General features: G+C 36.5%; 58 protein-coding genes (1 of these 58 running past the window's edge). 5 read left to right on the top strand and 53 right to left on the bottom strand.

Annotation, left to right across the window (positions count from 1 at the left end):
- The 15 genes from rbsK to murB all read right to left on the bottom strand — a co-directional run.
- On the bottom strand, positions 1 to 369 hold the start of the coding sequence (gene rbsK, locus HZF24_RS06100; RefSeq protein WP_179237409.1) for a ribokinase. The gene continues 501 nt to the left of window position 1, outside the view; 369 of the gene's 870 nt are visible here — the first part of the coding sequence; it begins with the start codon at positions 367 to 369; its stop codon lies beyond the left edge, outside the window.
- Positions 370 to 440: 71 nt separating this feature from the next.
- Entirely contained in the window at positions 441 to 1,373 is a 933-nt protein-coding gene (locus HZF24_RS06095) for a nucleoside hydrolase (RefSeq protein ID WP_179237408.1), read from the bottom strand.
- 27 nt (positions 1,374 to 1,400) lie between these two features.
- Complete coding sequence (locus HZF24_RS06090) at positions 1,401 to 2,324, bottom strand: ABC transporter permease (protein WP_179237407.1); 924 nt, start codon at positions 2,322 to 2,324, stop codon at positions 1,401 to 1,403.
- Positions 2,324 to 3,394, bottom strand: a complete 1,071-nt coding sequence (locus tag HZF24_RS06085; protein ID WP_179237406.1) for an ABC transporter permease — start codon at positions 3,392 to 3,394, stop codon at positions 2,324 to 2,326. Before HZF24_RS06085 ends, HZF24_RS06090 begins: the two co-directional genes overlap by 1 nt.
- A complete protein-coding gene (locus HZF24_RS06080) occupies positions 3,387 to 4,934 on the bottom strand; it encodes an ABC transporter ATP-binding protein (RefSeq protein WP_179237405.1) in 1,548 nt (515 codons plus the stop codon). Before HZF24_RS06080 ends, HZF24_RS06085 begins: the two co-directional genes overlap by 8 nt.
- Positions 4,935 to 5,070: 136 nt before the next feature.
- Positions 5,071 to 6,177, bottom strand: coding sequence for a BMP family ABC transporter substrate-binding protein (locus tag HZF24_RS06075; RefSeq protein WP_179237404.1), 1,107 nt, complete (start codon positions 6,175 to 6,177; stop codon positions 5,071 to 5,073).
- 4 nt (positions 6,178 to 6,181) lie between these two features.
- A complete protein-coding gene (locus HZF24_RS06070) occupies positions 6,182 to 7,585 on the bottom strand; it encodes an ADP-ribosylglycohydrolase family protein (protein WP_179237403.1) in 1,404 nt (467 codons plus the stop codon).
- A gap of 173 nt (positions 7,586 to 7,758) precedes the next feature.
- Positions 7,759 to 8,460 carry a purine-nucleoside phosphorylase gene (gene deoD, locus HZF24_RS06065; protein ID WP_179237402.1) on the bottom strand — a complete coding sequence of 234 codons (702 nt, stop codon included), beginning with the start codon at positions 8,458 to 8,460 and terminating at the stop codon, positions 7,759 to 7,761.
- An 86-nt stretch (positions 8,461 to 8,546) separates the two neighbouring features.
- Complete coding sequence (locus tag HZF24_RS06060; protein ID WP_179237401.1) at positions 8,547 to 9,434, bottom strand: CvfB family protein; 888 nt, start codon at positions 9,432 to 9,434, stop codon at positions 8,547 to 8,549.
- Positions 9,435 to 9,498: 64 nt separating this feature from the next.
- Positions 9,499 to 10,779 carry a glucose-6-phosphate isomerase gene (locus HZF24_RS06055; RefSeq protein WP_179237400.1) on the bottom strand — a complete coding sequence of 427 codons (1,281 nt, stop codon included), beginning with the start codon at positions 10,777 to 10,779 and terminating at the stop codon, positions 9,499 to 9,501.
- Positions 10,780 to 10,830: 51 nt separating this feature from the next.
- Positions 10,831 to 11,913 carry a SpoIIE family protein phosphatase gene (locus HZF24_RS06050; RefSeq protein WP_179237399.1) on the bottom strand — a complete coding sequence of 361 codons (1,083 nt, stop codon included), beginning with the start codon at positions 11,911 to 11,913 and terminating at the stop codon, positions 10,831 to 10,833.
- Between the two features lie 4 nt (positions 11,914 to 11,917).
- On the bottom strand, positions 11,918 to 12,898 hold the full coding sequence (locus HZF24_RS06045; protein WP_179237398.1) for a gluconeogenesis factor YvcK family protein: 981 nt from the start codon (positions 12,896 to 12,898) through the stop codon (positions 11,918 to 11,920).
- Between the two features lie 3 nt (positions 12,899 to 12,901).
- Positions 12,902 to 13,765 (bottom strand): RNase adapter RapZ, encoded by an 864-nt coding sequence (gene rapZ / locus HZF24_RS06040; protein WP_179237397.1) that lies wholly within the window; start codon positions 13,763 to 13,765, stop codon positions 12,902 to 12,904.
- A 14-nt stretch (positions 13,766 to 13,779) separates the two neighbouring features.
- Positions 13,780 to 14,496: a PHP domain-containing protein gene (locus HZF24_RS06035; RefSeq protein WP_179237396.1), complete on the bottom strand. Its 717-nt coding sequence runs from the start codon at positions 14,494 to 14,496 to the stop codon at positions 13,780 to 13,782.
- Complete coding sequence (gene murB, locus HZF24_RS06030; protein WP_179237395.1) at positions 14,493 to 15,419, bottom strand: UDP-N-acetylmuramate dehydrogenase; 927 nt, start codon at positions 15,417 to 15,419, stop codon at positions 14,493 to 14,495. The genes HZF24_RS06035 and murB overlap by 4 nt, the downstream gene beginning before the upstream one ends.
- A 192-nt stretch (positions 15,420 to 15,611) precedes the next feature.
- On the opposite strand from murB, the gene HZF24_RS06025 reads away from it, so the two are divergent.
- A complete protein-coding gene (locus tag HZF24_RS06025; RefSeq protein ID WP_179237394.1) occupies positions 15,612 to 16,778 on the top strand; it encodes a M20 family metallopeptidase in 1,167 nt (388 codons plus the stop codon).
- A 45-nt stretch (positions 16,779 to 16,823) separates the two neighbouring features.
- On the opposite strand, the gene argH is transcribed toward HZF24_RS06025, so the two are convergent.
- The 15 genes from argH to HZF24_RS05955 form a co-directional block, all read right to left on the bottom strand.
- The gene (gene argH, locus HZF24_RS06020) at positions 16,824 to 18,209 is read right to left on the bottom strand and encodes an argininosuccinate lyase (protein ID WP_179237393.1); all 1,386 of its coding nucleotides are present in this window, start codon (positions 18,207 to 18,209) and stop codon (positions 16,824 to 16,826) included.
- A gap of 212 nt (positions 18,210 to 18,421) precedes the next feature.
- Positions 18,422 to 18,997 (bottom strand): N-acetylmuramoyl-L-alanine amidase family protein, encoded by a 576-nt coding sequence (locus tag HZF24_RS06015; protein ID WP_179237392.1) that lies wholly within the window; start codon positions 18,995 to 18,997, stop codon positions 18,422 to 18,424.
- A gap of 238 nt (positions 18,998 to 19,235) precedes the next feature.
- Entirely contained in the window at positions 19,236 to 19,772 is a 537-nt protein-coding gene (gene rbr, locus HZF24_RS06010) for a rubrerythrin (protein WP_179237391.1), read from the bottom strand.
- A 90-nt stretch (positions 19,773 to 19,862) separates the two neighbouring features.
- On the bottom strand, positions 19,863 to 20,108 hold the full coding sequence (locus tag HZF24_RS06005) for an RNA-binding S4 domain-containing protein (RefSeq protein WP_179237390.1): 246 nt from the start codon (positions 20,106 to 20,108) through the stop codon (positions 19,863 to 19,865).
- Between the two features lie 12 nt (positions 20,109 to 20,120).
- Positions 20,121 to 21,191 (bottom strand): peptide chain release factor 1, encoded by a 1,071-nt coding sequence (gene prfA, locus HZF24_RS06000; RefSeq protein ID WP_179237389.1) that lies wholly within the window; start codon positions 21,189 to 21,191, stop codon positions 20,121 to 20,123.
- A gap of 11 nt (positions 21,192 to 21,202) precedes the next feature.
- The gene (gene prmC / locus HZF24_RS05995) at positions 21,203 to 22,057 is read right to left on the bottom strand and encodes a peptide chain release factor N(5)-glutamine methyltransferase (RefSeq protein WP_179237388.1); all 855 of its coding nucleotides are present in this window, start codon (positions 22,055 to 22,057) and stop codon (positions 21,203 to 21,205) included.
- Positions 22,051 to 22,995, bottom strand: a complete 945-nt coding sequence (locus HZF24_RS05990; RefSeq protein WP_179237387.1) for a DUF1385 domain-containing protein — start codon at positions 22,993 to 22,995, stop codon at positions 22,051 to 22,053. The genes prmC and HZF24_RS05990 overlap by 7 nt, the downstream gene beginning before the upstream one ends.
- 166 nt (positions 22,996 to 23,161) lie before the next feature.
- On the bottom strand, positions 23,162 to 23,635 hold the full coding sequence (gene greA, locus HZF24_RS05985) for a transcription elongation factor GreA (protein ID WP_179237386.1): 474 nt from the start codon (positions 23,633 to 23,635) through the stop codon (positions 23,162 to 23,164).
- Positions 23,636 to 23,822: 187 nt separating this feature from the next.
- Entirely contained in the window at positions 23,823 to 24,650 is an 828-nt protein-coding gene (locus tag HZF24_RS05980) for a MetQ/NlpA family ABC transporter substrate-binding protein (RefSeq protein ID WP_179237385.1), read from the bottom strand.
- A 33-nt stretch (positions 24,651 to 24,683) separates the two neighbouring features.
- Positions 24,684 to 25,364, bottom strand: coding sequence for a methionine ABC transporter permease (locus HZF24_RS05975; protein WP_179237384.1), 681 nt, complete (start codon positions 25,362 to 25,364; stop codon positions 24,684 to 24,686).
- The gene (locus HZF24_RS05970; RefSeq protein WP_179237383.1) at positions 25,345 to 26,391 is read right to left on the bottom strand and encodes a methionine ABC transporter ATP-binding protein; all 1,047 of its coding nucleotides are present in this window, start codon (positions 26,389 to 26,391) and stop codon (positions 25,345 to 25,347) included. The genes HZF24_RS05975 and HZF24_RS05970 overlap by 20 nt, the downstream gene beginning before the upstream one ends.
- A gap of 107 nt (positions 26,392 to 26,498) precedes the next feature.
- The gene (locus HZF24_RS19205; RefSeq protein WP_281372257.1) at positions 26,499 to 26,624 is read right to left on the bottom strand and encodes a hypothetical protein; all 126 of its coding nucleotides are present in this window, start codon (positions 26,622 to 26,624) and stop codon (positions 26,499 to 26,501) included.
- A gap of 120 nt (positions 26,625 to 26,744) precedes the next feature.
- A complete protein-coding gene (locus HZF24_RS05965) occupies positions 26,745 to 27,653 on the bottom strand; it encodes a LysR family transcriptional regulator (protein ID WP_179237382.1) in 909 nt (302 codons plus the stop codon).
- A 14-nt stretch (positions 27,654 to 27,667) separates the two neighbouring features.
- Positions 27,668 to 28,657, bottom strand: a complete 990-nt coding sequence (locus HZF24_RS05960) for a lactate/malate family dehydrogenase (protein ID WP_179237381.1) — start codon at positions 28,655 to 28,657, stop codon at positions 27,668 to 27,670.
- Between the two features lie 130 nt (positions 28,658 to 28,787).
- Complete coding sequence (locus HZF24_RS05955) at positions 28,788 to 29,408, bottom strand: hypothetical protein (protein ID WP_179237380.1); 621 nt, start codon at positions 29,406 to 29,408, stop codon at positions 28,788 to 28,790.
- Between the two features lie 272 nt (positions 29,409 to 29,680).
- Between HZF24_RS05955 and HZF24_RS05950 the strand changes: the two genes are divergently transcribed.
- Together HZF24_RS05950 and HZF24_RS05945 are read left to right on the top strand one after the other, a co-directional pair.
- Positions 29,681 to 29,896, top strand: coding sequence for a helix-turn-helix transcriptional regulator (locus tag HZF24_RS05950; RefSeq protein WP_179237379.1), 216 nt, complete (start codon positions 29,681 to 29,683; stop codon positions 29,894 to 29,896).
- Positions 29,883 to 30,329: a hypothetical protein gene (locus HZF24_RS05945; protein ID WP_179237378.1), complete on the top strand. Its 447-nt coding sequence runs from the start codon at positions 29,883 to 29,885 to the stop codon at positions 30,327 to 30,329. The genes HZF24_RS05950 and HZF24_RS05945 overlap by 14 nt, the downstream gene beginning before the upstream one ends.
- 139 nt (positions 30,330 to 30,468) lie before the next feature.
- On the opposite strand, the gene HZF24_RS05940 is transcribed toward HZF24_RS05945, so the two are convergent.
- From HZF24_RS05940 to HZF24_RS05910, 8 genes are all read right to left on the bottom strand, one after another.
- The gene (locus HZF24_RS05940; RefSeq protein ID WP_179237377.1) at positions 30,469 to 31,491 is read right to left on the bottom strand and encodes a branched-chain amino acid aminotransferase; all 1,023 of its coding nucleotides are present in this window, start codon (positions 31,489 to 31,491) and stop codon (positions 30,469 to 30,471) included.
- A 209-nt stretch (positions 31,492 to 31,700) separates the two neighbouring features.
- Positions 31,701 to 32,891: an aminotransferase-like domain-containing protein gene (locus HZF24_RS05935; RefSeq protein ID WP_179237376.1), complete on the bottom strand. Its 1,191-nt coding sequence runs from the start codon at positions 32,889 to 32,891 to the stop codon at positions 31,701 to 31,703.
- A 105-nt stretch (positions 32,892 to 32,996) separates the two neighbouring features.
- Entirely contained in the window at positions 32,997 to 34,187 is a 1,191-nt protein-coding gene (locus tag HZF24_RS05930; protein WP_179237375.1) for a glycine C-acetyltransferase, read from the bottom strand.
- A 9-nt stretch (positions 34,188 to 34,196) separates the two neighbouring features.
- On the bottom strand, positions 34,197 to 35,231 hold the full coding sequence (tdh, locus tag HZF24_RS05925; RefSeq protein WP_179237374.1) for an L-threonine 3-dehydrogenase: 1,035 nt from the start codon (positions 35,229 to 35,231) through the stop codon (positions 34,197 to 34,199).
- A gap of 1 nt (position 35,232) precedes the next feature.
- Entirely contained in the window at positions 35,233 to 35,358 is a 126-nt protein-coding gene (locus tag HZF24_RS19200; RefSeq protein WP_281372256.1) for a hypothetical protein, read from the bottom strand.
- The gene (locus tag HZF24_RS05920) at positions 35,355 to 36,044 is read right to left on the bottom strand and encodes a metallophosphoesterase (protein WP_179237373.1); all 690 of its coding nucleotides are present in this window, start codon (positions 36,042 to 36,044) and stop codon (positions 35,355 to 35,357) included. Before HZF24_RS05920 ends, HZF24_RS19200 begins: the two co-directional genes overlap by 4 nt.
- A gap of 46 nt (positions 36,045 to 36,090) precedes the next feature.
- Positions 36,091 to 38,805, bottom strand: a complete 2,715-nt coding sequence (locus HZF24_RS05915; protein WP_179237372.1) for an ATP-binding protein — start codon at positions 38,803 to 38,805, stop codon at positions 36,091 to 36,093.
- Between the two features lies 1 nt (position 38,806).
- Entirely contained in the window at positions 38,807 to 39,898 is a 1,092-nt protein-coding gene (locus tag HZF24_RS05910; protein ID WP_179237371.1) for a metallophosphoesterase family protein, read from the bottom strand.
- A gap of 478 nt (positions 39,899 to 40,376) precedes the next feature.
- On the opposite strand from HZF24_RS05910, the gene HZF24_RS05905 reads away from it, so the two are divergent.
- Positions 40,377 to 40,826 carry a helix-turn-helix domain-containing protein gene (locus HZF24_RS05905; protein WP_179237370.1) on the top strand — a complete coding sequence of 150 codons (450 nt, stop codon included), beginning with the start codon at positions 40,377 to 40,379 and terminating at the stop codon, positions 40,824 to 40,826.
- Between the two features lie 92 nt (positions 40,827 to 40,918).
- Here HZF24_RS05905 and HZF24_RS05900 read toward each other — a convergent pair whose 3' ends face one another.
- A complete protein-coding gene (locus HZF24_RS05900; RefSeq protein ID WP_179237369.1) occupies positions 40,919 to 41,626 on the bottom strand; it encodes an HAD family hydrolase in 708 nt (235 codons plus the stop codon).
- 124 nt (positions 41,627 to 41,750) lie between these two features.
- On the bottom strand, positions 41,751 to 42,440 hold the full coding sequence (locus HZF24_RS05895) for a Crp/Fnr family transcriptional regulator (protein WP_179237368.1): 690 nt from the start codon (positions 42,438 to 42,440) through the stop codon (positions 41,751 to 41,753).
- A gap of 180 nt (positions 42,441 to 42,620) precedes the next feature.
- Between HZF24_RS05895 and HZF24_RS05890 the strand changes: the two genes are divergently transcribed.
- On the top strand, positions 42,621 to 43,325 hold the full coding sequence (locus tag HZF24_RS05890; protein ID WP_179237367.1) for an ATP-binding protein: 705 nt from the start codon (positions 42,621 to 42,623) through the stop codon (positions 43,323 to 43,325).
- A 56-nt stretch (positions 43,326 to 43,381) separates the two neighbouring features.
- Here the strand turns inward: HZF24_RS05890 and citG are convergent, their stop codons facing one another.
- The 13 genes from citG to HZF24_RS05825 all read right to left on the bottom strand — a co-directional run bounded on the left by citG (position 43,382) and on the right by HZF24_RS05825 (position 57,377).
- Positions 43,382 to 44,746 carry a triphosphoribosyl-dephospho-CoA synthase CitG gene (citG, locus tag HZF24_RS05885; RefSeq protein WP_179237366.1) on the bottom strand — a complete coding sequence of 455 codons (1,365 nt, stop codon included), beginning with the start codon at positions 44,744 to 44,746 and terminating at the stop codon, positions 43,382 to 43,384.
- 4 nt (positions 44,747 to 44,750) lie between these two features.
- A complete protein-coding gene (gene citC / locus HZF24_RS05880; protein ID WP_179237365.1) occupies positions 44,751 to 45,779 on the bottom strand; it encodes a [citrate (pro-3S)-lyase] ligase in 1,029 nt (342 codons plus the stop codon).
- Between the two features lie 116 nt (positions 45,780 to 45,895).
- Positions 45,896 to 47,302: a citrate lyase subunit alpha gene (gene citF / locus HZF24_RS05875; RefSeq protein ID WP_179237364.1), complete on the bottom strand. Its 1,407-nt coding sequence runs from the start codon at positions 47,300 to 47,302 to the stop codon at positions 45,896 to 45,898.
- Positions 47,295 to 48,170 carry an HpcH/HpaI aldolase/citrate lyase family protein gene (locus HZF24_RS05870; protein WP_179237363.1) on the bottom strand — a complete coding sequence of 292 codons (876 nt, stop codon included), beginning with the start codon at positions 48,168 to 48,170 and terminating at the stop codon, positions 47,295 to 47,297. Before HZF24_RS05870 ends, citF begins: the two co-directional genes overlap by 8 nt.
- A complete protein-coding gene (citD, locus tag HZF24_RS05865) occupies positions 48,170 to 48,442 on the bottom strand; it encodes a citrate lyase acyl carrier protein (protein WP_179237362.1) in 273 nt (90 codons plus the stop codon). Before citD ends, HZF24_RS05870 begins: the two co-directional genes overlap by 1 nt.
- A gap of 15 nt (positions 48,443 to 48,457) precedes the next feature.
- Entirely contained in the window at positions 48,458 to 48,958 is a 501-nt protein-coding gene (locus tag HZF24_RS05860; protein ID WP_179237361.1) for a LeuD/DmdB family oxidoreductase small subunit, read from the bottom strand.
- 31 nt (positions 48,959 to 48,989) lie between these two features.
- Positions 48,990 to 50,237 carry a 3-isopropylmalate dehydratase large subunit gene (locus HZF24_RS05855; protein WP_179237360.1) on the bottom strand — a complete coding sequence of 416 codons (1,248 nt, stop codon included), beginning with the start codon at positions 50,235 to 50,237 and terminating at the stop codon, positions 48,990 to 48,992.
- A 270-nt stretch (positions 50,238 to 50,507) separates the two neighbouring features.
- Complete coding sequence (locus HZF24_RS05850) at positions 50,508 to 51,797, bottom strand: 2-hydroxycarboxylate transporter family protein (protein WP_179237359.1); 1,290 nt, start codon at positions 51,795 to 51,797, stop codon at positions 50,508 to 50,510.
- A 56-nt stretch (positions 51,798 to 51,853) separates the two neighbouring features.
- A complete protein-coding gene (locus HZF24_RS05845) occupies positions 51,854 to 53,026 on the bottom strand; it encodes an NAD(P)-dependent malic enzyme (RefSeq protein ID WP_179237358.1) in 1,173 nt (390 codons plus the stop codon).
- A 195-nt stretch (positions 53,027 to 53,221) separates the two neighbouring features.
- Positions 53,222 to 53,911 (bottom strand): response regulator, encoded by a 690-nt coding sequence (locus HZF24_RS05840; protein ID WP_179237357.1) that lies wholly within the window; start codon positions 53,909 to 53,911, stop codon positions 53,222 to 53,224.
- Positions 53,908 to 55,500 (bottom strand): ATP-binding protein, encoded by a 1,593-nt coding sequence (locus tag HZF24_RS05835; protein ID WP_246345970.1) that lies wholly within the window; start codon positions 55,498 to 55,500, stop codon positions 53,908 to 53,910. Before HZF24_RS05835 ends, HZF24_RS05840 begins: the two co-directional genes overlap by 4 nt.
- 1 nt (position 55,501) lies before the next feature.
- Positions 55,502 to 56,239, bottom strand: coding sequence for a tRNA pseudouridine(38-40) synthase TruA (truA, locus tag HZF24_RS05830; RefSeq protein WP_179237356.1), 738 nt, complete (start codon positions 56,237 to 56,239; stop codon positions 55,502 to 55,504).
- 157 nt (positions 56,240 to 56,396) lie between these two features.
- Positions 56,397 to 57,377 carry an ABC transporter substrate-binding protein gene (locus HZF24_RS05825; protein WP_179237355.1) on the bottom strand — a complete coding sequence of 327 codons (981 nt, stop codon included), beginning with the start codon at positions 57,375 to 57,377 and terminating at the stop codon, positions 56,397 to 56,399.
- Positions 57,378 to 57,671: the final 294 nt, after the last annotated feature.

Below are 57,671 nucleotides of genomic sequence, written 5' to 3'. Positions count from 1 at the left end.
TTTATCTATAATATCCTCTGTAAGATAAGTATTAGCCCCCGCTATCACTATAATGCTGTTGTCATTTTCCGCAACAACTATATTGGCTACACCGGTACTGACATCATTTAATATCTCAACACAATCCGTGTTTACTCCCATGGATTTAAGGTTGTTTATCGAAAATTCTCCATTTGGATCGTTACCTACACAACCAACCATGAAACTTTCAGCACCTAATTTGGCTGCTGCTACCGCCTGATTGGCACCCTTACCGCCCGGTATCAGCGAAAAAGTATTTCCAAGTACGGTTTCGCCTGCTTTTGGTCTGATATCGGAAGTAAAAACCATATCTGCATTAATTGAACCTACAACAACAATTTTTCCCATAATAATCTCCTTGTTTTAACCCAGAGAGAACCGTCCCCTTTGGGTCAGTCCCCTTTGGGTCATTGGGTCTTTTAGTCTAATTTTTTCAGGTCTTCCAGCAGTATTTCCCTGAATTTGTTAAGGTCTACACCTGTTAAAACCTTCGGATACGACTCATCGTAATTAATCCATTCTCTTACGTCACATACGGTGTTTCCTCTGCTTAATTCCTCTGAGCAGTCAACCTTTACATCCATGTGTCTGTAGGTATATAATTCGGGATGAATTAAATACATAAAAGCACTGGCATCATGTATCGGAGTGAATGTTCCGTTATTAACATGGTCGCCTCGGAAATAAAAATTCAATATGTCTCCGCACATTTTAGTAACTCTGCCGTTGCTTTTTAAAAGCTCATTAACATCTTCTCTGAAAAGCCCCGTTGAATGAGTAACATTTAATCCGCTCATAACGATGGGAAGCTTTGAATCAAAAACTATTCTTGCCGCTTCAGGGTCAGCCCATACGTTAAATTCCGCAACAGGCGTAGTATTGCCTACTGTTGTCGAACCGCCCATAATAGATAAGAGCTCTATATTTTCTACAACTTCCGGGAATGTTTTGATGAGCAGTGCAATATTAGTCAATGGACCGATGGGAACCAGCGTTACCTTTTCCCCGGAAGACATTATTGTATCTCTTAAAAAGAGTACCGCATTGTTTGAATATAATTTCTTCGTGTGGGGAAATTCATAATCTCCAACTCCGTTTTCTCCGTGAACATTGATTGCAGGACGCTTTTCCCTTATTAAAGGGCACTTTGCTCCTTGTGCTATTTTTATATCTTTATTAAGAAATGACATTAATCCGATTGTATTTTTTGTTACTTTTTCTATCGTTTGATTGCCTGCAACCGTAGTAATCCCCAATATATTAAATTTATCTTCATTTGCAAATGCAAAGCAGAGTGCAACCACATCATCTATACCCGGATCACAGTCAATTATTATGTTACGTTTGTTCATAGCAGTTTCTCCTTAAATAACTTATTGTCATCCTCTGTCGCTTAATTTTTGTCTCTTTTTCATTCTTACGTAGCTGTAAATTGCCAAACCGATAATCGTTGTAATATACGGAAGCATCTGTATAATTTCATACGGCCAGTTTCCAAGCTGAAGTATGTTGGACAATGCCGAAGATGCTCCAAAAAGAAGAGATACTGAAAAACCTCCGACAGGGGTATTGCCTCCCATGAAGCTTGCCGCCAAAGCAATGAAACCTCTTCCCGCAGTCATACCGGTTGTGAAATATGTCATATATCCCCCTGACAGGAAGAAGCCCCCCATTGACGCCAATACACCACTTATAACCAAAGCAATATACTGTATTTTCTTAGAGCTTATACCTACTGATTCCGCGGCATTCTTATTTTCTCCCACAGCTCTGATTCTGAGTCCTAAAGGCATTTTATATAAAAATATGTGGACTACTACAACCATTATCAATGATACGTACGTCAATACATTTTGATTAGATATAACCGCACCTAAGTACGGTATGTTTTCTATAACAGGTATACTGATTCTTGGTAAAGGAACTGACTTTACCGAGGATGAAACGCCTCTGTCCCCTGATAGCATAAGAAGTATTAAAATTGTTGCTCCGTTTGCAATTAAGTTTATGGCTATTGCCGCTAAAATTTCATCTGTTTTCAATTTAAGCACGAAAAATGCCAATAAAAGACCAATCAAACCGCCCATAACCATCGTTGCGAGAAGCCCTAATATACCGCTTTGGAACATTGCAGAAAACAAAACACCAAACAATGCAGAAAACAGCATAATTCCTTCAAGGGCCATATTAATAATTCCGCATTTTGCTGCTACGGCAGCTGCCAATGTTGCAAAAAGTATGGGGGTTGTGGCCCTCAGTGTGGCATTCAGAAATTCCGGTGATAAAATCGCATCTACTATCATTATTCTGCCTCCTTAGCGTTGCTTAAAGAGAGTCTTGCTTCTTTCGCAATCATTTTATGTTTATACTTGCTTAAAAACTGTTCCGCAACAACCAACAGTATTATAATGCCTTGAGCTACCGTAATAATTTCGGTTGGTACGTTTGTGGCAATTGACATTTTGGAAGCTCCCGTTCTTAAATATGCAAGAAAAAACGCCGCAAAAGGAACATACAGAGGATTCTTTTTCGCCAATGTTGTAATAATAATGGCATCCCAACCGTATCCCAGGGATGAAGTCCATGAAAAACGACTATACATGCCGAGAATTTCGACACCGCCTCCAACACCGAATATAAATCCTCCTATGAGCTGCGATATTAAGGTAACCTTTAAAACGTTTATTCCCGAATATTTTGCAAAATCCATATTTTCTCCGGTTATACGAATTTCATAACCGATTTTAGTTTTATATAATAATACATAGCCGAAAAATGCCACTGCCAATGCAATAAATAATCCCAGATGTATTCTTGTTCCGGGAATAATTGAATTAAGCTGAATATGAGCCGGTATCGCAAATGATACTACCGCACCTGCCTTCGGGTCTCTTAAAATATAGTTCAGCACATAATTTGCAAAGAAAACTATAATGTAATTCATCATTAGAGATGAAACTAATACATCGGAATCCGTCTTAATTTTCATTACCGCCGGAACCGCAGTGACCAAGGAACCCAAAAATCCTGCCACCAATACGCATACCCACGGACTTAATCCCATAGGGATAGCCGCATTAAGTGCTATGTAGGTTGCGACTAAGCCTCCCAAGTGGAAAGAGCCTTCACCTGCCAGGTTTATCTGATTAGCGGAAAACATAATGCTTATGCCTACGCCCGTAAATATTAACGGAATCATTTTTTCAATAACATTGCCGAAGCTTCTTGTACTCTTTAAAGGTCCGGTCAATAACTCCAATATAGCCCTTAACGGCTCGTCGCTGGCAATTAAAATTATTAAGAATGAAATTAACAATGCGATACCGACAGCCAGTACCATACGCAATATATCAAATTTATTACTGCTATTCATATATTATGCCCTCCAAAACTTCATCTTTTTTAATTCCCAGCATGTATTTACCCAATTCTTCTTCCGTAAGTTTTTTTACGTCCGTAAAGACACCGGAAAATTTACCCTTATACATTACAGCAAGCCTGTCGCTGAGTTCAAACACTTCATTCAGGTCTGCCGAAATAAGTACTATAGCGCACCCTGCATCTCTGAATTCGATAATTCTTTGCCTTATAAATGATGCCGCTCCCACATCTATACCTCTCGTAGGCTGGTTTGCAATTATAATTTTCGGTTCTGTTGAAAATTCCCTGGCAACAACCACTTTTTGTATATTTCCTCCGGACAGCATTCCGACGTTTTGCTTATATGATTTGCATTTAATCAAATATTCCTTTATTAATTTATTTACTCTTTCTTCGATTTTCTTTAATTTAAGCATAAAACGACCGGAATATTCGGAGCTTTGATATTGGTTTGAAAGCAAATTATCCATAATATTCATGTTAGCCGCACATCCCAAGGTCATTCTGTCTTCGGGTATATGTGATACCTTTAATTTTCGGATTTCGTTTATATTCTTATTGCTGATATTCTGGTCAAATATTAATATATCGCCGCAATATTTCTTTGTAAGTCCTGTCAACGCCTCTACAAGGTGTCCCTGACCGTTTCCTTCAACACCGGCTATGCCGAAAATCTCACCTTGCTTTACATCGAAGGATAGATCGTCAACCCTTACCACACCTGTGGTTCCTTCAACTATCAAGTTCCGAACCTTCAATGCAGTTTCCTTTAAACTTAACGGCTTTTTATCAAAGGTCATCACAACGTCTCTTCCAACCATGAGCTTAGACATTTCATTTGTGGATATTTCACTTACCTTGTATGTTCCCTTGCTTTTACCGCTCTTCATTATGGTCGCTCTGTCGCATATGCTTTTTATTTCATCAAGCTTATGGGATATAAATATTAATGTGTGTCCCAATTCTTTTAATTTTTTAAGCTGTACAAACAATTCTTCCGTTTCCTGAGGAGTGAGAACCGCAGTAGGCTCATCTAATATTAAAATATCGGCACCTCTGTAAAGTGCCTTCAATATTTCAACCTTTTGCTTTATTCCAACAGGGAGCTCTTCAACTCTTTGTGTAACGTCTATATCAAAATTATATTTCTTTGCTAATTCTTTAGAGATATCAATAGCTTTGTTCATATCAACAAAAATGCTTTTCTTTGGTTCGATACCAAGAACTATATTTTCAGCAACCGTCAATGAAGAAACAAGCATAAAATGCTGATGAACCATACCAATTCCTTTTTTGATTGCTTCTAAGGGAGACTTTAGTTGTATTTCTTCGCCATTTAAAAAAATCTGCCCTTGTTCAGGTGATTCAAGTCCGAATAAAACCTTCATCAGGGTACTTTTACCTGCTCCGTTCTCCCCCAACAAAGCGTGTATCTCTCCCTTTTGAAGTTCCAAGGTAACATCTTCGACGGCAACTATCCCATTGGGATAAATTTTCATTATATTCTTCATCTCAAGCACGTTATGGCTCATAGTTTTCGTTTCCTCCGTTAGTTGGTTATTATTAATAATTAAAAATTGACGACTGTAGCAGGCTCAAGCAGGCAATTTTTAATCATTAATTATTAAGTAACAGTCAGGGGTTACCCCCTGACTGTCATTCTGTATATTATTGTACAGAATCCTTTATAGCTTGAATTTCTTCAGTTGATTTTCCCAATGCTGTATCAACAACTATTTCTCCGCTGATTATCTTTTGCTCTAATTCATCTAATTGTGTTCTGATAGCTTCAGGTACCATTTTTTCATAGTGTGCATCCTTCACTATTTCAACTCCGCCTTCTGAAAATCCTAAGGATTCAGCTACACCATATTCAAGCTTACCTTCCAAATCAAGCTTAATAGCTCTTATTATAGAGTTTCCTACATTCTTAAGTGCTGAAGTTGGAATGAATTCAGCCATTTCAGGCAATAATGCAGCCTGGTCGGAGTCAACACCGAATGCATATTTATTTGCATCTGCCGCCGCTTCTATTTGTCCTAAGCCGGCAGCACCTGCTACGTTATAGCCGATATCTACTCCACCGCTTTGGTACTGAGTCAAAGCTAAATCTTTTCCTTTAGCTGAATCCCAGAAATCGCCTACGTAAGCAATTTTAACTTTTACATCAGGATTAACTTCTTTTGCTCCTTGAATATATCCAACTAAGAAGTCATTGATTATAGGATTTTCCATACCGCCAAGGAATCCAATGTTACTGTCTGAAGGATCGATCATCGGAAGTGATCCGTCAGTTGTCATCAATGCAGCAGCCGCACCTACCAGGAATGATACTTCATTTTGTTTGTAAAGTACGTTGTAAATGTTTTTGTGTTCTCCCGATGAAAAATCAAATGTTTCATCAAAGAATATAAATTTCTGATCCGGGAATTCTTTTGAAGCTTTTGCTAATGCGTCATACATCTGCCATGTTCCTACTATTATTACGTCATATTCTTTTTTGTCACAGTATTCAAGCAATGTAGGTTCCCACTTCGGTTCATCTTCGGGCTTAGCTCCCATTTGTTCAACCTTGAAATCAAATTTATCAGCTCCCAATTCAGCTTTTAATTTTTCCAATCCTTGGTTGGCTGAATCAAAGAATGATTTGTCTCCTAAATTTCCGTTTAATAATAATGCTGCATTATATTCTGCCTTTGTTTCTCCGCTTTGTCCGCACGCAGTCATTGAAAAAATCATAACAACTACAAGCAATAACGCAAATATCTTTTTCATTTTCTTAAATTCCTCCTAAAGTGCTTTTTTTTATGTATCTTAAAGTATCATCAACCAATGTCTCAAGCTCAATTTCCTCATAATATCTCATATAAGTTGTAAGTTTGTTAAATGCCGGAGAAATCAGTCGCTTTGGAATGATACGCATTCCCTTTTGAATTCCCAGTACAGGCATAATCATACCTGCATTGCAGTCTGCATCTATTCCGCACATGGTTATGATGTTTAAGGTCTTGTCATAATCACCTTCACCATACATAAGTGCGATTATTTCACAGCATGCGTTGGGATAAGCATGTATCCAGTTGTATTTTATATATTTTTCTTCGCATTTTTTAAGTGCATCCTGCCAATTATCATATTTGATACAGCAGTCATAGGCAAAGCTCACTACAGAATAATATTCACTGTCGGAAGGTATTAATGAAACAGCTTTTTTAACTATATCCTTAACATCATCATTTATGAATGACATCGATATCATGACTGCATTAAACACTTCACCCAATATTCCGTTGTTAATATGTGATACCTCGCCGTCAATCCACGCAAGCTTCGCAGCAAGCTCAGGGTTTCCCGGAGCAACCATACCGCATATTGCACCTCTCATTTGTGCGCCAATCCATTCATTGAAAGGATTGTTCCACTTTGCGCTTTCAGGAGGCATCATTCCTGCTCGTATATTTCTTAAAGCCAATTCCTCCGCAGACCATCCCACAGGTATAAGACCTATCCAGGAAAGTGCAATATCCTTGCTCGTAACGTCGTATCCTTTATCCTTGAATGCATCAAGAAATGCAATTTCAAATGTTATATCATCGTTGTATGTATTTGGCTCTCTTATATACTCCGTTACATTTCCAAATGCTTCAAACAGATTTTTAGAAGTATATCCCTCAACCATTGTACCCATTGCCGCACCGATTAATTGCGACATCCATGCAGCTTTTATCTGATCCTTGAATTTTTCCGAATTTATATCTACCTTTACGGCTTCAGGGAAGCTTACGGCTTTTTTATATTCTTCATAACTATTATAATATTTATATTTCCAATAGTCTGATTCTTCATTTTTTCTGGCATTCAAAAATTCATTTCTAAGCTCTGCGGATATTTTTTGAAGCAGAACCTTATCATTGTTTTCATGTGCCTTAATGCCTTTCTCTAATAGCGTATACGCATTATCAATGGTATATCCTCTGTTTTCAAGAGCCTGCACTGCTGCAATCATCACTACCTCAGGTGCTCCGGAACCCGGAACGTTGCTTTTCCAGTCTAAGCTTAATATGTTGTCATAAAAGTCAGCAACACTTTTTAAAGCACTCCAACCCTGTTCACCTTCCTCTAAAACGGTAGGCTTCGCGTTAGAAAATAAATCGTATGCCATTTCCCATGCTTTTTTCTTCATCAATAACCTCTTTCTTTTTTTGTCATTCAGAGACAAGTCCGAAGAATCTTATGTTTGACGGGGACATTCCTTATACTCCAAAGACTATCCCTAAACTAAAGGTGTGCCTCTCTTCCTATTACATGAAATCCTTCCCTATCGCTCAGAATGACAAGTCTGTTCAGGACGATAATTTATGCCAGTTCAAGTGCAATTTTCATCATGTCCTTGAATCCCTTTTCTCTTTGTTCAGGAGTTGTTTCTGTTTGATTTACAATGGAATCTGATACCGTAAGTATCGTCAGTGCATTTACCCCCGCTCTGTTTGCATTGCAGTATAGTGCGTAGCTTTCCATCTCGGCAGCCAGTAATCCCATTTTCGCCCAGCTCTTCCAACTGTCCATATCATCTCCGTAAAAAACATCCGAAGTCAATACATTTCCAACCGTAGCCGTTATATTGTTTTCATCTGCAACCTTTTTTGCCTTTGATAGAAGCTCCCATGAAGCAGTTGCGGAATAAATACCCGGCAGCTTATATTGTGATCCATAATTTGAATCGGTACTCGCACCGATTGCCAATACAATATCATACAAATTCAATTTCGGGTCAAATGCTCCGCATGAACCCACTCTGATTAAATTTTTCACTCCATACATATGTATTAATTCATAAGAATAAATTCCTATGGAAGGACATCCCATTCCTGTTCCCATTACAGATACCTTTTTGCCATTATATGTGCCTGTATATCCAAACATATTTCTGACTGTATTGAATTGTTCTACATCAGTCAAAAAATTTTCCGCAATAAACTTTGCTCTTAAAGGATCTCCCGGCAATAAAACCGTTTCCGCTATTTGACCTTTGGCGGCGCTATTGTGTGGTGTAGACATAATTTCCTCCTCTATGTATATTTATGTGTTTTACTCATAAAGCACTTATTATAGTACTTCCAAATGTTGATTTTGTCAAGCTAAGCTTACTTTTTGCCTCTTGCATATTTTTCCCTTTGGGGTAAATTATTTGATTTTAATAACTTTATACCATTTCGGCTCATTTCGATAACTTTCCGTTTCATAAGACGTCCTGCCGCTTTTTTAAAGGAGCTTTTGCTTAAGCCCAGTACTTTGTTAATAGTTTCCGGGTCTGTATCATCATTAATTGATAAAAATCCCTTATTTTTAATTAGTATGCTTAATATTTTTTCTCCATCCTTATCTATTTGCAGCTTCGGAGCATCCTTCAGGCTTAAATCAAGCTTACCATCTTCTTTTATGTGACTTACTCTTACCTCAACAACATCTCCCGGTCTTAACGGCTTCAGGATTTCACCTTCATGTATTAAGCCTAAATACTTGCCGTCTACGGCAACAGTGGCACCTAAACCTCTTTTTAAGCTAAAAACAGTTCCCTTTACATTATCATTCACCTTGTATGGGGAGTCCGTTCTTAAAACCTTGAATAAATTCATCGTGGCGCATAATCTGTCCGACTTGTCGATGTAAAGTCCCACTAAGTATTCACCGTTTAATTTAATTTCACCTATTTGCTCCTTGAAGGGCAGAAATAAATCCTTTTCCAATCCCCAATTCATAAAAGCACCTATTCTTGTTATTTGCACAACCTTTAAGTAAGCTATTTCACCCATTACTAACTTTGGTCTCTTTACTGTTGCAATTATTTTGTCATCTGAATCCCTGTAAACAAAAACATTTATTTTGTCACCTATCTCGGTGTCTGCCGGTACCTGCTTTATGGGAAGCAGTACTTTGTCCTCTGATTTTTCGCTGTCCGTACTCTTCAGATAAACTCCAAAATCTTTTTTCTGAGTTACCGTCAGTTCCTGCATTTCTCCTAATTTTATCATACGTCTTCGTTCTCCTCTGTGGCGCCTTAAACCCGATTCGAGTCACGCCCTGCTATTATTATACTTACCTTTTTCCCAATAAGCTAAACATATTTTTTTTATAATGCTCAACTCCGGGCTGTGTAAACGGATCAATGTTATTAGTATACCCACTGATGGCACAGGACATCATAAAAAAGTAAAAAATCTTACCTAAGTAATATTCGTTCATTTCCGGAACATTTATTATTATGCCGGGAACTTCTCCTTCACTGTGTGCCATGAATGTACCTTCAAACGCCTTCTGGTTTATGTAGCTGAATGGCTTACCTGAAATATAATTTAATCCATCAAAATCCCTATCATCAAAAGGAACAACCATATCATCCCTTCTGTTTTCTATGTTGAGAGTTGTTTCAAATATAATTTTTCGTCCTTCCTGGACGAACTGACCCATTGAATGCAAATCAGTAGTAAAGTTTAATGAAGCAGGGAAAAGTCCCTTTCCTTCCTTCCCTTCACTTTCACCGAACAGCTGTTTCCACCATTCCGCAATAGATATGCAGGAAGGCTCATAATTTACCAAAATTTCTACTTCCTTGCCCCTTCTGTTTAATATATTTCTTGCTGCGGCATACTGACAGCATATATTCTCATCAAAGCAGCTGTTTTTATACTCTTCAGCGCCTGATTTCAACCCATTAAGAAATTCTTGCACATTAAGATTTGCAAAAGCCATCGGTAATAATCCCACAGGAGTTATAACCGAATACCTTCCTCCTATGTCATCAGGTATAACAAATGTTTTGTAGCCATTTAAATCCGATATCTTTTTAAGTGCACCTCTGTTTTTATCGGTTACTACAAATATACGTTTTTTTGATTCATCCATATACTTTTCTTCCATTAATTCCTTTAATACTCTGAATGATAAAGCAGTTTCGATGGTTGTCCCTGATTTCGAAATTACAATTAAGCATATTTCCTTATTGCTTACTACTTCTTTTAATTTCTTTAAGTAAGAGCCGCTTAAGTTTTGTCCTGCAAAATACACTGCAGGTTTTTCTATTTCGTTGTGAAAGTCTCCTCTTATTGCTTCTATGGCAGCCTTTGCCCCCAAGTACGATCCTCCTATACCAAGAACTATAAAAGCTTCACATTTATCCTTTATATATTCCTTGGCACTCATGATTTCTTCGTACTCATCGCCTATTCTATCAACATAATCAATCCAGCCTGTCATATCACTGCTGACACCTTCTCTGTTTAATAACAGCTCGTGGGCGGCAATAATTTCTGACTTTATATTTTCCATTTCCTGCTTGCTTATAAAGCTTCCATCTAAATTTAGTGTAATATTTTCCATATTAATTCCCCTTCTTTATTAGTGTAATTCGCAAATAAGAGCTGTAATTTTTTAAATAATCTCTGCCATCAATATGGCATAATCATCCTTGTGAGCCTTACAATAATCGTCCAATGAAATTTTTAAATTATCGAGAATATTTCCCTTTTTTTTAATTATATCAATTAATCTGTCAATACCGTACTGTATACCCTCGCTGTTGGCAGCTTCTGTTATACCGTCAGTATAAAGAAACAATTTATCGCCTACATGCAAGTCTATTGATTTAACTTCATACTTTACATTATCAAATATATTGGCTATCGGATAACCCTTAGCATTTAACAGGGTGATTTCACCCTTGCTCCTCAGCAGTATCGGCTCCGAATTATGACCTGCGTTTATGTACTTAAACTCATGAGTTGTTTTATTATAGATTCCTAAAAAAACAGAAAAATATCTGTCATAATCAAGGTTTAATGAAAGAAATGTTTTGTGCAGCTCCTTCATTATTTTATTAAGCTCCATGTTACCCTTTGCTATGGTTCTTAAGGATTGTCTGACAAAGACAGTCAAAAGAGAGGCGGTAACACCATGCCCCACAACATCACAAATATAAACCCCTGTATTCTCCTCATCAATTTTAAACACGTCAAAAAAATCACCGCTCAGCTGCTCGGAGGATTCATATAAATAATTAAGTTTCAAACCATTGTACATGCCCTTTGGAGGAAGCATCCTTATTTGCATATTTCTTGCAAAATTTATGTCCTCACTCATTTTTTCATTTTTTTCCCTGACTTTTCTTGTTAATTCCTTTTCATTTGTAATATCTCTGAAAACTTCAACCGAACATATTATTTCGTCAGATTTGTCCTTTATGGGCGATGAAATAACCATGTACGTCCTGTCGTTGATATTTGCTTCCTTGTGCAGGATTGAACCGTCATGGAGCGTAGACTTTGATATACAATAGTCGCACCTGCCTTCCGAGCAAAAGACTTCATAACATAATTTGCCTGTTATATCTCCTAAATCCTCTTTCATCTTTTTGTTTGCATAAAGAACTACATTGTTTTTATCTACAACCCTTACCCAGTCTATCATTCCGTCAATTATATTTAACTGAGATTCATCTACTTTTGATTTATACATTAGATTACTTCCTTTGTTGATTATTTTTTTCATTAATGTAATTTAACAACAATTGTCCTATTTTTCCCGAATTATGTCTAATGTAGTTTTTTCTGATTTCGATAAAATTGCTGCTTATAACCCTGATATTCATTTCTTCAAGAGTTTTTATCTGTTCCTTATCAATTATGACCTGAGCAGAGCCCTTGTATTTGTAGTTCTCTATTTGTTCTTCAGGTATGAGCTCATCATTGGCAATAACATAATCAATTATATGTCTGTTGCTATGCTTAATTATTGCATTTACGTGGTCGAGAACATTGTAGTTATCTGTTTCACCGGGCTGTGTCATAAGATTGCATACGTAAAAAACCGTTGCCTTCGAATTTGTTATCATATCGGGTATACTTTTGACCAACAGATTAGGCATTACGCTGGTATACAAACTTCCGGGCCCTATAATAATAACATCGGCTTCCTGTATATCCCTTACCGTTTCATCCAAAGGCATACAAATATCAGGTACTAAAGAGACCTTGTCTATTTTGCTGTCTGTCTTAGTAGCAAATTCGGGTATGTCCTTTTCTCCTACTATACACTCTCCGTTGCTTAAGTATGCCTTGAGCTGCGTATCCTGTAATGTCATCGGAAGTACCTTGCCGGACAATCTGAAAATACTGCCTATCTCCTTCAATGCGTGCTCATAATCTCCGAAAATTTCATACATTGCCGCAATAAATAAATTACCGAAGCTTTGTCCGTTTAAATAACCGTCTTTAAATCGGTGCTGCATTAATTTAAGCATTATCGGTTCTATATCTGCCAAAGCAATAATGCAGTTTCTCATATCACCGGGAGGCAGCATTCCAAGATCTTCCCTTAATACTCCCGAGCCGCCGCCGTTATCCGCCACGGTAACTATAGCTGATATATCCTTTGTATAGTGCTTAAGTCCTCTGAGCAGTACGGATAAACCCGTACCCCCTCCAAAAACAACTATTTTCATATTCTACCTCTTCTGCTTTGTTATATCCCTGTGATTTACGATAATTCTGTAATTTTGTCCGCTAAGGATTGATGCAATACGGTTGGTGATAGTTACCGACCGATGCTTTCCTCCCGTGCACCCAATGGATATAACAAGATTAGTTTTCCCCTCAATTACATAATGAGGCAGTAAAAATAAAAGCATGTCAACAAGCTTATCAATAAATACTTCCGATGAATCAAAGCTCATGACATAATCCTGAACATTCTTATCGTTACCGGTGAAATCCTTCAATTCTTCAATGTAAAATGGATTCGGTAAAAATCTTACGTCAAAAACCAAATCTGAATCCTGAGGAATCCCGTATTTATAACCAAAGGACATCAGGGTTATATTTAAATTGTATAAAATATTACCCTGCACAAAAATATTGTGAAGCTCTTCTTTTAATTGTCCAAGCTTCATATTTGTAGTGTCTATAATATAATCCGAACGTTTTTTAACTTCCTCCAATTTATATCTTTCTTCCTGAATTCCATCGATAATCGTTCCTGTCGCACTTAACGGATGAGGTCTTCTTTGCTCCTTATAACGTTTAACAAGCTCATCATCAGATGCATCAAGGTAAAGAATCCTGTATAAAATACCCTTACTTCTTAAGATTTCCAGACTGTTAAATAAATCCTTGAAAAAAATACCGCTTCTGATATCCGCAACTACCGCAACCTTGTTTACGTCCTTGGATGAACTGACACAAAGCTCTGCGAAGTTGGGTAAAAGAGCAGGAGGCATGTTATCCATACAATAATAATTTAAGTCTTCCAATATTTTAATTGCCTGGCTTTTACCGGCACCGGACATTCCTGTTATGATTACAAATTCCATATTCTCCTGCCTTTCTATTTCAAATTAATTATTCTGTCCAAATCCAATTTTGCATCCATGGCTGCTTTCAGACCGTTCTCATAGCTGCCTATAGTGTCTTTTATATGAGAATCGCTGTTTATAACGAACTTAACGTTATATTTAGAAGCAATTTTAATTTCTTCCACGTTTAAATGACCGTGACTGTTATTTATTTCTAAAATTGTTTCGGTTTCCTCTGCGGTCTTAGCTACAATATCAATATTGCATGGGATTTTATCACCCGGATGCGTCAAAATATTTATATTATATTTTTTCATTGCATTTGCCAGAGCCATTGCATTTGCGTCTGCCATATTTGTGCTTAATTTATTTTTTACGAGGAATTTCAGAGCATCCTTAGCGGAAGAAAACAATGCACCCATATGATAACCGCACAAAATTATATCGCAATGTTTTATTACATTTGCTGAAATATCCGTCGCTCCGTCATAACTCAGTATGTTTGCTTCTACACCTAACAATATCTTGATTTGGGGATATTTTTTACGCATTTGCAATACTTTTTCTTTTGCTTCGGGTATTCTTTCTTCTTCTATTCCGTACAGATAATGCTTAGGACCATGGTCTGTTATGGCGATTTCCTTAAGGTTAAGTTCTACAGCTCTCTCGACAATTTCTTCAATTGTTGATTTTCCGTGATTTCGTCTTGAATATGTTGAATGTATATGATAGTCTGCTATTGTTTTCATAATTTAGTTCCTACTATTTTAACTTCCGGCTCAAGCTTTACGCCGAATTTATCATTTACGGTGCTCACAACAATCCTCATCAGTTCCAGCACATCTTCACAGCTTGCATTGTCTATGTTAACTATAAATCCGCAATGCTTATCTGAAACCATCGCTCCTTTATGAATTAACCCCTTTAAACCGGCATCTTCGATAAGCTTTGATGCATATCCGTTTTCAGGTCTTTTAAATGTGCTTCCGGCGCTTGGCAGATGAAGCGGTTGTTTAGAAATTCTTCTTTCGTTCAAATCTTTAATAAGGTTAGCAATTTCATCCTTATCTCCGGGAGCAAGCTCTAATTCGGCTTCAAGAACAATATATTCCGAATCGCTGACCTTACTGTGCCTGTAAGCAAACTCCATATCCTCATTTGAAAAGATATTTATATTGCCGTCTGAATCCATACATTTGACGCTTTTAACAATTTGTTTCATTTCTCCGCCATAGGCGCCTGCATTCATATATACGGCACCGCCTAAATATCCGGGAATACCTCCGGCAAATTCAAATCCTGCAAGTCCTTCTCTGGCTGCATATTTAGCAAGTACTGAAAGCAAGACACCTGCTCCGGCTGTAACTATATTGTTTTCTCTGTGAAAGTAATTAAACTTTTCTCCTATTTTTATTACAATGCCATTATAGCCGCAATCTGAAACAAGTAAATTAGTACCGTTTCCCATGATAAAGCAGTTTACTTCATGTTTTTTTATTAAGCTTAATGCTGTTTTCAAATCTTCTGTATCTTCAGGCTCTGCAAATATTGCTGCAGGACCGCCTATTTTAAAATATGTGTGATTTTTTAAAGGTTCATCTTTAAGAATATTTCCACGTGTACAAGAAGTTAAATTTTCATATAGCTCATTCAATTTTAATTGGTATTCCATTATTTCACCCTTTCCGAATCATCTATATATATTTTAACATTTCTTATATATTTTTGAAAGATTTATTTTGTAAATAGCTGCTAAATAATCCGAATTGACAGTTTATTGTCAATTTAGCTTTATCGGCAGTCTGTCTGTTGACAATGCTGATATGCAATGTTAGTATTAAAAAAAGTAAATAGCGGAGGACATATGAAAGAAAAAGTATTAAATTTTATTGACCAACTTACTCCTGAGCTTAATGAATTGAGCTTGGAAATTTACAAAAATCCCGAATTAGGATACGAAGAATTTATTGCATGTAAGCTTCATACTAATCTTTTGTCAAAATACGGGTTTAGCGTTGAAAAGAATTTTTCCGGTGTCGAAACAGGATTTAAAGCGGTTTATAAAAGTGAAAAGCCTGGACCTGTTATCTCATACATGGCAGAGTATGATGCACTTCCGGGAATCGGTCACGGATGCGGTCACAATCTTTTGGGGACTGTAAGTACAGGCGCCGGAATAATACTAAAACAAATAATAGATGAAATCGGCGGAACTGTTATAGTTTTCGGCACTCCTGCAGAAGAAACAAGCGGAGCAAAGGTTACATATGTGGAAAACCATGAATTTGATGGTGTTGATATAGCAATGATGGCTCATCCGTTTAATGAGTATATAAAAAGCGGAACATCACTTGCACTAGAGCCGATACAATTTGAATTTTTCGGCAAAGCGGCTCATGCCGCATCGGCTCCCCAAAAAGGAATCAACGCTTTAGATGCTGCTATACAAACATTTAACAGCGTTAATGCGTTACGAGAACATATTAACAGCGATTCAAGGGTTCACGGTGTTATTTTAGACGGTGGAAAAGCAGCTAATGTAGTACCTGATTACACAAAATCACAATTTTATGTTCGTTCAACATCAAAAACATATAATTTAGAGTTATTGGAAAAGATTAAAAACTGTGCAAGAGGTGCAGCCCTTGCAACGGGATGTGAATTAAAAATATCTAAGTACGAATTCAATTATGATAATTTAGTAACCAATCAGACATTGTCCAACGTATTCAGTGATAAAATTCTTGAATTAACGGGCATAGTAATGAGTCCGCCGAATAAGGGCGCCGGCTCCCTTGATGCCGGACAGGTAAGTCAGGTATGCCCAACCATTCATCCTTATTTTGATATAACAAAGGATACTAATATTGCGGCACACACAAGAGAAATGGCAGACAGTACAATTACCGATTATGCCAAGGAGCAAACGAAAAACACTATTGCGGCTTTAGTATTAACGGCTGTTGATATAATTGAAAATCCAAAGTTACTGGAAGAAATAAAGCACGAATTTGATAATGCTGTAAAATAATAATGCTGCAAAATAATATCTGAGGGAACGGCAAGCCGTTCCCTCTTAATATACTATTTTCTCTATCCATTCCTTCCCTTTGTTTATTTGTCTCTGCACCTCAGAAGGAGCTGTTCCTCCATAAGACACCCTTCCGTTTACACAACCCTCCATGCTTAAATCCGGCAGCATTGCTTTATTCAATCTCATGTCGATTTTCTGTAAATCCTCGTCTGTCAGCTCTTCAAGTTGCTTATGATTATTCTCGGAGTATTTAACCATTTTTCCCACCAGTTCATGAGCTTCCCTGAAAGGGATGTTTATTTTTACGAAATTTTCCGCTATATCCGTAGCGTTTAAAAATCCGCTGTTTAAATGTTTTTGAATATTTTCAACAATAAACTCGGTTTTCTCAAGCATTTTAGCCAATATTAAAATACTGTTTTTTAATGTGTCAATAGTATCAAACAAGCTCTCCTTGTCTTCCTGAAAATCCTTATTGTAGGCAAGAGGCGTGGCTTTCATAACTGTCAATAGCTGTATTAAATTACCGTATATTCTGCCGACCTTACCTCTTAGCAGTTCTGCCATATCCGGATTTTTCTTTTGAGGCATAATACTGCTGCCCGTGCAAAATCCGTCATCGATGGATATATAACTAAATTCCTGTGAATTCCAATATACAAACTCCTCTGCCATTCTGCTGATATGCATCATGCAAATGGATCCGACACTCATAAGCTCCAGTATATAATCTCTGTCACTGACAGAGTCCATTGCATTTTCGGTTACATTCTTAAATCCTAACAATTCCGCTGTTCTGTACCTGTCAATAGGAATTGTTGTTCCTGCAAGGGCACATGAACCGAGAGGATTGTAATCTGTTCTGTCAAAGCATTGAATGAACCTTTCCATGTCCCTTTTAAACATCTGAAAATATGCCATTAAATGAAATCCAATGGTTACAGGCTGCGCATGCTGCATATGTGTAAAACCGACCATTATTTTATCGTAATATTTTTCTGATTTTTCCAAAAGAACATTTTCTAAATAATTTAATACATCTAATATATTTTTTATTTCCTTTTTGACATATAACCTGGTATCAACTGCAACCTGATCATTTCTGCTTCTCGCAGTGTGAAGCTTTTTACCCGTATCTCCAAGGCGCTTAATCAATATTCCTTCAATAGCCATGTGTATATCCTCATCATGGACACTGAATTCTATTTCGCCTCTTTTAACTTCCTCTTTAATGTTGTTTAATTCTGAGATTATTTTACTTTTTTCATCTGCCGTAACAATTCCTTGTTCGCAAAGCATCGTTATGTGAGCTATACTTCCCTCAATATCACATTCATACAGCCTTTTATCAAAAAAAATTGAAGCGTTGAAGTCTTCAACAATTTTGTCCATACCTTTTTCAAATCTTCCACTCCATAAATTAGCCATCTATCTACCTCTTTAATTAAATATGCAATAATTTGTTTATTTATTATAGCATACTTAAGCGATATTGCAAGCAAAAATACGAAATATGAACATACATCTACCGTACTTTCCTGTCATTCTGAGCGTTAGCGAGGAATCTCAGCTTTTAAATTCTGAGATCCTTCGAGCTAAAGTTCTCAGGATGACAAATTAACAGTTATCGTTAGTAGTAACTACATAGGCATGAAACCAAAATAATTTAATATACCCCTGTAAATACCGTATGCGATATTCCATTGCTGGTCTCTTATAATCGCCGCATCCTGGGGATTTGTCAAATATCCCATTTCTACAAGTACTGCAGGCATATTAGTATTTCGAAGCACGTACAAGGTTGGATTTAATCTTATGCCGTTATCGGTAAGATCCGTGAAATCCACTAATCCGTTCATTATATGCTGAGCGAGCCAGTCAGCTTGTGTATTGTAACTGTAAATATACATTTCCGCTCCTCTGATATTAGGATTTACATTAGCATTGGCATGTATACTTATAAAATAATTTGCAGGCCATTCATTTGCCATGCGTACCCTCTCCGCTAAGCTCGTCGTATTGTTTGTACCTAACACAGTTGTAGGTGTAGGTCTGGACAGCATAACCTCAAATCTCGGATCATTTCCAAGCATGCCGGCTAAATATTGTCCTACCTGATACGTAATATCCTCCTCTATCAAGCCGTGTCCCCTTGCGCCCGTATTATGAAATCCCGTAGGGTTATGTCCCTGATCTATAAATATTCTTATAGCCATAATATCACTTCCTCTATATCAATAATAATCATTTTATTCTCAATATAGTGAAGTGTTAATAAAAAAAGCAAAGGCAGAATTCCGACGAATTCTGCCTTAAATAAACAACAAAAGGCTGTTGAAAAAGTTCATCCTGCAAGGCGCCGGAAGGCGGGCAACCGCAGCGTATTAGACATACGTGAGGATTGACCGGCGCAGCGGCAACGACGCAGGGGGGCTTTTTCAGCAGCCTTAAATATTAATATGCTTTTGTGTATAGTTCGAAGTGAGCTTGCGGATGATCACATACAGGACATACCTTTGGAGCTTCGCTGCCACGATGAACGTGACCGCAGTTATCGCAAATCCAAACTGTTTCAGTTTCTCTTTTAAATACTTTTCCTGTTTTCAAGTTGTCAAGTAATGCCAAATATCTTTCTTCGTGGCCTTTTTCTATTTTTCCTACTGCTTCAAATAAATACGCTATTTTATTAAAGCCTTCTTCTTTTGCATCCTTTGCGAAGTTAGCATACATATCAGTCCATTCATAATTTTCACCTGCAGCTGCATCTGCTAAATTGAATTCTGTACCCTGAATTCCGTCATGTAATAGCTTGAACCAGATTTTTGCGTGTTCTCTTTCATTTCTTGCAGTTTCTTCAAAATATTTGCTTATTTGCACGTAACCATCTTTTTTAGCCTTGTTCTGATAATATGTGTACTTTACGTGTGCCTGTGATTCACCTGCAAATGCAGTCAATAGATTTTGTTCTGTCTTTGTTCCTTTTAAATTCATCTTTCCACCTCATAAATAATATTTTAATGGCATTGCCATTTACTGACTTACTTTATCTCAACATTTTATATATACCCCAAAATATTATCTTTAATCATTTATTATACTGTACATTTCTTTATACGCATCCTTAACCACATGTTCCAGAACCTGTTCCACCTTTATTTTCATAGGTTTTGTGCCAAAAATAATTTCTATTTCATCTCCCGCATCCACTTCTGTTCCCGGCTTTGCAGTCTTGCCGTTAACCAATACCCTTCCCTGTTCACAGGCTTCCTTAGCAACAGTTCTTCTTTTAATTATACGCGCATTCTTTAAATATTTATCTATTCTCATAATTACCTCTTATTACTCCGAAATATTATTCAGCTTTTCCGCCTGATCGGAGGTCAGTAAAGCTTCAATCATTTCCGTTATGTCCCCATCTATAAATGAATCTAACTTATAAAGAGTAAGTCCGATTCTATGATCTGTCACTCTCCCCTGAGGGAAGTTATATGTCCTGATTCTTTCACTTCTGTCTCCCGAACCAACCTGACTTTTTCTTTCCTGGGCAAGCTCATCATTTTGCTCCTGCATGTATTTGTCATACAGCTTTGCTTTAAGTACCTTAAATGCCTTATCTTTATTTTTCAGCTGTGATTTCTCATCCTGGCTCGAAATTACTATACCTGTTGGTATGTGTGTAAGTCGAACCGCGGAGTCCGTAGTATTAACGCTCTGTCCGCCGTTTCCTGACGATCGGAAAACATCCACTCTTACATCATTCGGATTGATTTCAATATCAATGTCATCTGCCTCGGGAAGTACCGCAACAGTAGCTGATGATGTGTGTATACGTCCGCTGGATTCTGTGTCGGGAACACGCTGAACTCTGTGAACACCGCTTTCATATTTTAATTTAGAATATGCTCCCTTTCCTTTTATAGAAAATATTACTTCCTTATATCCGCCTACGCCTTGCTCATTAACAGAAATGAATTCAGTCTTCCAGCCTTTTCTTTCCGCATATCTTAAATACATCCTTAAAAGATTTCCTGCAAATAAGCCTGCCTCATCTCCTCCAACACCTGCCCTTATTTCGACGATTACATCCTTATCATCATTAGGGTCTTTTGGTAAAAGCAGTATTTTGATTTCCTGCATTAATTCTTCTTCCCTTTCAGTAAGTTCCTTAACTTCTTCCTTTACCATTTCTTTAAAATCTTCGTCTAACTTTTCTTTAAGCATTTCTTTGGAATCATTTAACTGCGCAAATATTTCCATGTACTCATTGTATTTAGTTACTATGGGCTCAAGCTGAGCTTGTTCCTTCATAAATTTTTGTAATTTTTGTGAATCGCTCAATATTTCAGGGTCTGAAATTTTTTCGCTTAATTCTATATATTTATTTTTTAAATCCTCTAATTTTTCTAACATTTTATACCTCTCTATCGTATATAGCCGGTAATTACGCGGTCATTGCCGCCATAATCCTTATCATATTCTACTCTGTTAAACAAATTTGCACTATTAAACATTTCAGTAACAGCTTCTCTTTGGTTATAACCTATTTCTACCGCAAGAATTGAATCTTCCTTGCAAATATCCTTAAACACTTTTACTATATGCCTGTAATAATTTAATCCGTCATCTCCACCGTCAAGAGCAAGCTTCGGTTCATAGGCTGACACCTCTATCGGAAGCTCCTTTATTACATCACTTTCAATATAGGGCGGATTTGAAACTACTATATCGTATTTTTCATTATTAAAATCATAATTGAAAATATCAGCTTTTATTAATCCTATGTTGGTTAAGTTATGTTTATTGATATTTATTTCTGTTGTTTTCAAGGCAATATCACTTATATCCATAGCTGTAACTGCTGAATTTTTTAAATAATATCCCAGTGAAACAGCTATGGCTCCGCTGCCGGTGCCGATATCCAAAATATTAATTTTTCTCTCATATTTACCTGCTATCTTTATAATTTTCTCAACTAAAATTTCCGTATCAGGCCTCGGCACAAGAACGCCTTCCTGAACATAAAAATCCAAACCCATGAACTCCTGGGAATTGGTCATATATTGAAGAGGATATCCCTCATTTCTTTTTCTCGACATTTCATAGAATTTCGCCGCAATATCATTGCTGACTTCATTTTTTCTGTGCACATGCAAATATATCTTATCCTTTGAAAGCAAATGAGATAAGATTAGCTGCACATCAAGATTGGGATTGTTATAATCCCTTTTTTTTATAATATCAATACCGTCCTTTAACAATTTTTCAATTGTTACCATGTATCATCTGCTCCATCTCGCGGAATAACTCTTTCCATCGCCTTAATCGCTACCTCAATCATAGAATCGTCCGGCTCAGCTGTAGTTATCTTTTGTATTTGAAAACCCGGATAGGTAATTATTTTCGTAAAAATATTTTCTTCATTACATTTCCCTACATATTTGTTCAACTCATATGATAAGCCCGCTATAACAGGCAGCATTGCCAACCTTATAGCTAACCTCATCAGCGGATTAGGCCATCCAAAAAATGAAAAGACCAATATGCTTATAATCATTACATTAATCATGAAGCTGGTTCCGCACCTTGGGTGAAGCGTAGTGTATTTTCTGACATTTTCAACCGTAAGCTCTTCATTGTTTTCATAGCAGTATATGGTTTTATGCTCTGCTCCGTGATACATGAACACTCTTTTTATATCATTTAATTTGGCAATAAAATATACATATAAAACAAACAATCCCACTCTTATTATGCCTTCAACAAAATTTAATATCAAATTGTTATCAACCATACCTTTTATTACATTTGTCAAAAGCGTCGGCCCTAATATGAATATTCCTACTGAAAACAGTAGTGCAATTATTACGGAAACGTAAACAATTGCTGTATCTGCTTTATCCTTAAAAACCTTTTTAAGAAATTTATCTAAAGCATCCTCTTCATAATCTTCTCCATAAAATTCAGCAGAATACATAAGCTCTTTTACACCTGTAACCAAGGAGTCTATCAGCACAAAACTCCCTCTTATGACCGGTAGCTTAAAAAATTTATGTTTAAATTTTTGATTGATTTCACTTTCTTTAACAACTATTTCCCCATCCGGCTTTCTGACTGCTGTCGCAATTCTTTCAGGTCCTTTCATCATAATTCCTTCAATGAGTGCCTGACCGCCTATACTGGTTCTTTTAACTTCTTTTTTTTCTGTATTACTCATTTCGTCCCCTTTTTTATTGTCATTTTACCGATATTACCGTAAAATGAACACACTTCAAATTATTATACAATTATAACATAAAATCTTCAAGTGTTAATACTGTTTCGCATTAAAAAAATAAAGCTTTGCAATTATTTTAAATCGCAAAGCTTAATCAAACCTTTGGTTAATTGACTTCAAGAATTTCGTATTTAACGACACCACCCGGTGAATCGACGCTTACAGTAACACCTTTTTTCTTTCCTAAAAGCGCTGAACCAAGCGGTGACACATTTGAAATTTTCCCCGTAACAGGATCCGCTTCCGTAGCGCCAACAATAGAAAGTTCAAGAATTTCATCAAATTCCAAATCCTCGATTTTCACCCGACTGCCTATTTGAACTGTGTCTTTTTTCTTTTCATTATGCTTAACTATTTTCGTATATTTTAAAGTATGTTCAAGAACAATTATTCTTGATTCGTTTTTATTTTGCTCTTCCTTGGATTCGTGATACTCAGCATTTTCGCTTAAATCGCCTTCTTGTAGCGCCCCTTTAATTCTTTCGGAAATTTCTTTTCTTAGTTTAGTTTTCCTATATTCTAATTCGTCGACAAGTTCTTTATAACCTGCTTCGGTTACCAGAATTTCTTTAGCTTCCATCTTTTCACCCACTATCATGTGCTTATTCAATAACATTATTACCCGTCATTATATTATATCTTAAAAAATTATAATTTCAAGTCTTTTATGAATGTGATTCTATCCTCATTCCTCCGCGCACATAATTAAGGTATATATTTCCCGGATTTTTATTTGTTATGCTCTGAATTCTGCAGTAACCCTCACCTTATTTCCAAGCCGGTTTATATGCGCCTTTGAAAGTTGTATTGTATATTCCTTCCACAGCCTCAGACTGATATTCTGCTACGATTTTTTTGAAAATTTCATTATCGGCATCCTTTATTCTTGCAGCTATAAGATTTACATAACTTTTTCCCGCATAATAGCTCACATCATCCTGGAATATTGAATCCTCTCCCGGATTTAAACCATTATCCAATGCGTAGTTGCAATTTATAACAGCCGCAGTAACATCCGGAAGTACAGCATACACATTTGCTGCATCAACCTCAACAAATTCAAGATTCAGTGGGTTTGAAACTATATCAGATAACTCAGGTGCATCTCCCGCTTCCTTGTTCAGTTCAATAAGACCTGCAGCTTCAACAATTTTAAGTGCTCTTCCTTCATTGGTTGCGTCATTAGGCACTGCAATTTTTGCTTTTTCACCTATATCATCAACACTTTTAACCTTGTTAGAATAGATGTTCATAGCCGAAATAAATGTATCCCCTATTGACTGAATTTCATATCCATTATTCTTAATTTCGCCATTAAGATATGCATAGTGCTGGAACGCATTCAAATCAGTATCTCCATTGTTTAACGCCTTATTTGGTGTTCCATAATCTGTAAAGCTCACCAACTTAATATCTATTCCTTCCTTAGCCAGTTTCTCAATTACGGGCTCCCACATTTCATTGGATTCTCCTACAACTCCCACCTTTACGGTTGTCGTATCTTTTTTCTCGGCATCACTCGGTTTTGAGCATGCTGTAAATGATGCTAATAAAGCTATTGCTGTTAAAATTGATATTATTTTCTTTGCTTTCATAATTGTTCTCCTTTAATTTTAATAATTTTTGTATCAATGGCTGTTCTTCCTTACTATAGCGCTTCCAATCATCTGTATTATGCTTACTAAAGCAACCAACACTATAACCGAAGCATAGGTGACATCAATTTGATTTCTTTGGTAGCCGAAACGTATGGCAAAATCTCCAAGCCCTCCTGCTCCAACTGCACCTGCCATTGCCGTAAGCCCAATGAGACTGATTGCGGTAATGGTTGTTCCTCTTACAATACCCGGAATGCACTCTCTCAGGTACACGCGAAATATAATTTCCAGCGGTCCTGAGCCCATTGACTGTGCCGCCTCTATAAGTCCCGGGTTCATTTCTGCAAGCGCCGTCTCTATCTGCCTTGCAAAGAACGGCACTGTCCCAAACACAAGGGGCACTATAGCACCCTCAACACCTATTGCAGTTCCTGAAATTAGTCTGGTAAGTGGCATTACACCTGCCAGCAATATGATGAACGGTATTGATCTGAAAAAATTTATAATCTTGTCAAGCACTTGAAAAACTGCTATATTCTGAATAATTCCTCCCTTTTTTGTAACCGTAAGTATTATTCCTAAAATAATCCCTATAACAAATGAAATTGAACCTGACCAGCCTAACATTATGAATGTCTCTACAATACTTTCAAAAAAATCCGGCAATTTTGAAAATACATTTGGAAAAACACTACTTAGAAACTCTTGCATCTAAAATCACCTCCACTCCCACATTTTTTTCTCTCAAATAATTAATTGCATCATTTATGCTGCTTTCTCTGCCGCTTACAACAGATATAAGTCCTCCGATGGGGTAACTTCCTATGAGCTCGATGTTTCCGAATATTATATTTACATCAAGCTCAAAGCTTCTTGAAATATGTGATACCAATGCTTCTGATGCATCCCGCTTAAGATATGTGAACTTCAATATACATTCGCCTTCTTTAAGCCGTACTATTTCTGCATTTTCATTAATCAGCTCATGCACCTTGGTTAAATTGGATGTGCTGTCAACAAAATCCTTGGTTATTTTTTCAACAGGATTTGCAAATATACTGAATACGTCTCCCTGCTCAACAACCCTTCCGTTTTCCATAACCACCACATTGTCACAAATTTCCTTTACCACCTGCATTTCATGAGTTATGACAATTACGGTAATCCCAAGCTTTTCGTTCAACTGTTTCAATAATTTCAATATTGACTTCGTCGTCTGTGGATCCAATGCACTTGTTGCCTCGTCACTGAGCAATATCTTAGGGTCATTTGCCAGCGCACGTGCTATTGCAACCCTCTGCTTCTGACCGCCGCTGAGCTGCGACGGGTATGCTCCTGATTTTTCTTTGAGCTCCACCAGCTCAAGCAGATAATTAACCTTGTTTTCTACTTCATTCCTGCTCAACCCGCTGTTTTTAAGGGGATATGCAATATTTTGAAATACTGTCCTTGATGCAAATAAATTAAATTGCTGAAAAATCATTCCGATTTTCTTTCTTTCCTCCCTCAATTCCTTCTCGTCAAGGGCTGTTATTTCTACATCACCAAGGATTACCTTTCCTTCAGTAGGTCTTTCAAGAAGATTTATGCATCTTACAAGTGTTGATTTTCCTGCTCCTGAGAAGCCTATAATTCCATGTATTTTACCTTCACGCAGACTCAAATTTACGTTTTTTACTGCTTCCACAACCTTGCCGTCCGCCTGAAAGGTCTTGCTGACATTTTCAAGTAATATCAATATCTCTTCCTCCTTTTCCTGTTATAAGCCTTATTAGGTCAAAAAAATAGCAGGTGCTCATGCACCTGCATATATCTTCACTTATTTTTAAAACAGTGAATATTGTACTAGGTTACATAAAGCATACTAAATACAGCCATTTTTCTTTGCATCATAGTCATCTGCATATACATGGCATTACACATCATCGTATTCATCATACACATTGTAGTTATGTTTGTATTAGTACGCATTTTATTTCTCCCTTCTGAATTCGTTTAATTCTTTTTGCTTGTATATCTCATGTTAGTATTATACATACTTTTTTTAAACAGTGTTAATACACAAAACCAACAACCTGTTATAGGTTTTTCCTATAACGCACTGTCCTTAAATTTCATCAATTCTACAACATATTTTTTACCTATATGGCTTAAGGTGGAGTTCTTTCTTGATACATAGCCGATTGTCATCAATTCTTCGGTAGCCAGCGGAACCGCCTTATAATCATAACCATTCAGCTCTTCACTGATAATTCCCGAACACAGCGTATATCCGTTGAGACCCCTCATGAGATTAAGCATGGTTGCCCTGTCATTTGCCTTAATTATTTTTTTGTATACGTTCGCGCTGAGAACTTCTTCGGCAAAATAAAACGAATTGTTTGCACCTTGGTCAAACGAAAGACATGTATATTCCTGCAAATCCTCCATAGATATAACCTCTTTTTTTGCCAAAGGGTTTCCCTCCCATAGATACACATATGTCTTGCAGTCAAACAGCTTCGTAAATTCAAGGTTGTTTTCGTCAAGTATTTTTGAAATAACCTTGCCGTTAAAATCATTCAGGTACAAGATTCCAAGCTCGCTCTTGAAATTCTTGACATTTTCTATTACCTCGTACGTCTTTGTTTCATGAACCGCAAACTCATATTCATCCATACCAAACTCTTTTACAGTCTCAACAAAAGCCTTCACAGCAAATGAATAATGCTGTGTTGAAACGCTGAATTTCTTTTTTATGTTACGTTTTTCAACATACTTATTATTAATAAGCTCATACTGCTCTGTCACCTGTCTTGCATAACCTAAAAACTCCTCACCCTCAGGTGTTATTGTAATACCTCGGTTAGTTCTTTTATATATGGCGATACCAATTTCATTTTCCAGCTCTCTGATTGAAGCAGACAGGCTGGGCTGAGAAATAAACAATGACTGAGCGGCCTTGTTCATGGAATTGCAGTCAGCTATTGCAATAGCATATCTTAATTGCTGTAATGTCACTTTAAGCCTCCTGTTTATTTCATAAATTCCGGACCTGTCCTTGCATCACGCATTGTTGTCTTGATATATGCAATGGATTCCTCCAACTTTCTTGTTTCCCATTCATTTAGTTCCACAGGGAGCTTCTTCAATACACCCTCACGTCCGATAATACATGGCATACTCAAAGCCACATCGCCGTCATGCCCGTACTGTCCTCTCAAAGTAATACACGTAGGGTAAGCACTTTTTTCATCCAGCAGCACTGCCCTTGCCATAGTAACAGCTGCCTGGGCAACACCTGCATTCGTCCAACCCTTGTTGTTGAGTACATTGTATGCCGAGTTCACAACAAGTGTCTTAACATTTTCAGGGTCACTGATTTCCTCAGTATTTTCGAAGTATTGTCCAAGACGATCATGAGGTATGCCCGCAACATTCAGGTGACTTAACACAGGAAATGCGGTAGCACCGTGCTCTCCCATCATAAATCCCGTAACAGATTTCGGATCGATGCCGCATACATCTGCTACTATTTTACGAAGACGGGCGGAATCAAGCATTGTTCCCGTTCCGAAAATACGTCCTGTCGGATACCCGAATTCATTTTCCGCAACATAAACCATCGTATCCAATGGATTCGTAATAAGAATTACTATTGCATCCTTGGTATAGCTTGTAATTCCCACCATCACCTCACGGATTACTTCGCAATTTGTCCTTGTAAGCAATGTGCGGTCCGGCTTTGCATTGGGATTATCCGGATCAGGTATAATGCTTGGTCCCGCAGCCACAATTATCACATCTGCATCGGCGCACTGTTCATACCCTCCGCTTTTTACCTCCACATTGTTCATATATGTCAATGCCGTAGACTGAGCCTGATCAAGAGCCTCCCCAAACGAAACATTTTTCAAAATATCAATCAAGCCTATTTCAGCAAACAATCCCATCTTCATCGCATCTGCCAGAACGCACGAGCCTACATGCCCCACTCCGACAATAACCAATTTATTTTTGTGCATAATTACCTCCCATTAATTTAAATTGAAACAATAATATCATATCTCCATTTCTATGGCAATATTTAATTCCCAACCGCTTGGGGACGGTCCTTTTTGGGCTAACATAGAATAAAACTTCTGAACTACCTTATTATTCAGAAGTTTTTGCGTTTTCCTTACTAAGCATTTTAACCCTATTAGATGATAAGTTACAAAGTTCAGCAATTCTATTTATAGTAATTAAGTTTAAATTAATTACTATTCGTGCAAGACGCTCTTTATGTGCATGGGTAAAATCTTTAGCATCTAATAGATTATTTTTAACCGCATATTGCTCTATTGTATTTTGAATAACTTTTTCAATATTAACTGATTCTTCTTCTATAGTATCAATATATATATTATTATCATACAAACTATGAAATTTAATAAATTCGTCAATATTTCCAAAAGAATTTAATATGTCATTTTTATATTTACAGCATATAATTTCAGGCTTTTCATTCATATATTCATTTATGCTGCTCCATTTATAAGTTAAAAAATCATTTGTTATATAAGCATTAACGGGATTATTATGAACATATCTCAAAGCACCATACAAATATTTTTCATTTTCAATTGCTTCACTTCTAAATCTGTTTTGAAAAACATATCCGTATCTTTCCTGAACCTTATTGTAGAACATGGCATATTTTACACATATCTTTTTCATTATTACCGCAAGATTGTCATCATTATCTTTTATGATTAAATGTAAATGATTATCCATAATTGTATTATTTTTATTATATCATATCTGAGCCGAGTGCAGCGCAAGCTCGCTTGCATTGCCGAGGCGATGGTATGATATATGCATTATATCATAATTGTCAATATTATCCACCAAAATTTTACATTAAATTCGAAAAGTCCCAAAAAGGACCGTCCCCAGACTGTTGAGTTTACAGGTTTTTGTATTTCTTGTAAAGGAAGCTTGACATAAGTGCGATGTATCGTTATAATAAAAATGTAAAGCAACCTTGTCAAAAGGAGGAAGCATTGTTGAAAAACAAAGTTGAGGAACTAAGAAAAAATTTAGGCATGAATCAAGAAGATTTCGCGAAAGCAATTAAAGTATCAAGACAAACGATCAGCTCAATCGAAACAGGAAAATACAATCCATCTTTGGAGCTGGCTTTTGTGATATCAGATTTTTTTGGAAAGAGTATTGAGGAAATTTTTATCCATGAAAGGAGTATGGAAAATGAAAAAAAATAATTTGTTAATAGGTATTATGTATGTAATCGTCGGTGTACTATTTTTTCTTGCAGCAACACTAACTGACAGCAAGTTAAGCAGTTTGCTTTTCGGTTTTGCCGGTGCGGGAATAGCTCCTGGCATTATGATGATTTACAGGTATTTTTATTGGAATAAGCCGGGTAACAAAGAACGCTATGCTGAGAGAATGGAAAATGAAAAAATTGAGCAGCATGACGAGCTGAAAGTAAAATTGAGAGATAAGTCAGGTCGTTATGCGTATATATTTGGTCTTGTGGCTGTCAGTATTTCAATAGTAGCATTTTCTGTATTGGGACAATTGGAAATCATTGATAATTCTCGCATAATAATTTTTTATTTGGGCGGATATTTAATACTTCAGTATATCATAGGTATTGTAATCTTTAATCGTCTGCTCAAAAAATATAAATAGGAATGGTGTGTTGTGGTCCGCTTGGGGACGGTCCTTTTTGGGCTAACATAAAATAAAACTCCTGAATCATTTTTAGATTCAAGAGTTTTTGATTTTTAACTGCTAAAGTCTCAAAAAGGACCGTCCCCTGAAGGTGGGTTTATTTGACTTTGTAAATCCATCCTTCAGGAGCTTTAACGTCTCCCATCTGGATGCCGTACAATGTATCGTACAATTTCTTTGTAACAGGTCCCACTTCAGTTTCACTGTGGAACACATGGAATTTGCCTTTATGCTCAATTCCTCCGATTGGAGTAATAACAGCTGCTGTTCCGCAAGCGCCTGCTTCAGCAAACATATCTAATTTATCAACATAAACGTCAGTTTCAATTGCTTCCATTCCTAAATAATCTTTAGCTACCTGCATTAAAGAAATTCTTGTTATACTTGGAAGAATTGAAGATGAATGAGGTGTTATAAACTTATTATCTTTAGTAACACCAAAGAAGTTTGCAGCACCAACTTCATCTATCTTCGTATGAGTTGAAGGGTCAAGATATATACAATCAGCAAATCCTTTGTCTACTGCTTCCTTATGTGACAATAAGCTTGCAGCGTAGTTACCGCCAACTTTTGCCTTACCTGTGCCGTTGGGTGCAGCTCTGTCAGCATCAGTCGTAATAAAGTTAACAGGAGTCATACCTCCTTTAAAATATGGTCCTACAGGCATACAGAATACTCCAAATATATATTCAGGAGCAGGTCTAACTCCAATGTTTTCCCCTACGCCTATAACGAATGGTCTTAAATATAATGTTGCACCAGAGCCATATGGCGGTACCCAAGCTTCGTTAGCTTTTACTACCTGCATACAAGCATCTATGAATTTTTCTACGGGTACTTCAGGCATCAATACTTTTGCACAGCTTTTTTGCATACGCTTAGCATTTTCATCGGGTCTGAATAACTGGATTCCTCCATCTTTAGTACTGTACGCTTTTAAACCTTCAAAACATTCTTGTCCGTAATGTAAACAAGTTGAACCTTCATTAATAGGAATCATATTATCTTCTACAAGCTGACCATCATCCCACTTACCGTCTTTCCAGCGTGATATGTATCTTTTGTCGGTTTTAATGTAGCTAAATCCTAATTCAGACCATTTAATGTCTTTCTTTTGCATTTGAACCTCCTAAATAATATATTTTTCACAATAATAGTATAACCTTTTTATATTTTTTTTGCAAGTGATACTGTATTGCGAAATTTTTTTAAATAATAATTGAAAGGTCTCATCGATTGATTAAGACCTCTTTTCTGATAAAAATATATTTCAGGTACTGTCATTCCGAGCGTCAGCGAGGAATCTCAGGCAGGATGACTAATCCGAGATTATTTTTCGTAATACTTATTCAAGACTTTTCCGATTCTCTTTACACCTTCAATTATCTTATCATCAGGCATACAAGAATAGTTTACTCTGAAGAAATTTTTTCTGCCGCTTGTTGGAAAGAAAGGTTCGCCGGGTACATAAGCAACATTTTCTTTTATACATTCTTCCATTATTTTAGCTGCATCCAAATCATCTCTCAATTCAACCCAAGCAAAAAGTCCTCCATACGGATTTGTATGTTTCACTTCGGCAGGGAAATATTTATCCATGCATTCAAGCATTAAATTTCTGCGCTTACCGTATACTTCTCTTATTTTCAATATATGATCATTAAGATCATATTTCTGCATAAATGCTGCTGCAATCCTTTGATCTAAAGAACTTGACTGAAGATCCGCACCTTGCTTGATAATTATGTACTTATCCAGTATTTTAGGTGATGCACAAACCCATCCAAGTCTCATTCCGGGTGCAAAAATCTTAGAAAAAGTACCTAAAAATACAACCCATCCTTCTTTATCGTAGCTTTTTATTGCCGGGTGTACAGTACCTTCGAAAATCAATTCACCGTACGGATTATCCTCAATTACAGGTATTTTATATTCTGCCGCCAGTTCAGCTATCCTTTTTCTTCTGTCGTCAGGCATTGTTTTTCCTGTCGGATTCTGAAAATCAGGAATGGTATAAATCATTTTAGCATTGGGATTTTCCTTTAACGCCTTCTCTAATTCAGAAATAATTATTCCTTCGTCATCCATTTCTACTTCAATAAATTTCGGCTCATATGCAGCAAATGCATTGATTGCGCCGAGATAACTGGGACTTTCACATATTACTACATCACCCTTATTCAGGAATAATTTAGCGGAAAACTCAAGACCTTGTTGTGATCCTGTAGTTATAAGAATATCATCGGCAGTTAAATCCATTTGTGCGGTTGACATTCTTTGTTTAGCCACTATCTCTCTAAGGGGTCTGTATCCTTCTGTAGGACCATACTGCAATGCAGATGTTCCTTCCTTCTCCATAACCTCCGAAAAAATTTCCTTAACCTTCTCAACAGGAAATAATTCCGGTGCCGGGAGTCCGCCTGCAAAAGATATAACCTCCGGCATTTCAGTAAGCTTTAAAAGCTCTCTAATTGCTGATGCTTTCAATCCGTTTGCTCTGTCAGAAAATTTTATATCCATGTTGTCCTCCTATCAACTAAATTGTTTCAGATAGTATAACCCTTGTAACAATTTATTGCAAGAAAAAAACAAAAAACATTTTTCTACAAAATATTGCCCGGGCAATTATAGCCCTAATTCCTCTTTCACTTCTTTGAAGGCATTAATTGCAAACTCTAAATCTTCTCTTGAATGAGCCGCTGATATCTGGGTTCTTATTCTGGCTTTTCCCTTTGGAACTACAGGGAAATAGAATCCGATTACGTATACACCTTTTTCCAAAAGCTTTTCTGCCATTTTTTGCGATAATACAGCATCACCAAGCATAATAGGTACTATAGGATGCTCGCTTTCTATAATGGTAAGACCTATTTTCTTAATTTCTTCTCTGAAGTATTTTGTATTTTCTTCTAATTTGTCTCTGTATTTTGTACTTCCTTCAAGCATTTCAAGTACCTTAATTGAAGCACCCGCTATAGCCGGAGCCAATGTGTTTGAGAACAGATAAGGCCTTGAACGCTGTCTCAATAAATCTATTATTTCTTTTCTTCCGCTTGTATAGCCGCCGCTTGCACCGCCTAACGCCTTGCCTAATGTTCCTGTGATTATATCGACTCTGTCCATTACGTTTCTGTATTCGTGTGTTCCTCTGCCCGTCTTTCCGACAAAACCAACAGCATGACTGTCATCAACCATAACAAGCGCATTATATTTATCAGCCAGATCACAGATACCTTCTAAATTTGCAATTATACCATCCATGGAAAATACGCCGTCTGTTGCGATTATTTTAATTCTTGCGCCTTCTTTATCAGCTAAAATTAACTGTTCCTCCAATGCGTCCATATCATTATTTTTATATCTGTATTTTTTTGCCTTGGCCAATCTTACACCGTCGATGATGCTTGCATGATTTAATTCATCGCTTATGATTGCATCATTTTCGGTTGTAATAGTCTCAAACAAGCCGCCATTTGCATCAAATGCCGATGAATATAAAATAGTATCCTCCGTATGCAAAAATTCACTCAGCTTTTGTTCAAGCTGCTTATGAATTTCTTGGGTTCCGCAGATAAATCTAACGGATGAAAGACCGTATCCCCACATGTTATAAGCTTTTTTAGCAGCTTCTATAACATCTGCATTATCTGATAAGCCTAAGTAGTTATTAGCGCACATATTCAGTACACCGTTAACCATGGTTGTATTAATCCTGCTTCCTTGGGGAGTAGTAATTATTCTCTCATTTTTCCAAAGGCCGCTTTCCTTGATTTCCTCTAATATATCTTCATAAATATGTTTAGAATTTTCGTACATTTTAACCTCCTATTTCCTGGTAGTCCAATCCAATATTACTTTCCCGGATTTTCCGCTTATCATTGCCTCAAATCCATTTTCAAATTCAGTATAGTGATATCTGTGGGTTATAACCGGTGTGATATCGAGACCTGCTTGTATCATCGCCTGCATTTTATACCATGTTTCAAACATTTCTCTTCCGTATATTCCTTTGATAAACAGACCGTTAAAAACCACCTTGTTCCAATCGATTCGGGTATCTGGATCCTGTATACCCAACATTGCAATTTTGCCGCCGTGAGACATGTGATTAATCATGTCGTTAAAAGCAATACCATTGCCGGACATTTCCATGCCTACGTCAAAGCCTTCTTTCATTCCTAATTCATTCATTACTTCCTTTAAGGATTCCCGTTTTGTGTTTACTGTTCTAAAATTACCTATTTTTTTTGCAAGCTCTAATCTGTAATCATTAATATCGGTAATAACTACATACCTTGCTCCTGAAAATTCGGCAATTGCCGCTGCCATAATACCTATGGGGCCTGCTCCCGTTATAAGGACATCTTCTCCCAGAACATCAAAAGACAGTGCTGTGTGCGCTGCATTTCCATACGGGTCAAAAATACTGTATAGCTCTTCCGGCAATGACTTGTCGCAAAGCCAGATGTTTGAAACAGGAAGTGCCACATATTCGGAAAATATACCTGTTCTGTTTACACCGACACCTTTAGTGTCTTTGCATAGATGTCTTCTTCCGGCAAGACAATTTCTGCATTTTCCGCATACTATGTGTCCTTCACCCGATACTAAGTCTCCTATATGCAAATCCTTAACGCCTTTTCCCAACTCCACAATCTCCCCCACAAATTCGTGTCCGATGGTCATAGGAACAGGAATGGTTTCTTGAGCCCATTTATTCCAGTCGTAAATATGTACATCGGTACCGCATATGGAGGTTTTTCGAATTTTGATTAAAACTTCTCCCTCCTGGGGAACGGGTACATCCACTTGTTCAAGCCACAATCCGGGCTCCTTGTATTTCTTTACTAATGCATCCATTTTAGCCAATAATATCACCATCCTTAGTATGAAAAACGTTTCCCTTAAAAATATGATACTTTATTACTGTTTCTGTGTCAAGAGCCAACTGCACATAATGTTCATATTTCATATACAATTTTCTCACTGTATCCTCTTCGGCTTAAAATCCATATAATCGCTTGAAACACAATGAACCTGTACCTGGTCAATCAAGCCTTCTTTAACATTTTTATGTCCGTCTTCACCATGAAGGTGTCCGTATATACAAATGTCCGCTTGAAACTCCTTCAACATCTGAAAAAATTCATTAGGTAATCCTATAGAGTTAAAGGGAGGATAGTGAAGCATCACTATTATTTTGCCGCCTTTTTTCCCGGCACATTCAAGAGAAATTTTCAGCCTGTTCAATTCTCTCAAATAAATTTTTTCATTTGATTTAGCATCCGCATGCTCCTCCATGGTATCCCATCCTCTTGTTCCGCACACAGATACGCCATCAAACTCATAGCTGTTATTTTTCAAGAACTTGATTGTCTTCAGATTAAGCTTATCTAATTTGCTGGATGTTGACCACCAATAGTCATGATTTCCCTTTCCTATAATTTTAATACCGGGAAGTTCGTCGATTCTAAGCAAATCCTCAATCGCCTCATTAAGCTTAACAGCCCATGAAATATCTCCGGGAATTAAAACCAGGTCGTCCTCACCTACGACTTTTTTCCAATTTTCTATTATTTTTTCTTCATGGTTTATCCAATTGTCTCCGAATACATTCATAGGTTTCTCTTTTTGACTGTCAAAATGCAAATCGGCTATAGCAAATATTTTCATAAGTCTTCCTTCTTATATGTTAATCCAATGGGCTGTTGAAAACAGCTTATAATTTGATGTAATTAAATTTAATGTTTAAGCTTTTAGCAAGCTCCGCTTCCCTTTCCTGGCAGGTAAATAATATAATCTGCCTTCTTTCACTTTCCTTTGACAGCATTTCCAATGAATTTCTTAACCTTTTACCATCATACTGTACAAAGCTGTCATCGAAAATTAACGGTATATTTTGATTTCCGCTCAGTATGCTGCCAAGCCCTATCCTTAAAGACAAATAAAGCTGATCTAACGTACCTCCGCTTAAGCTTTCCAATTCAATATTTCGTTGCTTGTTGGCTTCTTCCGCAACCGTAATATTCATGTCCTCATCTATTATAACGTCGCTGTACCTTCCGCTTGTAAGATATGAAAAATTGTCGCTTATTGATTTTTTCAGAAGCGGCATAAAATCACCTTTTATAGAATCAGATATTTTTCTGATTTTCTCTGATGTAATTTCAGCAACCTTTATTTTATTTTTGAATGCAAAAGTTTTATTTTCATAAAAATCTATTTCTTCTTCTATTTCAGCCAATGTTCTTGTACTGTCTTCTATTTCCTGGATTTCTTTTAAAATATTATTTATGTTTTCCGTCAACCTTGCTTTTTCTTCGTTCAACTTATAAATTTTTAAGCTGTATTCCTGCTTATCCACAGGCTTAACATCATAAAGCTTGAATTTGCTTAATCTTTGAGTCAATTCGTCAAAATTATATTCTCCTAAAATATTTTGAAGCATATTTTTTTTGTAATTTATGTTATTGGTAAGCTCTGTGTATTCTTTATTTATTTCAACCGACCTCTTAAAGCTGTCCAGATCATCGAAACCGTTGCTCTTCAGGATCATATTTAATCTTTTTTCTTCAAAGCTTATTTCCTTGTCTAATTTAGAGATTTCATTTTTTAACAGCTCAATGTCCTTATTTAATTTGTAAATCTGCTCCTTAACCGCATCTTTTCTCATGTATGCTTCGTTTGCCGCATTGATATTTTCATCGCTAATTCTGTCCAAATTCAGAGATAGCATACTATTGCGCAAATTATTTATTATTTTATCGTTTTCATTTATTAAAGCATCCAGGGAACTTTCATCATAATGAATAAGCTTTGATTTTTCTTCATACATCTTTTTTTCATTCATCATTTTGTTGAACTTTTCCGCCATTTCATCAAAGCTTTCACAACCTGATTCTTTTATTATTTCATCCTTTGAATTGTTCAGGTTTCTTAAATTGATTGTGTGGTCCGCAAACTCGCACTCCATACTTTCAATTTCATTTTTCGCACTCTTTGCTTTTGTTAAAAGAGGCTTTATTATTGCTAAAATCACAATGCTTGTTAAAGCGGTTATGGAGCCGGCTATTATATTTTCTGTCCAAGGACCCTGATAATATCTGTTTATATAATCAGTAATCAATAATTTATACCACCATGCTCCAAGGGTTGCTACGCCACCTATCATTACCCATAAAAAAGCACTTAAAACTTGAGTTCTTTTGAAGCTCTTCATTTTATTATAATTTTTATCATCCAAGAAAATATTTACCGCTTCCGTCTTTCTGTTTATATCTTCTACATCGGTATAGCTGTCAATAAATTTATTTATTTCAATTATGTCTGTATTCTTGATATTTTCTTGCCCTGCAGCTATTTTATCTTTCAGTTCATTAATTTTTGCATTGTTTTCTTTATATATGCTGTAATCGGAATTTATCCTGTCAATATCAAATTCGCTGCCTATTTTGTTGCTTATATCATTTGTTGAACCGAAAAGGTCATCCTCTTTTTCTTCTGCTTCATCAGAAAGTATTCTGATTTGCTTATACATCGATTTTAGAGTATTTTCGATATCTACGGCCCCTTTAAAATCACTCTCTGAATATTCAATAATAACTTCTTTCTTATAATTTAAGAGTTTATTGTTAAGCTCCTCTAATTCCTTTTTAATCGGTTCTGCTTTCAATAATATTTCTTTTTCTTTAGAATATTCGTAATCCGACAGCTCTTTTTTCAACTCATCTATTCTTACGTTTATTTCATGTATTTTATTCTTAACTTTTTTCTTTTCCATTGCTAAAAACATTACTTGTCTTTTTGCATTTACAGAATTTTCCCTTGTCTCATTCAACTCTTTAAGGCGTAAGGAATATTGCCCTAAAAGGGATTTGCCGTCATTTTCGTTTCCGGCTTCTTCCTTTATGCTGTTTAATCTTTGAAATATTCTGTCTATTGAAATTGATTCATCGCGAGTCCTGCTAAGGTTTACAATTTTATTTTTAAGCTCCTTCGCAAGCTCTTTTTCGGTTTTATTTCCAAGCTGCTTAACGCTTACCGTATTGCTGAAAGAAATTTTGTTCATATTAAAAAAGTGCTCGCCCGGATTTAATATTTCCTCTTCTCTTGCCTCATGTTCTTGAGATAAATTGAAGAAAGCCTGAGATGTTCCCAGCAAGAAATCCTTTGATATCAGATATCTTTCATCATTTGCGTCTTTTAAGCTTAGAGTACCTTTGTACAGATTACTGTTCCATGGCTTATATTTATTAAACCTAAGCTCTCCGTCTTCCGTGTCATCAAATCCGTAAAGCATTGCTTCCATAAAATTATGCACGGTACTTTTTCCGGCTTCGTTTTCTCCGTAAACTATATTGAGTTTATTGTCAAAGTATATTTTTTTATGTATGAATTTGCCGAAGCTTCTCAAATGTAATTTGCTGATATACATATTATTTTACCACCTTTTCTTTACGGAGAACTTCAAGACCTAGTTTAAATGCCTGTTGTTCAAGTTTGTCCTGATTGTTTTCAAATTGGAGCTTGTAGCTTTCAATTATGTTGAAATCATTGTGGTCGTAAACTTTATCCTCTGAATTCATATACGAATAATTTTCTTCAAATTCAATATAGTAAAAAAATTGCTTTGCTTCATTTTCAATTTCTTCCATGGACACATCCGTATTTACTTTACCGTTTAAATTAATCCTTACATAATCCTTGATATTGGAGAAGGTATCTCCTGAGAATTTGATAAGGTCAAGAATTTTATTAAAGCTGTAGCTTATTTCTAAATCTATATTGCGGGTTATGAATTTTCTTTTTGCCAAATTCAAAAACGTATATTCCACGTATTTTTTACCCAATGCTCCGATAATGATACCATGTTCATTGCCTTCTTTAAAATCAAGCGGCTCGGGAGTACCTGAATATACTATATGTCTTTGTATTTTTTCAAAATTATGCCTGCTGCCTAAGGCGCAATAATCAAATTTATTTTTTATTAAATCTACATTAACAGGCAGCTTGTCTGATTCTGAATTAATATCGCAGTATAAAAGCAATACATTTATTTTGCTGTCATCAACAGAAATATCATAAATTGCCTGTGCTTTATTGTTTCCAATTCCATTATCCCAGCTCATTGCATGTACGCATAGGTTGTCATCAGGAAAATTCAATTTTTCAACATAATCCGTATTCTTAACAACATATACATTTTGCGGCCATTCTATATATTCATAAAGGCTGTTTATATTGTAAGGGTCGCTTTTACCGCACGCTATTACTACTCTCGTATCGGGTATGGCTTTAAATTTCTGAGCCACTTTAATCAATGTATTAAAATTAATATATTCAATTTCAGTTAAATCACCTGCAATAAAAAGGTATCGGATTTCTTCTTTTTTTGCCGTCTTAATTATTTCATCGAAGGTATCCCATATTTCTTGTCTTCTTTTTTCACTCTCTTTCAAGCTGAAATTTTTTATATCAAATTTCTTATCCAAATGTATATCCGATGTATGTATAAACTTTATACTCATAAACGCTCCCCTAAGCTAAAAAACAATGATTTTTATTTTTTATTGTATCATATAATGGGTTTTCCTTCAATATTAAATGATATCACAATTTGCATCTTTAAAATTTTTTTGACAAAGACAACAATCGACATAATTTAATCCTTGACATATTTTTAAAGTATTTAATATCTTTGGTTATAATAAAAAAGAAACCCCTTTTGGAGATAGCTCCACGCGAAAGAATTCTATCTTTTCGCAAAAACAGGATTTGCGAAAGGATGCATAAATAAAGCAAACGAGATGGGCAATGTAATACTGGCTGCCTTCAATGAAATTGTAAATGCGATATAACAAGGTGGAAATAATCCAAAAAGGACCGTCCCCAAAACGACTGCGGTGTTAAGAAAACGGGCATAAATGTAAAATTACGTTGGTAGATTTTTGCCCATATAACACTTATACTTGATTTACATTCAAATAAGCGGAGGAGGCAGTAACTATGAGTTTAGGAAACAGTTTATTTAGTGCCCGTAAAAAAAGCAGCTTATCGCAGGAAGAAGTTGCGGAAAAACTTGGTGTAAGCAGACAAACTATTTCTAAATGGGAGCTTGATGAAACGCTTCCGGATATACGCCAGTCAAAGGAATTGTCTACGCTGTATCATATTACTTTGGACGAGTTAGTTAACTTCGACATTGAAGTAAAAGAAATTGAAGAAGCTATCGAAAAGACAAGCGAAGAAACTCGAAAGAAAGTTGATTGGATAAAAATGTGGGGCAAAAAATACCCGATTTTGACAACATATCAGCAGGAAGTAAAGATTGATGCATATGTCACAAAACTACAAGGAATGCTTGCTCATTTGAAACAGGAGTATGGGTATAGTGACGAAGAATCCTTTTTGGTATTAAAAGATATCTTTGCACAAATTTGGAATACAAAATTCTAAAAAGCACACGTCCATTTTATAGCAAAATCAGCGTGAACAGTACAGAGAGAGGACCGGTCAGCGCAGTCAGCAAGAACCGTCCTCTTTGTCTTTTATAGGAGTGCTTTCAGCACTTCTTCGATGGTTCCGTGAGCGAATTGGTTTATATCGTAATTGTTTTTATTTTCAAGATTGTTAGTCACCAATCCGGCTTTTATACCTATTTTTTCGCAAATCATGTCCTCAAGTGTATTGTTCCCAATCATGATGCACTCCTCGGCCTTCTTGTTAAGCTTTGATAAAATATCCTGAAAATATTCCACACTTGGCTTACAATATCTACAGTTATCAAATGTCGTAACAAGAGAAAAGTCCTCCGGTGACAGTTGAATCCATGCAAGTCTTGTGGCAACAGCTTCTATGGGAAACATGGGATTTGTGGCCAGAACCAGAGTGTATCCTCTCTCCCTCAGATTGTCTATCATCTCTCTTCGACTTATTCTTTCAGTCACAATTTCTTTCACTTCGTCGAATTCATTTTTATAAAAATCTAAAAACATATCCATCAATTGCTCTCTGTCTACATTAAGCAATCTTTCGAATATTTCCCAAAAAGCCTCAGCATTTGTTCTCGTCCCATCATTGTCGATCATAGCCTCCATCCCTGCCATAATTGCCTTAACAAAGGCATCCTTCTCAAAGCCCATGGGAAGAATCCTTGCCGCAAGACGGCTGAAGTAGCTCTTAATAAATTCATCCTGATAAATCGGAAGCAGTGTACCGTCTAAGTCAAATAATATCGTATTTATCTTTTCTTTCATTTTTGTCTCTCTTTCTTATTAAATCAAGCATGTATCGCATGAAATTTACATCTTGCATAGCTTGTACATAATTTCAAAAATATGTTATTAAAATTGTAACATACTTCTTTAAATTATTGTACCATTAATCAGCCAATTCTTTCAGTCTTTCAATATTTTTTATTTTTACAGTGGAGCGGTATACATCTATAATTCCTTCTTGCTGCATGTTTGACAATTCTCTTGAAAGGGAAGGTCTTTTAACGTTTAAAAATTCGGCTAATTCTTGTCTTTTCATGGGCATGTCAAAAATAATTGAATTTGTTTTTTTGTGAAGTGATAACAAGTACACCGAAATTCGGCCCTTTAGGGTTTCAGCATTTAAAATATTCATTTTATTGTTAAGCATTACAATTTTATCCGACAATATCGCAAGCATGTTGCCTATAAGTGTTTTATGAAAATCACAGTTTTCCCTGCACATTGTAAAAAATATACTGTGGGGAATAATTAACGCCTTGCTGTTACCTGAGCTCACCAAGTCATAGGGTGACTCCTGAAGAGTGGAAAATGCTAATGCTTCACCGAATAAATCATTTTTCTCCAAGGTTGTTACTATAACCCTCGTACCGTTATACTTTTGAGATACTAAATTAAGCTGACCTTCTATAACTATCCCCATCTTTTTTATTTTATCATCTTTTTCAAAAATCACCTGGTTGTCATGAAAATCCAAAACTACTGCTTTACTGCAATTCAGAACCATTTTTATTTCATCAATAGTCATATTTGCAAACAGCATATTTTCTTTTATTAAATCTATTATATTTCCCATACCTACCTCATAACAAAAATTATCGATATGTTTTCTGTGCATACTACTCGGAATGACAAGAAATGTACATTATCGGTACATTCATATCAATGATACTGCGTAACATTTGTTACATACAATCTGTTTTAATTTTATTATAATTTTTTTCAAAAGTAAAGTGCTATTTTGAAAGGGGAAAAAATGAAAAGAAAAATCGTTAAGATACACGAAGATAGATGTAACGGATGCGGGCTGTGCGTTAATGCCTGTCATGAAGGTGCATTGGAAATTATAAACGGAAAAGCGGTTCTTCTTTCTGATGTATATTGCGACGGACTTGGAGATTGCCTCCCGAATTGTCCCGTTGATGCAATAGAGATAATCGAAAGAGAAGCAGAGGAATTTGACAAGGAATTGGTAGAAAGAAGAATGGAAGAAAGAAAGCAGAATAAAGAAGCTCATAGCTTTGGCTGTCCGGGACAACGTGCGAAGGAAATTGTGCACAAAAAAGTCGAAGTAAAGGAAGAAATCGTATTGAACAGCGAATTAAGACAATGGCCGGTACAACTTAAATTGGTTTCTCCTATGGCTCAGTATTTCAATGGATCACACATACTTGTTGCCGCTGATTGCACAGCATATGCATATGCGAATATTCATAATGATTTCATGAGGGGTAAAATAACCTTAATCGGATGTCCTAAGCTGGATGATGCGGATTATTCCGAAAAATTAACGGAAATATTGAAGCATAACGATGTTAAAAGCTTAACAGTATTAAGAATGGAAGTTCCTTGCTGTTCAGGCATAGTAAATGCCGTAAAAAAAGCAATTATTAATTCGGGTAAGCTAATACCATGGGGATACAAGGTTATCTCAACAGATGGCAGCTTGTTAGACTCATAGCAGAGTATTATTCTTATATAAAGAGATGATTCTCCAAACATACAGGATCATCTCTTTTAATTTTCCAGAAAATACAGCATTAAGGTTATTGCCAATAAATCAGCGCATCCTCCGGGACTTAAATTCTTTCCAATAAACTGATTGTCTAAATCCATTATTTCACCGATGCTTATATTTTCAATTCCTCTTTCATTGATTAAATTATTTGTCTGAAGCTGCACTTCCCTTAGTATTTCTATGCTTGAGCGTGCAATTATATTTGTGTCCTTTACATTTGCAATTAAATTCAGCAAAGTCAATGAGCATGCATGGTTTAAGGAATAACCTTTTTCAATTAATTCCTTTAATATGGGAAGACCATAATTTTTAACCGATGCAAATCCGCTTGCTGCTTCACCTCTGATGCCTGTTATACCGTAGGTCGCATACAGCTTTTCACCGAATGTTCTGGCACTTTCTTTCGTCTTTCCGTTAAAGTCATTATTTATTTCCAATGTCATTTCTCTTGAAGTTTTAAGAATATTATCAGTATTAACAGCTTCTTCATTTTTATATAAATACCCTGCCGAAGCACATATAATTCCTAATGAAAAAATCAGACCTTTATGAGTATTAATATTGTTTGTTGCCGTAAACATACGATCCTCAGCCAGAATTCCCAGGTATCTGATTCTTTCAAATACTGCTTTAGGCTTTTCACTGTGGAACTTAATTCCCGATAATACTATATCCCTGAAGTATGGAATTAAAGCGGTTGCACTGTCAATAAAGGTGTAAATATCCATATCCTTGTGAGAGCCGTTATTATTTCTGTCCACAAGACCCGGCTTGGGTGTGATGCACACCTCATATAAAAGAGCACGACCGGCACATGCAGCACAATTATCGGCAAATTGTTTTTCAAAATAATTCTCCATTATTTCAATAACCTTTTTTTGCAGTTCCTCCAGGGAATGCTTTCTGCTTCTTGAACACACATGTCCGATATCATCACATAATAAGCAGCTTCTTTCAGTAATATTTAAATCACTTCTTGAAATTTTATTTCCTTCACCGTCTATTACATCAATATCAAAAATTCTTCCTAATGCGCATGAATTTTCTATGTCCATCATCAATCTTTTAACTGTTATCGGCTGCTCTTTAACGACAAAATAGCTTTCGCATCCCGTCTTTGCGCTATTGGAAGTCTGATAAATAATAGATATGCCCTGTCTGTTCAAAGCCTTTGTAATCAGTTTAACCGCTTCATCATGTGCTTTCAGGCTTAATGGAAATACCTTTATATTTCCCGGAATATTGAGCGTAAATGATATAAGAGTTACCTTATATCTCTCAATTATTTCTCTTTGCACAGCAACTCTTTTTTCTCTTGCATCAAGCATATCACTTAAAGTGACTTCCACATTTAAATCATTCAAATTGTTAACTCCTTAGCTTTTCTTTAATCTTATTTCCTTCATCTGATATTAAAAAATCATAGGTTATCTCAGGCACCATGCTTTTAATTTTTTCATAGTCACCTTCAACTAAAAGTTTTCTCACCAATGATGCGCTGATTGCCGCATCATTTGCTTCAAGTCGGTTAATTTCAATAACATCTATATCGTATTCATTCAAAACTTTCTTCATTTCCAGATTATATTCTGCTGTCACTTTGTCGAAAGGCTCTGTTCCTACAAAACGCTTCTTAATATTTAAAATCCCCGCAAAATATTCGCAAAATATTTTTAAATCCAATAAACAATTTATATTGCCTGCCTTGAACTTGTCCTTTATAAAATATGTCGGAAATGTGGCTGTTGAAATCAGATAATCCGAAGTTGGATGCACGACCACATTATTTAAGTGACTGACTCCCTTATTAACCAGCTCATACCTTATATCTGAAGGAAATATGCTCTTATCCTCAGATACTACGAACAAATGCAGAAATTCGCATTGCTTTGACGCCGTTTCTATCAAATAAAGATGTCCGTTGGTAAAGGGGTTGCAATTTAAGACTATTGCTCCTGTATCTTCATACGCACATTGGGGTTTCAGAGAATTAGCATAATCTAAAATACCGTTCTTTACATTTTCCATTAAGACAGCATCTTCAGTTTCTGCAATAACATAAAAACCTAAATCAATGAAAATATTTATATTGTCCGGCTTTGTAAATAAAAACAAATGGCTGTGTCCCTTTGATATTGCATGAGAAATCAATATCGTTACTATTTTTGCGGCTAAGCCTTCGCCTTGAAAGGAACACGATACGGCTATACATTTCAATATCTTTCCTTCTAATGACCCGGTTGCAGCAATTTTTCCCCTTGAATCAACAAGATTAACGGTAAATTCTATGCCTTCATCATATGTCAACTGTTCCTCATTAAGAAATTCAATTAATTTCTCCAGTTTTTTTCCTTTCATCGGGTAGCCGTATTCTTCATAAAAAACTTCATAGCTCATTTAATCACCCTTTAACTTCAATTCTGAAATACTCCGGGGACATTCCTCTGAGCCCGCTCCAAAGGCTTTCTCTTCTCAGAGGTGTGTCCCCTTTCCTTTAAAGGTTCCCCTTACATCTAAACAACCACACTTCTTATTTTATCTATTACGGTACCGTCACGATATATAACATTACCCACTACCTTATCGCCTAATTTAACATCATTTGGTATTCCGGTAATTTTTTCGGCTATATTTTTTAATTCATTAATATCTATTATAGGAAGTTTTGCTTCCTTTAATCGTGCAATTAAATCGTCACGGAGCGGATTAACTGCGATACCTCTTTGTGTAACCAATACATCCACTGTTTTTCCTGGAGTAGAAATGCAAAGAACTCTGTCTGTTATTAATGATAATCTTGCCCGTGTCAGAGGTGCAACAATCATTGTAAGCTTAGCTCCTGCCGCTGTATCACTATGTCCTCCGGAACCGCCCATAATGTATCCGTTAGAATCCGTATGCACATTTACATTGAAATTTGTATCTATTTGGGTAGCACCTAAAATAACAACGTCTAAATTATTAACTATGGCACTTTTGACTGTGGGGCTTGCATAGTGAGATGCCGTCACCTCTCTGTGTCTTTTGTTTTCCCTTATAGATTCCACAGCTTTCAAATCAAAGCATTGAACATCCATAAGTGTTTCAAAACATCCGGCTTCAAGCATATCAACCAGGTATCCTGTTATACCTCCCATGCCAAAGCTTCCTCTAATATTTTCCTTAAGCATTAATTCTTTCAAGTATTTTGCAACTGCTAAGGAAGCACCTCCTGCACCCGTCTGAAATGAAAAACCATTTTGTAACAGACCTGAATGCTGTATGACTTTTGTGGCATAAGATGCCATCATCAAGCCAACGGGGTCTCTCGTAATTTTTGTTGTTCCCGAAACAATTCCTGTGGGGTCTCCTATTTTATCAACAGATACTACATAATCCACATACGTTTCAGATATAGAAAAATCGTACAAAGGATAGTCAACTAAGTTATCGGTTATTACAACCACTTTTTTAGCATACATAGCATCGGCAAATGCATAACCTAATGAACCGCATGCGGATGCTCCGTACTTTCCTGTGCAATTACCCATGTTATCCGAAGTAGGTGCAGCTATGAAAGCAATGTCTATGGGGGTTTTTCCTGATTCTATATCGCTGGGTCTTCCTCCGTGACTCCTGAAATCAACCGGCTTATTCATTATTCCTTTCGAAATTTCCCTTCCTACAACCGCACCCATATAATTAACCTCGAGTGCTGTAACAACATTGTTTCTGATATGATTTACTATGGGAGCATGGATGTCAAAAACAGAGCTTGCGTTAACCGTAATATCCTTGTATCCCATATCGGCAATTTCATCTAAAACCATGTTGATTACATGGTCCCCATTTCTTAAGTGATGATGAAATGATACCCTCATTCCTTCCTTTAAACCGCAAAGCTTAATTACTTCCTTTAAGGTATTTACAACCTTACTCATTATACACACCTCCTCCTAAAGCTTCAGCCATTTCCAACGTCTGTCTTGCTCTTGCAACAATCGGTGCGTCAATCATTTTTCCATGAAGGGAAATTGCACCCTTGCCCTGTTCTTCGGCAACTCTGATTATGTCCATAACCTCTCTTGCATATTCTACTTCTTCGATTGTAGGACTGAATACTTCATTTATAGTCATAACGTGCCTTGGTGATATACAAGCTTTACCTGTGAAGCCGAGAGATTTGGCAAATAAAGCATCCTCTCTTAAGCCTTCTTCATCCTCTACATCCGTAAAAGGCGTGTCATAAACGTCTATGCCTGCAGCTCTTGCAGCTGTCACCATTCTTCCTCTGCTGTAGAAAATTTCATCACCATTTTTTGTTCTCTTGCATCTTAAATCTGCTGTTAAATCTTCTGCCCCTAAAAAAATTGCTTTCACTCTGTCAGAGGACTTTGCTATTTCAAATGCATTTTCAACTCCAAGAGCCGTTTCAATCAAAGGAATGATATATGTAGGTTTATCGATGTTATGTTTTTCTTCTATCTCTTTCATGTACTCAGCAATGATTTGAACATCTCCTGCAGAATTAATTTTCGGAGGCATAATCATGTGAGGTCTCAATGGAATAATCTCCTGCAGGTCGCTTTTCCAGAATTCAGAATCAATTGAATTAATTCTGACAATTATCTCACAATTGCTGTAATTAAGGTGCTTTAGTGCATTTCTTACTAAAATTCGGGCTGAATCCTTTTCTGCCGGCGAAACGGCATCTTCCAAATCCAAAATTATACTGTCGGCTCCCAGTGCATCAGCGTTTAACAGCATTCCTGCCGAGTTTCCGGGCATAAAAAGCATACTTCTTCTCATTAACTATTCACCCCTCCTGCTCTTTTTAAGGCTGTTTCAACTCTTGCTCGTATTGCGCATTCAACAGCCCCTCTGTCCTTCAATTGTATTTTTATATTTTCAACGTTAAAATCATTTAATACATCTCTTACGGCTTTTTCAATTTCTTCGTTAAATTGATTGTAAACTATTGATTCAAGATGCAAATCAATGCCATTTTCGTTAGGCTCCACAACGACATAAATATCGCTTGATTCCAAGGTTCCTGCTGCAGCCTTATTTTTAATTTCCATTTAGCATCACTCCTTTTATCCTTTCATTCTTTCTCTAAATAATGGTTTTATACCACCTGCTTCAAGAATGCTCATTGCATATTCACCTATTTTATCTGCCTGCAATATTTCCCCTGTTTTTAGAATTTTTACGGTTCCTTCAACAATATCGACCTCTATTTCATCACCGTCGGACAAAACCCTGCTTATACCCTTGCATACCAATAAAGGCAACCCTAAGTTAATAGAATTGCGGAAAAAGATACGGGCAAATGAATCTGCAAGCACCAGGCTCGCTCCCATATTGAGAAGTGCAATCGGTGCGTGCTCCCTGCTTGAACCGCAGCCGAAATTTGTTCCTGCCACAACTATGTCGCCTTTCTTGAAATTCTTAGCTATATTTTCATCTACGCCGGACAAACAATGAGTCCCTATTTCCTGCGGATTAACAATCTCTAAAAATCTGCCGGGATAAATTTGGTCCGTATCAATGTTGTTATCTAATACTATAACTTTTCCTTTTATAATTGTTTCCATATACATCTCCTTCAATACCATCACTCAACTATTATAAATCACATGGATTTGTCAAATACCCTGTCAGTGCCGAAGCTGCCACTGTAGCAGGCGATGCCAGGTATATCTTTGATTTGTTGCTTCCCATACGTCCCGGGAAATTACGATTCGAAGCTGTTACACACACCTCTCCCGGTGCCAGAACTCCCTCATGAGCACTTAAGCACGGTCCACATCCCGGAGTTGAGATTGTTGCGCCCGCATTGATAAAATCCTGTATATATCCCTTAACGATTGCTTCCTGCATAACCTCTGCTGAAGCAGGTATAATAAGCAGCCTTACATCCTTATTTATCTTCTTGCCTCTTATAATATCTGCTCCGGCTTTTAGATCATCTAACCTTCCGCCTGTACAGGTTCCGATAAAACCCTGGTCTATTTTTACCTTCTCGGTATCATTTAAAGGAAATACATTATCGACGCTGTGGGGCACCGCAACCTGTACCGACAGATTTGTTACATCGAAATGATAGCTTTCACTATATTGGAAATCCTCATCCGTATATTGCACCTCAAACGGCCTCACAGCTCTTTGTTCAGCATATTTCAGAACTTTTTCGTTCGGCTGCATATATGCGGTCTTGGCTCCCATTTCAACAGCCATGTTACACAATACCATTCTTTCCGAAACTCCTAAATTATCGATATAGCTTCCTGTAAAGTCAATAGCTTTATATACCGCACCGTCTGCTCTCATCTGTCCCATTATATACAGAATTACATCCTTTGGCATAATACCCGGATGAGGAGTACCTTCTATACGTATTTCAATTATTTCAGGAACCCTGAACCATAATTCTCCGGATATCAATATTGTCGCCATATCAGTGGCACCGACACCGGTTCCCATTGCGCCAAGGGCTCCGTGGGTTGTTGTATGAGAGTCGGTGGCAACTATAATTGCTCCCGGGTAAATTAATCCGGCTTCAGTCAATACCTGGTGACACACTCCGGCATTGACATCAAAGTGATACGTTAATTCATTTTCTCCGGCAAATTCCCTCATTTCCTTATGAATTTGTGCGGACTTTATTGTAGGAGCAGGTGCGTAATGGTCAAAGACAAATGCCGCCCTGTCCTTATCCCAAACCTTTTTGCCGTTCATTTCTCTGAACGAATATATTGTCTGAAGGTACAAATCATTAACCTGTGCAAAATCAACCTTTGCCATTACTATTTCGCCGGTTCTCACTGATTTTTTACCACTGTTTTTAGCAAGTATTTTCTCAATAGCATGCATAATTTTCTCCTTTACTTATAGCAAAGCTCACCTTTAGGGTGAGCTCAGATTGATGACAAAGTCATCAAGATGATAGGCTGTTGAAAAAGTTCATCCTGCAAGGCGCCGGAAGACGGGCAACCGCAGCGTATTAGACATACGTGAGGATTGACCGGATGAACGGCAACGATGCAGGGGGACTTTTTCAGCAGTCTTAGCTCACCTTTAGGGTGAGCTAAGACTTATTTTCACTTCCAGCATAAGCGACTTATATACGACTTATATACGACGCTAACCGAAAAATATAGGTACGATGATCGAAGCGAAGAAGATAATAAATGCTCCTCCCAGCCTTGAAGAAATTTGAGCAAACGGCATTAATTCCATTCTGTTTGCTGCGGTCAAAACTGCAACATCACCTGTACCACCCATGTTAGCCATGCAAAGGCCCGCAGTTATAGCCGCTTCTATAGGATAAAAACCAACTAATTTTCCTACTAAAGCAGTACCTAGAACTGCTCCTAAAACAACCAGGAAGCACAGTATCAAGTATGAAGGTGTAAATGCAGAAATTACTTGACCTAAATCGGTATATGCAATACCTATACCCATCAATAATGCAGGTGTCCAATTTGATGCAACAAATTGGTACCATTTAGCACATGATTTTTCATATTTAGTCGGTAAAATATTGATAGCTTTTGCAATAGCAACAGATATTATCATCCATGCATATGAGTGAATATCTATACCTACATAATTTTTCATAACGAATGCCACAATATTTCCAAATGTAAAGAATGTTGTAGCAATTGCTATGCCTATACCAAAATCACTCAATGCAAAAGGTTCATTATCAACTTTTTCTTTAAGTTCATCCTGACCTATTTCCATCAGCTTGCCGTTTCCGCTTAACTTAGGGTACTTTTTACCTACCCTGTCTAAAATTCCTCCGAATACAATTGCAATAGCATTTCCTAAAGCAACTGCCGGAACCAATCTTGATAGAATTTGTTCTGTCGGAAGTCCTAACCCTTTAGAAAACACATCAGCTATCGGAACAGCACCTGCTCCCATTCCGCCTCCCATTATAGGAATACCTATATATGCGATTGCTTCTGCCGGTGTATAGCCAAACGCTAATCCTCCTATAGATACCAAACCCATAGCTACTAAAAGACCTCCCAGTATACACGGGAAATATCTTATGGCTGCCTTAATAAGAAGCTTCTTGTTCATACCTAGTATAGAACCCGTAATAAGCGCTGCTATATAAAAGTCAAGGAAGCCTCCTCCTTTCATAAAGGTATCTACGTTCTTTGTAACTACTTCAGGCAATATATTAAAATATACAAGTGCTGCTGAACCAAATATAATAACTATCGGTCCGCCGCCAAAGAAAGTTTTTACAATTGGTGTATTATTACCTACTACATCAAGCAATGCACCAACTATCATCATGAAAGCAAAGGCACCAATCATACCTCCGGGCAAAACATTTAAAAAAATTGCAACAATTATTACTGCAAGTAATGCGAAATAAACCGGTAAGGTTAATCCCATTATTTTTAATTCTTTCATTTTCTATCCTCCAAGTTATTTATAATTTAATTATATTATTTAATAAAAAATTAATATTATAATCTTGCCACACCTGATTTTCTGGCTGCTGCTTCTATTGCTTGGGCAACCGCACTTGCTACACCCTTATCCAAAGCACTCGGAATTATGTTGTTTTCATTTAATTCATCATCATCAATGTAGTTTGCTATAGCATAAGCAGCTGCTATCTTCATATCAAGGTTGATTTCTTTAGCCCTTACATTCAGCGCTCCTCTGAATACTCCCGGGAAAACCAATACATTATTTATTTGATTTGGAAAATCCGAACGCCCTGTTCCTACAACTCTTGCTCCCGCAGATATTGCAATGTCAGGCATAATTTCAGGAGTAGGATTAGCCATTGCTAAAATAATAGCATCCTTAGCCATTGATTTAACCATTTCAGCCTTAACAACATCGGCAGAAGATACTCCGATAAATACATCAGCATTATTCATAACGTCTGCTAAAGAGCCTTTTTCTCCATTAGGATTTGTTACCCTAGCCAATTCGCTCTTTGCTTCATTCGCACTTGACATACCTGCATATAAAGCACCTGACCTGTCACAAGCTATTATATTTTTAGCCCCTGCAGCAGTTAATAAATTAGCAATTGCTGTTCCTGCAGCACCTGCTCCGTTAATAATTATCTTTATATCTTCTATTTTTTTGTTTACTATTTTTAACGCATTTATTAATCCCGCCAATACTACAATGGCAGTCCCATGCTGATCGTCATGGAATACCGGAATATCAAGCTCTTTCTTCAGCCTTTCTTCTATCTCAAAACATCTGGGAGCTCCTATGTCCTCCAGATTTATTCCTCCAAGCCCCGGAGCAATCAGCTTTACGGTCTTAACTATGTCATCAACGTTTTTTGAATCTATGCATATCGGAAATGCATCAACATCGGCGAATTCCTTGAACAGTATGGATTTTCCCTCCATAACCGGCAATGCGGCTTTTGGACCGATATCCCCCAAACCGAGAACTGCCGTTCCGTCCGTTACTACAGCAACAATATTGCCTTTTGATGTATACTTGTATACGTCGTCTTCATTCTGATGAATCTTTCTGCATGGCTCAGCAACTCCGGGCGTATATGCCAAGCTTAAATCTTCCCTTGTTTCTACCTTAATTTTAGAAATTACTTCAATTTTACCCTTGCTTTTTTCATGCAATTTTAAACTTTCTTCAAAATAATTCAAATCGTTTTCCTTCCTTCTATAATATTTTTTCGTGTATAACTGCATATTAGCATTACATAATATTAATGTAAATATTATGTAAGTTTAAAATAGTTTTGGTCATTAAGAATAGTTTGTCGTATTTTTATCAAAGTATGCAACAAAAAAACCTAACTATGTTAGGTCAGATTGATGACAAAGTCATCAATCTGATAGCTATGTTAGGTTTTTATATTTGTGTTGAGGTCTCCCAACCTTACCATATTCAATTATCTTATCAACCTTACCTTCCTTAAGCATGAATTCAAGATATTTGCGTACTGTAACTCTGGCTACTCCCGATTTTTCAGAAATTTCTTCTGCTGTTTTATATTCATCGACTAATTTTTCGACTTCCTTCCATATTATCTTATAGGTATACTTATTTATTCCTTTTTCCAAATCATTATCAGAATTGTCGTATTCATTATTCAAAGTATTTTTTATTATATATTTGTCCAACTCATTTTGCTCAATTGTGTCAAGCTTTTTTATACCGTAATATCTTTCCTTATAATTATCCAATGCCTCTTTAAATCTATTGAATGTGAACGGTTTAATAAGATAATCAACTGCTCCGTAGCGAAAAGCTTCCTGTATCATGTTGCTCGTTTTATCTGCAGTGATTAAAATAACGTCTGTTTCAAATTCTTCTTTTCTTAACCACTTCAAGAAATCTATTCCGTTTTCCTTAGGCAGATATATATCTAACAAAATCAAATCCACCCTGCTCTTAAACAAAAATTCTTGTGCTTCCTTTATGCTTGGAACCGCCTTAGCCAACTTAAAATCCGACAATTTTCCTAAAAACCTTGAATTGATTTCTCTGACCATGGGATCATCCTCTAAAATCATAACATGTATCATATATTATCACCACTTTTCATAGGAATTTCTATATGCCATGCCGTTTCATTATCTAAAGACAAGGTAATTTTTCCGTTGGCATCTTCTATTATATTCTTTACAATATACATACCGTACCCGTGATGTTCTGATTTAGTACTGAAATTCCGGTCAAATATTTTGGACTTTATATCCTCCGAAATTCCGGGTCCATTGTCTTTTACCTCAATGATAAGGACCTTTTCATTCTGAAATATTTTAAAATATACTTTTCCTGTGCCATCAACATTAACAGCCTCTAAGGCATTCTCAATTAAATTACCGATGACAGAACCTACATCATCACTGCTTATTAAATCAGGAAGTATAGTTAAACCGGAATTTTTATCTATTTCAAATTTAATCCTTAATTCTTCCGCTTTATAATACTTTGCCAAAATCAAAGCAGCAATATTCAAATTTTTAATTCTGCCTGTTATTAAACTTGTTATATCGTTTCCGCTTTTTGCTGTTTTAGAAATATACTTTATTGCTTCATCATATTCTTCTAACTGTATCAACCCGGATATTGTGTGCAATTTGTTCATAAACTCATGATTTTGTGCCCTCAATGACCATGCCATTTTTTTTATTCCGGTTAATTCCTCGGACATCTTTTTTACTTCGGATAAATCCCTGAAATTAATTACGTGTCCTATTGTCTGCTTTTTATCATTTTTCAAAATATTATATTTACATAAAATAGTTACACCGGGTCTGACATTAACCTCAAAATCATTGTTTATTTCAAGATCTTTTAAATCCGGTATTATTTTATTTATTTTAGCTAATTCATCAATATTAATGTTAATATCATTGCCTGTTAAGCCTAGAATTCTTGATGCCTCCCGGTTGTATTGTATGAGCTCTCCGTTTTCGTTTAAGGTTATTATTCCTTCCTTAACATTATCAAGTATAGCTTCTTTTTCTTTTAAGAGCAAGGTGATTTCCCTTGGTTCTAACCCTAACAATTCATCCTTTATGCTTGCTGCCAGTACAACAGCACAGTAGCTGCCCAAAAACAAACCTATAAATATAAACGGTATAAATTGTTGAGCTTTTATTAATATTTCCTTGCTTATTTCTACTACCGTGCTTCCCACACAGACTGCACCTAACTGTCTGCCTTCATAAATAATCGGTACGAAGGCTCTTAACGATATACCTAAGGTTCCCTTTGCCTGGGATATATATTTGTCTGCTTCTTTGAGGGCTCTTGTTTCATCTCCCCCTTCAAATTTCCGACCGATGTTTTCTTTCACAGGATGAGTGAGACGAATGCTGTCCATGTCAAATACAACTATAAAATCTACTTTTGTTTCTTCTCTGATTTTTTCTATATGTTCATTTAATTCAGGTATCTTACTGCTATGCTTAAATGCTTCCTTTACCTTATAATCCTCCGAAGCATATGTTGCAATAGTCATCAGCTTGTCTTTTAACTGAGCGGTAAGAATATCTTTCATTTGATAATAAGACAGTATTGTCATGCTGCCCAATGAAAACACTAAAATCAAAATAATATAAATATTAATTCTTGTACTTAGCTTCATAAAAACATTTCTTTTCATGCTAATATTCAACCTCTTTTAAAAACAGCGCTTTTGGCGGTACCATGGGACCGGCTTCAGCTCTTTTTTTTGCTGCCATAATATTTTCTATATCAGCTATATCAAGCTTACCCGTACCTGCTTCAATTAATGTACCTATTATAATTCTAACCATGTTCCATAGAAATCCATTCCCGTTTACTTCCACTTCTATTATATTGCCCTTTTCTTCGATATCAATATAATTAATAGTCCTGACGGTTGATTTAGTTTTGGATTTTAATGTGGTAAAGCTTTGAAAATCATGTGTTCCTATCAGCTGCTGTGCACATTGCCTCATTTTATCCAGATCTATTTTTTCATTTACTCTATGTACATATTTCCTGTCAAATACATTTTTCACCTGACTGTTATTAATTCTGAACAGATATGTTTTTGATAATATATTATATCTTGCATGAAATCTTTCGCTTGCATTTTTCAATGACAATAAAGCAATATCTTCAGGCAGTTTATCATTTATATATTTTGACATATCCTCAACATTCATCTTTGAATTTGTATGAAAATTAGCGGTATAATTTAACGCATGGACGCCTGCATCAGTTCTGCCGCATCCAATAAGTGTTACTTCCCCGCCTGTCATGCCGCTTAAAATATTCTCTAATCTTCCCTGTATGGTATTAACATTTTCATTCTGTTTCTGCCATCCCTTGTACCGGGTACCGTCATATTGAATTATCATTTTTATGTTTCTCATGATACTATCGATTAGCAATCTAAATAAATGCTTACTCCCTTTTTAATTTATAAATCAATTATATATATGCTTATAGCAAAAAACAAGGGGAGATTATCTCTTACCTTGTTTATCCGTTGCTATTCTATCGCTAATCAATATCCAATCCATCGCCTATCTATTGTTCAATGAACTCCGCTCCTTCAAATGCTTTATTATCCTTTGTGAAGCCTAGGCTTTCCATAGCCTTTACGTTTACCTTCTTCTCAAGGTTTTGTGATGATTGAACGGGAATTTCTGCTATGTTTTTTTTATCTGCCAATATTTGCTTCGCAATAACGGCTGATTGCTTTCCTATTTCATAGTAGCTGATACCCTTTGAAATCAGTATACCTTCCGTAACATGAGTACCGTCAGCCGAAACCGTCAGCAGCCCTTTTTCCTGTGAAAGCTTAGCTACAAGCGGCATGGATGTAGCAACCATATTGTCGGTAATTATATACAGTCCATCAACCTTTTTAGAAATCGTATCTATTGCCTGCGGTATATCGTTGGCAGATGCAATACCTATCGTTTCTATCTGCAGATCCATACTCTCGGCTATTTCCTTTGTCTGGTCAACCTGGACTTCGGAATTTGATTCCCCTATGTTGTAAATTATACCGATAGTTTTTATGTCCTCTTTTAATTCTTTAAACAACTCCAGATTTTCTTTTATAGGTGCGGCATCTACAACCCCGGTAATATTCTCATCCGTAACATTTAAATCAGTGACTAGCTGAGAAAATACCGGATCGGTTACTGCCGTAAAAACCAATGGTATATCTGTTCCGCTAATTGCCTGCTTTGCTGCCTGTGAAGTTGAAGTTGCAATTGTAAATATTAAATCCACATCATCTCTGACAAACTTCTGTGCAATCATAAGTGCATTGTTTGGATCACCTTGTGCATTTTGATCAATGAATTCCGCATTTATACCTTGAGTTTTAAGTTCATCTATAAAACCCTGCCTTGACGCATCCAAAGCAGGATGCTCTATCAACTGTGAAATACCTATAGTAAATTTTTCTGTATCTGGTGTACCCGATGCACCTTGTGTACATCCGGATAAAATAATTGGTATCAACAATAATGACGCTGCTAATTTTTTTAATTTCATAATAACCTCCTTCTATAAATAACCCTATATTGAGAGCACCAACCTTGTCATTCTTAACGTCAGTGAAGAATCTCTCCTTTATTTTCTATTGCAATTCTATTGTCAATCTATCGCCTATCCATTGCTGTTATACCGCTTCAGCAAAGGGGCTGTAGTTACGCGAATTATATATCTCCATCAATTCCTTCTCCGTTATCTGACCGTTTCTCACATCCAACACTACACTTCCTCTGTCCAGCATTATAATCCTGTCTGAAAACTTTATTGCGTCATTCACATTGTGGGATATCATCA

This window comes from Sedimentibacter hydroxybenzoicus DSM 7310 (assembly GCF_013403245.1).
GTDB classification, from domain to species: domain Bacteria; phylum Bacillota; class Clostridia; order Tissierellales; family Sedimentibacteraceae; genus Sedimentibacter; species Sedimentibacter hydroxybenzoicus.
Note: the sequence above shows the minus strand (reverse complement) of the source record. Positions and strands in the feature narration are given on the sequence as shown.

Coding starts and splice junctions, on each gene's coding strand:
- HZF24_RS05870 (WP_179237363.1), bottom strand. CDS start 48,170: ATGAGAAGAAGTATGCTTTTTATGCCCGGAAACTCGGCAGGAATGCTG.
- HZF24_RS05855 (WP_179237360.1), bottom strand. CDS start 50,237: ATGCATGCTATTGAGAAAATACTTGCTAAAAACAGTGGTAAAAAATCA.
- HZF24_RS06080 (WP_179237405.1), bottom strand. CDS start 4,934: ATGAGCCATAACGTGCTTGAGATGAAGAATATAATGAAAATTTATCCC.
- HZF24_RS05860 (WP_179237361.1), bottom strand. CDS start 48,958: ATGGAAACAATTATAAAAGGAAAAGTTATAGTATTAGATAACAACATT.
- prmC (WP_179237388.1), bottom strand. CDS start 22,057: ATGGTAACAATTGAAAAATTGTTAAAGGACGGTATTGATATTATAAAA.
- truA (WP_179237356.1), bottom strand. CDS start 56,239: ATGAGAAACATAAAAATGATAATTCAATATGACGGTACCCGGTACAAG.
- rapZ (WP_179237397.1), bottom strand. CDS start 13,765: ATGGAATTTGTAATCATAACAGGAATGTCCGGTGCCGGTAAAAGCCAG.
- HZF24_RS06075 (WP_179237404.1), bottom strand. CDS start 6,177: ATGAAAAAGATATTTGCGTTATTGCTTGTAGTTGTTATGATTTTTTCA.
- HZF24_RS05960 (WP_179237381.1), bottom strand. CDS start 28,657: ATGCACAAAAATAAATTGGTTATTGTCGGAGTGGGGCATGTAGGCTCG.
- HZF24_RS05825 (WP_179237355.1), bottom strand. CDS start 57,377: ATGAAATTAAAAAAATTAGCAGCGTCATTATTGTTGATACCAATTATT.
- HZF24_RS05915 (WP_179237372.1), bottom strand. CDS start 38,805: ATGTATATCAGCAAATTACATTTGAGAAGCTTCGGCAAATTCATACAT.
- HZF24_RS05930 (WP_179237375.1), bottom strand. CDS start 34,187: ATGTACGAAAATTCTAAACATATTTATGAAGATATATTAGAGGAAATC.
- HZF24_RS05975 (WP_179237384.1), bottom strand. CDS start 25,364: ATGCAAGAGTTTCTAAGTAGTGTTTTTCCAAATGTATTTTCAAAATTG.
- HZF24_RS05940 (WP_179237377.1), bottom strand. CDS start 31,491: ATGCAAAAGAAAGACATTAAATGGTCTGAATTAGGATTTAGCTACATT.
- citF (WP_179237364.1), bottom strand. CDS start 47,302: ATGAGTAAGGTTGTAAATACCTTAAAGGAAGTAATTAAGCTTTGCGGT.
- HZF24_RS06055 (WP_179237400.1), bottom strand. CDS start 10,779: ATGGAAAATATTACACTAAATTTAGATGGAAGCTTTATAAGCAAGCAG.
- greA (WP_179237386.1), bottom strand. CDS start 23,635: ATGGAAGCTAAAGAAATTCTGGTAACCGAAGCAGGTTATAAAGAACTT.
- HZF24_RS05840 (WP_179237357.1), bottom strand. CDS start 53,911: ATGATACATGTTATGATTTTAGAGGATGATCCCATGGTCAGAGAAATC.
- prfA (WP_179237389.1), bottom strand. CDS start 21,191: ATGTTAGAAAAATTAGAGGATTTAAAAAATAAATATATAGAATTAAGC.
- HZF24_RS06050 (WP_179237399.1), bottom strand. CDS start 11,913: ATGTATAAATCAAAAGTAGATGAATCTCAGTTAAATATAATTGACGGA.
- HZF24_RS06035 (WP_179237396.1), bottom strand. CDS start 14,496: ATGAAAACAATAGCAGACTATCATATACATTCAACATATTCAAGACGA.
- HZF24_RS06015 (WP_179237392.1), bottom strand. CDS start 18,997: ATGGCTATAAGAATATTTATAGATCAGGGACATAACCCTACGGGATTT.
- HZF24_RS06085 (WP_179237406.1), bottom strand. CDS start 3,394: ATGAATAGCAGTAATAAATTTGATATATTGCGTATGGTACTGGCTGTC.
- HZF24_RS05910 (WP_179237371.1), bottom strand. CDS start 39,898: ATGAGTATAAAGTTTATACATACATCGGATATACATTTGGATAAGAAA.
- HZF24_RS06070 (WP_179237403.1), bottom strand. CDS start 7,585: ATGAAGAAAAAAGCATGGGAAATGGCATACGATTTATTTTCTAACGCG.
- deoD (WP_179237402.1), bottom strand. CDS start 8,460: ATGTCTACACCACACAATAGCGCCGCCAAAGGTCAAATAGCGGAAACG.
- HZF24_RS05835 (WP_246345970.1), bottom strand. CDS start 55,500: ATGAAAAGAAATGTTTTTATGAAGCTAAGTACAAGAATTAATATTTAT.
- HZF24_RS05850 (WP_179237359.1), bottom strand. CDS start 51,797: ATGAAAGAATTAAAAATAATGGGATTAACCTTACCGGTTTATTTCGCA.
- murB (WP_179237395.1), bottom strand. CDS start 15,419: ATGGAATACCAATTAAAATTGAATGAGCTATATGAAAATTTAACTTCT.
- tdh (WP_179237374.1), bottom strand. CDS start 35,231: ATGGATGCATTAGTAAAGAAATACAAGGAGCCCGGATTGTGGCTTGAA.
- HZF24_RS05980 (WP_179237385.1), bottom strand. CDS start 24,650: ATGAAAGCAAAGAAAATAATATCAATTTTAACAGCAATAGCTTTATTA.
- argH (WP_179237393.1), bottom strand. CDS start 18,209: ATGGCTAATTTATGGAGTGGAAGATTTGAAAAAGGTATGGACAAAATT.
- HZF24_RS05935 (WP_179237376.1), bottom strand. CDS start 32,891: ATGGATATAAAATTTTCTGACAGAGCAAACGGATTGAAAGCATCAGCA.
- HZF24_RS06005 (WP_179237390.1), bottom strand. CDS start 20,108: ATGAGAATAGATAAATATTTAAAGAATGCGCGTATAATTAAAAGAAGA.
- HZF24_RS06090 (WP_179237407.1), bottom strand. CDS start 2,324: ATGATAGTAGATGCGATTTTATCACCGGAATTTCTGAATGCCACACTG.
- HZF24_RS05955 (WP_179237380.1), bottom strand. CDS start 29,408: ATGGATAATCATTTACATTTAATCATAAAAGATAATGATGACAATCTT.
- HZF24_RS05920 (WP_179237373.1), bottom strand. CDS start 36,044: ATGAAAATATTTGCTATAGCCGATTTGCATTTTGACAGTCAAAAAGAG.
- rbr (WP_179237391.1), bottom strand. CDS start 19,772: ATGAATTTAAAAGGAACAAAGACAGAACAAAATCTATTGACTGCATTT.
- HZF24_RS05905 (WP_179237370.1), top strand. CDS start 40,377: ATGAGTTTAGGAAACAGTTTATTTAGTGCCCGTAAAAAAAGCAGCTTA.
- HZF24_RS06045 (WP_179237398.1), bottom strand. CDS start 12,898: ATGAAAATAGTTGTTTTTGGAGGGGGTACGGGTTTATCCGTACTGCTC.
- HZF24_RS05990 (WP_179237387.1), bottom strand. CDS start 22,995: ATGAGTAATACAGAAAAAAAAGAAGTTAAAAGAACCAGTATAGGCGGT.
- HZF24_RS05900 (WP_179237369.1), bottom strand. CDS start 41,626: ATGAAAGAAAAGATAAATACGATATTATTTGACTTAGACGGTACACTG.
- HZF24_RS05895 (WP_179237368.1), bottom strand. CDS start 42,440: ATGGGAAATATAATAGATTTAATAAAAGAAAATATGCTGTTTGCAAAT.
- HZF24_RS06060 (WP_179237401.1), bottom strand. CDS start 9,434: ATGATAAAATTAGGAGAAATGCAGGAACTGACGGTAACTCAGAAAAAA.
- HZF24_RS05890 (WP_179237367.1), top strand. CDS start 42,621: ATGAAAAGAAAAATCGTTAAGATACACGAAGATAGATGTAACGGATGC.
- HZF24_RS06025 (WP_179237394.1), top strand. CDS start 15,612: ATGAAAGAAAAAGTATTAAATTTTATTGACCAACTTACTCCTGAGCTT.
- citD (WP_179237362.1), bottom strand. CDS start 48,442: ATGGAAATTAAAAATAAGGCTGCAGCAGGAACCTTGGAATCAAGCGAT.
- HZF24_RS05945 (WP_179237378.1), top strand. CDS start 29,883: ATGAAAAAAAATAATTTGTTAATAGGTATTATGTATGTAATCGTCGGT.
- HZF24_RS19205 (WP_281372257.1), bottom strand. CDS start 26,624: ATGCGTACTAATACAAACATAACTACAATGTGTATGATGAATACGATG.
- HZF24_RS06095 (WP_179237408.1), bottom strand. CDS start 1,373: ATGAACAAACGTAACATAATAATTGACTGTGATCCGGGTATAGATGAT.
- citC (WP_179237365.1), bottom strand. CDS start 45,779: ATGAGCTATGAAGTTTTTTATGAAGAATACGGCTACCCGATGAAAGGA.